Here is a 44,761-nt window from a genome sequence, read left to right as displayed (position 1 = left end):
TTACGAAACTTTGCGTTATTCATCTTGATTGAACCGCCGTATACCGAACGGTACGTACGGTGGTGTGAGAGGTCGGGGGTTAGTCACCCCCTCCTACTCGATTGGTTTGAATCCGGCGGGTTGTTTTCCGTGTTCGCATAAAGATAACGCTTCGGGCGAAAAAGATAACGCTTTGCCGGATAAAGATAACGTTTCGGGCGATAAAGATAACGCTTCGACGGATAAAGATAACGCTCCCCGGAAATCCGTTTTCCGGGACACATTTAGCGCATCAATCAGCCGATGATCTGAAGGTCTTTCGGGAACTTCGTCAGCACTTCGACGCCGTCCGCCGTGACCGCGACATCATCCTCGATCCGGACACCGGTCACTTCCGGATGGTAGATGCCCGGCTCGATGGTGAAGACCATGCCTTCCCGGAGTTCAATCTCGTTGGCCCCGTGGATCGACGGGAATTCATGCACCGAGATGCCGAGTCCGTGGCCGAGACGGTGGGTGAAGTACTCACCGTAGCCTGCATCGGTGATGACGTCGCGGGCGATTTTGTCGAGGTCCATCGCCCGTACGCCCGGTTTCACTGCGTCGACGGCAGCCTGCTCGGCACGGCGCACGGTCTCATAAATTTCCCGCTGCTCATCCGACGGCTCTCCAAAAGAAACGGTCCGGGTGATGTCCGAGCAGTAGCCTTCCCAGACAACGCCAAGGTCGAACAGGATGAAGTCCCCTTTTTGGATTTTTCTCGTGCCCGGTTTGCCGTGCGGGGAGGCCGTCTTTTTCCCGCTCAACACCATCGTGTCGAACGACATGTGGGAGACCCCTTTTTTCTTCATTTCGAATTCGATGGCCATCAGGATTTCCAGTTCGGTTTTCCCTTCGGCAATCTCCCGGCATCCGACTTCGACTGCATAGTCGGCAAGTTCCGCGGCTTTCCGCAGCTTTTCGAGCTCTTCTTCGCCTTTGATGTTGCGCATGGCGTTCAGCTTGTCGTCAAGCCCGGTGAAGGCAGCTTCCGGATACATGGACGAAAGGCGTTCGAAACGCTCGACGTTCATGTGGACTTTTTCCACCGCGATGCTTGCAGGTTTTACATTCCGCCTGGCCACTGCTTCCGCGACGATTTCCCATGCATCGTCGGTGTCTGCGTGGCCGACGACTTCACCTGTCCAGCCGGCAGCTTTGACATCGGGAACTTCCATCTTCGGCGCAATGATGAACGGCTCCGCATCTTTGAACACGGCGACCGCAAGCAGACGCTCATGGGGATCGCTTTTGAAGCCCGACAGATAAAACACGTTGTCCGGTGTCGTGATGAATGCCGCGTCGATTCCGTTTTCTTTCAGGTGATGGGTCACTTCTTTCAGTTTATCCACTTTCAGCACCAGCCTTTCTGATTCCTGTCCATCATAGCAAAAAAAGAGGAATCGGCGCACACTTGTCGAATCAGGGTACCGAGGCAAGAAACACGGAAAGGGGAGTTTTTCATGTACGTATCCTATCACGGACATTCCGTCGTCAAGATCAAGACGGAGAACCATACGATTCTGATCGACCCGTTCATCACGGGCAATGAACTGACGGACCTTAAGGCGGATGAGGAAAACCCGGACGCCATCCTGCTGACGCACGGTCACGGTGACCATGTCGGGGATACGGTGGAACTGGCAAAGCGCACCGGCGCACTCGTCGTTGCCCCGAACGAACTGGCGGTCTGGCTGTCCTGGCAGGGGATCGAGACACATCCGATGCACATCGGCGGCTCCTATGAATTCGAATTTGGCCGGGTGAAGTTCACGCAGGCATTCCACGGCTCCTCGTTCATCAAAGAAGACGAACAGGAAATCATCTACACCGGCATGCCGGCCGGCGTGCTGTTTATGGCGGAGGGCAAAACCATTTACCATCTCGGGGACACGGCCCTGTTTTCGGACATGGAACTGATCGGCAAGCGCCACCCGGCCGACATCGCCTTTGTTCCGATCGGCGACAACTTCACGATGGGCCCGGAAGACGCCGCCTATGCCGTCGGCCTCATCAAGCCGAAGATCGCGGTGCCGGTCCACTACGACACCTTCCCGCCGATCAAGCAAGATCCCGAGCAGTTCAAGAAGATGACAGAAGACACGGACGTCCGGATTCTGAAGGCAGGCGATGGCATCGAATTGTAATCATACCGTCCGCACGACCCGGGAAAGCCGGCAGCATGGCGCTGCCGGCTTTCGTGAACTTTCCGGAGACGGGGAGGCGTCCCGGTGAGGCGCGGGAGGTTCGGGTCATAAGCCATCCGGCTCTGCGAATCAGGATTCGCGCCGCCGGTCGTCTTATGCCTGTTACCTCCTAACAGCCGCCCTCCGCTTTTGTGTCATCCAGCTGCGCGGGCCAGACCTTCGGGTCGTAAGTCGGCCACCTCCGCGAAGCAGGCTTCGCTGCGGCGGCCGTCTTACGCCTGTCAGGTCTGAACAGGCCCGCTCCGCTTTTGTGTGTTAATATAGAGGGAGAATTCGGTTTGGGAAAAAGGTGAAGAAGTGGCGACTAAACATGAGATGATTCTCCGGTTCATCGAGGAACTTCCGGTCGGCGACAAGATTTCCGTCAGGCGGATTGCCAAAGAGATGGAAGTCAGTGAGGGGACGGCGTACCGGGCGATCAAAGAAGCGGAGAATCGGAAGCTCGTCAACACGATTGAGCGGGTCGGCACGATCCGCATCGAGCAGAAGAAAAAAGAGAATATCGAGCGTCTCACGTTCGCAGAAGTCGTCAATATCGTGGACGGCCAGGTTTTGGGTGGGCGCAACGGGCTGCACAAAACGCTGACGAAGTTTGTCATCGGCGCGATGCAGATGGAGGATATGATGCGCTACACCGATCCGGGAAGCCTCCTGATCGTGGGAAACCGGCTGAAGGTTCACGGCAATGCGCTCAAGGCCGGCGCCGCCGTGCTCATCACCGGCGGATTTGACGCCTCAGAGGAAGTGAAGCGGCTTGCGGATGAAGTGGAGCTGCCGGTCATTTCGACAAGCTACGACACGTTCACCGTCGCCACGATGATCAACCGGGCGATCTATGACCAGCTCATCGAAAAAGAGATCCTGCTTGTGGAGGACATCGTGGTTCCGGTTGATATGACGGCGACACTGGATGTGCAGGATCATGTGTCGGATTTTCACGCGAGCAACCGGACCACCTCGCACGGGGCATTTCCGGTCACGACAAAAAACGGCCGGCTTGTCGGGATTGTCACGGCGAAAGACGTTATTGGCACGGACGGCAGCGTGCCGATCGAGCGGGTCATGACGCCGCGGCCGATTTCCGCCAATATGAATATGAGCGTCGCTTCCGCGGCGCACCGGATGATTTGGGAGGGGATCGACCTCATGCCGGTCGTTTCATCCGGCGACATCCTGAGGGGCGTCATCAGCCGTCAGGATGTCCTGAAGGCGCTCCAGGTGGCGCAGCGTCAGCCTCATCAGGGAGAAACGATCGAGGACCTCGTCAGGTCGCAGATGGAAGATGGTCCGGACGGAGAGTCGTCGTTCACGTTCACGGTGACGCCAAGGATGACGAATCCGCTCGGTTCATTGTCCCACGGGGCATTGACGATCATGCTTTCCGAGTCGGCGGACCATTTGCTGAAAAAGAGGAAGCGCGGGGAAAGCGTTGTTGAGAACATGTCGGTCTACTTCATGAAGCATGTGCAGCTCGGCAGTGAAATTCGTGTGGAACCGGAGTTGCTCGACATGAGCCGGCACTTTGTGAAGATGGACTTCACTGTGTTTTCCGGCGAGTCGATCGTCGGCAAGGCGATGATGATGTTCCAGGTGTTTGAACGATAAAAAAAGTGATGCACGCATGGGTGCATCACTTTTCGTTCAATCGGCGCTCTTCTTCAAGGAATCCCGCATAATGGCGGCGCGCCTTTAAGTTGAATACAAGTACATACAGCCCGAACAGGATGAAGATCGCCGAGACTATATAGGTGGCGGTGCCTCTGAACAGGTAGATCTGGTTGATCCCGAATGAGACGAGCAGGGCGCCGAGCGCGATGGACGCGCTGCTTGAGAAGTATTGACGCTCTGCCGTAAGGGTGGTCCTGAACTGCTTCGTCTTGAAATAAAGATAGCCGACCACCGAAAAAACGATCAGTGCGATGAGCACGATATTCAGCATGTAATCCCTCCGCTGCAAGCAAAACTGACTTCATTGTATATCGGATCCGCCCGTAATGCGAATGGAAATCATCGACTCTTGGAGGAAACCCGCATGAAACGACAAATCATCGACATGATTGAACACTATGACACCATCATCATCCACCGGCACGTCCGCCCGGATCCCGATGCTTACGGATCCCAGCTGGGGCTGAAGGAACTCATCCTGGCCAACTACACCGGAAAAGCCGTGTTTGCGGCGGGGACTGCAGATCCTTCTTTGGATTATCTGGGTCGTCCGGATGAACTCCCCGACGATGCGTATGAGGGAGCGCTTGTGATCGTGACGGATACCGCCAACACCGAAAGGATCGACGGCGGCCGGTACGCAGAAGGGGCCGCACTCCTGAAGATCGACCACCATCCTGACGATGACCGGTACGGCGACAGAAGATGGGTCATCCCGGGAATGAGTTCCACAAGTGAAATGATCTACGATTTGTTCAGGGAAGGGGCAGACAGCAGAGGATGGACGATGACCGCAAATGCGGCACGCCTGTTGTTCGCGGGAATCGTCGGTGACACCGGCCGGTTCGTCTATCCGTCCGCTACGCCGCAGACGTTCCGGGCGGCGGCGGATCTCATCACCCGCGACTTTGACCGGACGGCGCTGTATGACGAGATGTTCGAAATGGACGCACCGCTGCTCAAGCTGAACGGGTACATCTATCAGAATCTGGAATTGGACGAGAACGGGGCGGCGGTCATCACGGTGACCAAAGAAATCATGGAAACCTTCGGGCTCACGCCGGAAGATACGGCCAAGCTGGTCGGCGCTCCCGGAATGGTGAAGGGAATCCGGGCGTGGCTGTTCAAAGTGGAGGAGCCCGGCCAGATCCGGCTCCGCTTCCGCTCAAAGGGGCCGGTCGTCAATGAGCTGGCCAAGCAGTTCGGCGGCGGGGGCCATGCCCTTGCGGCAGGAGCGTCGGCGAAAAACTGGACGGAGGCGGAGCGGGCTGCCCGTGCCCTTCGGGAGCTCTGCCGACGATAATGCAGGAGGTGGGGAGATGACTTTCGGATTAGCGCAGATCATGACTTCCGACGATCCGCTCCAGAGTCTGATCCGGACGGAGCGGCTCGGCGCAGAGCTGAAAAAAAGGGGCGTCGCAGCAGCCGGCATCGTCAATACCCGCCTGTACGGCATCCTGCCTTTCTCCAAGGCGATGAAAGCGGCCGGAATCCATCCGGTCATCGGCCTGTCCGCTTTGGTGCTGACGGACGCCGGAGACCTTCCCGTGTTCATCTATGCGAAGGACGATCAGGGGTATCGCAACCTGCTGAAGATTTCGAGCGCCCAGGCGGTAAAGGAAAAGGACGGGCTTCCGCCTGCCTGGCTGAAAGGATACAGAGAGGGCTGCCTGGTCGTGACGGATCCGGCGTCGATGGACGGCGGCACTCCTGTGCGTGCGATGGAGCAGGTGCTGGAAGCTGCGGGGCATGGACGGGTGGTGACGGGCATATCCCGCCGCAAAGGAAAACCGGATCCCGCAGAAGAGGATTTCGTGCGTTTTTCCGATGAAGCCGGACTGACGGTTTGTGCTGTGTCGGTCGCCAGATACACGGAGGCGGATGAAGCCTTTGCATTCCGGGTGGCGCGGCTGATCGCCGAAGGGACCAAACTGTCGGAAGCCGGCGGGGAAGAAGAACCGGATGCCGCCCTTTTGACGATCGAACAGCTTTCGGAGCGGTTCGCGGACAGGCCGGAATGGGTGGAGGCGACCGGGGAGCTTCTGTTTTCCTGTGCGGATACACTTCCGGATTCCGAGCGGCTCATGCCGGCCTTCCCCCTGGACGGAGAGGAAAGTGCGGATGATCGACTTCGTGCGGACTGCCTGGCCGGCCTTCAGAACCGTCTCGGCACTGTGACGGATGCTTATGAAAGCCGGCTCGCCCATGAACTTGAAGTCATCGCCAAGATGGGGTACTCGGATTACTTTCTGATCGTCGCGGATTTCATCGCGTTCGCCAACTCGAAAGGGATTCTGACGGGGCCGGGCCGCGGTTCTTCGGCAGGATCCCTCGTTGCGTTTGCGCTCGCGATCACGGATGTGGACCCGCTGGAATACGGTCTGATCTTTGAACGTTTCCTGAATCCCGAGCGGGTCACGATGCCGGACATCGATGTGGACTTCGCGGATCACCGCAGGCATGAGGTGATCGAATATGTTGCTCAAAAATATGGCCGGGACCATGTGGCGCAGATCATTACGTTCGGGACGCTTTCCGCCAAGGCTGCGGCACGGAGCACCGCCCGCATATTCGGTTTTTCCGAAACCGAACAAAAAGAGATATCCGCCATGATCCCCGGCCGTCCGGGAACGACGCTCCGGTCGGCATCCGCCTCCGGCACACCGCTTGCCGGCTGGGTGAACGGCGACAACATGCGGGAACGGTGGCTCCGGACGGCACTCGCCATCGAAGGAATTCCGCGCAATGTCTCCACCCACGCGGCCGGGGTGGTTCTCTCACCCGTGCCCCTCGTGGAGGCGGTCCCGGTCGAATCCGGTTCGGACGGCGGTGTCTGGCTCACCCAGTGGCCGATGAAGGAAGTCGAAGAACGCGGCTTGCTGAAAATGGACTTCCTCGGCCTCCGGAATCTGACATTGCTCGAGCGCATCCGGGCGATGATCCTGTATGACCGGAACGAATATCTCGACTTCGAACGGATTCCGCTTGACGATCCGGCCGCCATCCGGCTGTTCCAGGACGGAGACATGACGGGGATCTTCCAGTTTGAATCAGACGGGATGCGGGATGCGCTGCGGCGGATCAAACCGGCCGGCTTCCGGGATATTTATGCGATCAACGCACTGTACCGGCCGGGACCGATGGAGAACATCCCGGTCTTTGAACGCCGGATGCACGGCCGCGAACGGGTTCCGTCGATCCATCCGGATATTGACCCCGTGCTCGCCGAAACCTACGGCATCATCGTCTACCAGGAACAGATCATGCAGATCGCCGTCAGAATGGCGGGGTTTTCAATGGGCGAGGCGGACAATCTCCGCCGGGCCGTCAGCAAGAAAAAGAGAGGAATCCTGGAGCAGGAAAGGGCCCGCTTCACCGAAGGGGCTGCAGGACTCGGCCATGACCGGGAAACGGCGCTTCGAATCTATGACTACATCGTCAAGTTTGCGGATTACGGCTTCCCGAAAAGCCATGCGGTGGCCTACTCGCTGATCTCTTTCCGGCTTGCCTGGCTGAAGGCCAATGAACCCGCCTACTTTTACGGCGCCCTGCTTTCCCAGGCCGCCGGCGATCCAGACCGGATGTCGAAAATTGTCATGGAAGCGAGAAGGAAGGGACTGGAGATCCTCCCGCCGTCCGTTTTGAAAAGCGGGTACGCCTGCCGGGTGGAGCAGGGGGCGATCCGGCTGGGGCTCTCCTCCGTGAAGGGAGTGCCCGCCCCCTTCATCCGCAAGCTGCTTGCGGCGAGGAAGAATTCCGGGATATGGAGCGACCTGTTTGAAATGGCGGTCGCCCTTTCGGCAAGGAACTTCACGAGGGCTGCCGTCGAGCCGCTCGTGAAGGCCGGCGCGCTGGACGAGTTCCACCCGGACCGCGCCGTGCTGCTCGCTTCGATCGGCGCCGCCGAAACCTACGCCGAACTGGTCCGTCCCGATGAGGAGGAGGACCTGTTCGGCGGTGACTCGGATACGTTCGGCCGGCAGAAATATTCGGAAGGCGGGGATTTGCCCGAAGCACTCAAGCTCCGGTATGAGCGGGAAGTGCTCGGCTTTTATCTGTCCGAGCATCCGTCTGCGCGCCTCAAGCAGGCGAAGCCCGGCGAATTCGCCGACATCGGGCTGATCGACGGCACAAGCGGCCGGCTTACCGTCGCAGGCATCCTGCTTGAGATCAAGAGAATCAGGACGAAAAAAGGAGAAGCGATGGCCTTCCTGACGCTGCAGGACGATACGGGGGAGCTCTCCTGCACTCTGTTCCCGAAAGAATACACAAAGTTCAACCGGCTCCTTTCAGAAGGCACCGGCCTTGTCGCTTCAGGACAAACCGAGCTTCGGAACGGAAAAATCCAGATGATCGTCAAACACATTGACGGCTGAAACTGTACAGGCTCCCTGTGCAGTTTTTTCTTTACTCATTTTTTTCATTGGGGTATGCTTATTGAATGAGTGGTCAGACCACTTTCAAATTAATGGAATGAAGGAGACCGTCGATGGAGGAAGCAAAACCGTCCCGGAAGATGTTTCTTGAAATTGTGCAGGAATTACGGTCACTCATCCGGAATGAGAATATCCGGACGGGCGAAAAGCTGCCATCGGAACGTGTGCTGGCAGAACGGCTCGGCGCAGGCCGGTCGACCATCCGGGAAGCGCTGAGAAGCCTGGAGCTGCTCGGTCTGATCGAGACGCGGCGGGGCGAGGGGACTTTCCTGTCCGATTACCGCCAGCATCAGCTGGTGGATGTCCTGGCAGCGTTCATCATGCAGGAGCCGAAGTCAATGGAAGACGTCCGGCAGACCATGCAGATCCATGAAAAAGATGCGGTCGCACGGGCGTCTGCAGATTGCGAAGTCCGGCAGCTCCCTCTATGGGACAGCCTGACAGCCGCAGTTTCCTCCGACTTGCCCGTCCGGCGGGAAGATGTCATCCGGGAAATCCTTGTGGCAGCCGGAAACCGCTTGTCTCTGAAAATCTGGTACTTACTGAACGCATATGCGAAAACACCATACGCAGGGAACGCGGACGCAAAAGAGCGGTCCGCCATCCTTGAAATGATCCGGGCCATCCAAAACGGCGACGGCAACGGTGCACGGGAAGCCTATGTGCGCTGGGCCGCGCTTGTCAGTGAACAGAGGGGGAATTGAAATTGGCCATCATCCGAGAGATGTTCAAAAAAAACAAGAAGAAGTATATGACGGTCCCTTCGGAGGCGTCAAAGGACGTTCCCGAAGGAATCATGACGAAATGTCCGGAATGCAAAAAAATCATCCTGACGAAAGACCTGCTGAAAAGCAATAAAGTGTGCCCCCACTGTGATCATCACATGAAAATGACCGCCTGGGAACGGGTCGACGACCTGTTTGACGAGGAGACGTTCATACCGATGGACGAAGAGCTGAAAACGTCCAACCCGCTGAACTTCCCGTCTTATACCGAAAAAGTGAAGGCCGATGCGGAAAAAACAGGATTGAATGAAGCGGTCTTGACCGGAATCGGGGAACTTGAAGGCCGGCGCGTCGCATGCGCCGTCATGGATTCACATTTCCGGATGGGCTCGATGGGGTCCGTGGTCGGCGAGAAAATCACCCGGGCGATCGAAAAGGCGACTGAAGAACGGATTCCATTCATCATCTTCACGGCAAGCGGCGGTGCCCGCATGCAGGAGGGGGTCTTATCCCTCATGCAGATGGCGAAGACGAGTGTCGCGCTTTCGCGGCATTCCGAACAAGGACTGCTTTATATCTCCGTCATGACCCATCCGACAACAGGCGGGGTTTCGGCAAGCTTCGCATCCGTCGGAGATGTCAATCTGGCCGAACCGAAGGCGCTGATCGGCTTTGCCGGCCGCCGGGTCATCGAACAGACGGTACGTGAAAAACTGCCGGACGATTTCCAGACGGCCGAATTTCTGCTGGAACACGGCCAGCTGGATGCGGTCGTCCACCGAAGCGATATGAGGCATGTGCTTTCGACGCTTGTCCGATTCCACGGAAAGGAGGCCCGGTGACATGGTGAAGCCGCTGCCTTTTGAAGAGCCGGTCATCCGGCTGAGAGAGAAGATTGAAGAACTGAAGGGAATTACAGATGACGCGCATGTGGACATGAGCGGGGAGATCGAGCAGCTTGAAGACCGGCTGGCCAGACTGGAGCAGGACGTCTACGGCAACATGGAGCCGTGGGACCGCGTGCAGGTCGCCCGCCATCCGGAACGGCCGACGACGCTCGACTATGTCCAATACTTGTTTGAAGACTTCATTGAACTCCACGGGGATCGCAACTACGGAGATGACGCCGCAATCGTGGGCGGCATTGCCGGATTTGACGGGAAGCCGGTGACCGTGATCGGCCACCAGCGCGGGAAGGATACGAAAGAGAACATCCGCCGCAATTTCGGGATGCCGCATCCGGAAGGCTACCGCAAGGCGCTCAGACTGATGGAACAGGCCGAAAAGTTCGGCCGCCCGATCATCTGCTTCATCGACACAAAAGGGGCATATCCGGGCAAGGCTGCGGAAGAGCGCGGTCAGAGCGAAGCCATCGCCCGCAACCTCGTCGGCATGGCCGGTTTGAAAGTGCCGATCGTCAGCATTGTGATCGGCGAAGGAGGTAGCGGCGGCGCGCTCGGCCTGGGAGTCGCGAACCGCATTTACATGCTTGAGAACTCGACGTACTCCGTCATTTCGCCGGAAGGTGCGGCATCCATCCTCTGGAAAGACGCTGCGCTTGCAAAACAGGCCGCGGAGGCGATGAAGATCACGGCCGGCGACCTGAAAGAAATGGGGATCATCGACGGCGTCATTCCGGAAGTGATGGGCGGCGCGCACCGGCATGCCGAGCAACAGGCCGATGAAATCCGCGAGACCCTGAAAAACGGGCTTGCAGAACTTTCGGCCATGGAGGCCGGCGCGCTCGTCGAGGACCGTTACGGCAAGTTCCGAGGAATCGGCGTCTACAGCGAATAAACGAAAGGGGAGGACCGCCATGAAGAAGATTGCAGTGCTGACAAGCGGCGGCGACGCACCGGGCATGAATGCGGCAATCCGTGCGGTTGTCCGGAAAGGCATTTACGAAGGACTTGAGGTCTTTGGCATCTACAACGGCTACCAGGGGCTCATCGACGGGAAAATCGAGCCGCTCACGGCCGGATCCGTCGGAGACATCATCCAGCGCGGAGGAACCGTGCTGCGATCTTCGAGATGCCCCGAATTCAAGACAGAAGCAGGAAGAAAAAAAGCGGTCGCACAGCTCAGGGAACGCGGAATTGAAGGCCTCGTCGTCATCGGCGGCGACGGATCGTTCAGGGGTGCGCTGGAATTGTCGAAGGCCGGCTTCCCGTGTGTCGGCGTGCCCGCGACGATCGATAATGACATCAACGGAACCGACTATACGCTCGGCTTTGACACGGCGCTCAATACGGTGATCGATGCGATCGACAAGATCCGCGACACCGCCACTTCGCATGAGCGGACGTTCATCGTTGAAGTGATGGGCCGGGACGCAGGGGACCTGGCGCTCTGGGCCGGCGTTGCGGGCGGTGCCGAAACGATTCTGATTCCGGAAAGATCCCATGATCTCGGCGAAATCGTCGGCCGACTGAAACAAGGGAAGGACCGCGGCAAGAAGCACAGCATCCTGATCGTCGCGGAAGGCGTCATGACGGGGCAGGAACTCGCATCCGGCTTGATGGATGAGGCCGGGATCGAGACCCGGGTGTCCGTGCTCGGCCATATCCAGCGCGGAGGCACGCCGTCCGGAAGGGACCGTGTCCTCGCCTCGCGCTTCGGCGCCCGGGCGGTGGAGGCGCTTCTTGCCGGCAGGGCAGGGGTCGCCGTTGGCATGAGGAACCATGCAGTGATAGACTATCCATTAACGGAAGTGTTCGACGGACGGAATGCGAAGGATCTCGGACTGTACGACCTTTCAAAGGAACTATCGATTTAACGGATTGGGGCGAACCTACAGATGAGGAAAACGAAAATCGTATGCACAATCGGGCCGGCGAGCGAGTCACCCGAAACGCTGGAGAAATTGATCGATGCGGGCATGAACGTAGCCCGTCTGAACTTTTCCCACGGCGACCATGAGGAGCATCTGGCGCGCATCCGGAACATCCGGACTGCCGCAGAACGGAAAAACCGGGTGGTCGGCATCCTCCTGGATACGAAAGGACCGGAAATCCGCACCCACAAGATGGAAGGCGGAAGCGTGGAACTGACCAACGGCCAGGAGATCGACATTTCCATGAATGAAGTCCTTGGCAACGAACAGCGTTTTTCGGTCACGTATGACCGGCTCATCGAGGATGTCAGCCCCGGCTCCGTCATTCTTCTTGACGACGGCCTGATCGAGCTGCAAGTGACGGGGACAGACGTTGCCGGCGGCTTGATCCACACCGTCGTCAAAAATGCCGGTACGCTCAAAGATAAAAAAGGAGTCAATGTGCCGGGCGTTTCCGTGCAACTGCCGGGAATCACCGAGAAAGATGCGGATGATATCTTGTTCGGCATCCAAAACGACATTGATTTCGTCGCGGCTTCGTTCGTACGCCGGGCGTCGGATGTCATGGAGATTCGTCATCTGCTTGAAAACAATGACGGCGGGCATATCCAGATCATCCCAAAGATCGAAAACCGGGAAGGCGTCGACAATCTGGACGCCATCATCGCCGTGTCGGACGGCCTGATGGTGGCGCGCGGTGACCTGGGCGTGGAAATTCCGGCTGAAGAAGTGCCGCTCGTCCAGAAACAGATGATCGAGAAGTGCAATCAGGCGGGCAAGCCGGTCATCACCGCCACTCAAATGCTCGACTCGATGCAGCGCAACCCGCGGCCGACGCGGGCCGAGGCGAGTGACGTGGCGAACGCGATCCTTGACGGGTCCGATGCCATCATGCTGTCCGGGGAAACAGCAGCCGGACAGTATCCGATCGAGTCTGTGCTGACGATGGACCGCATTGCGAGAACGGCTGAGTCCGCGGTGGATTACCGGTCGGTCATTTCAACGCGCCGCCGAGAGAAAGAGGGCAACATGACCGAGGCGATCGGACAAGCGGCCGCCTATACGGCGCTCAACTTGAACGTCAAGGCCGTCCTCGCGCCGACGGAAAGCGGACAGACGGCGAAAATGATCGCCAAGTACCGGCCCGGCTGCCCGATCATCGCCGTCACAGCCTCCGATCGCTGTTCCCGCAGGCTGACCCTTGTCTGGGGCGTCTATCCGATCGTCGGGGAACGCGCGGAGTCGATTGACAGCATTCTTGAGATTTCCGTCGAAGAAAGCATCAAGCACCAGTATGTCACACACGGTGATGTCGTCATCATCACGGCGGGCGTGCCGGTCGGCGAAGCGGGAACGACGAATCTCATGAAAATCCATGTGATCGGCGACCTGCTCGCCAAAGGGCAGGGCATCGGCAAGGCGGTCGCCTTCGGCCAGGCGGCAGTCATCCGGAATGCCTCCGACGCGGAAGGCCGCGACATGACGGGGAAAATCCTCGTCACCTACGGAACCGACCGGGACATGATGCCGGCAATTGAGCAGTGTGCGGGCATCATCACCGAAGAAGGCGGCCTGACGAGCCATGCAGCGGTCGTCGGTCTCAATGTCGGCATCCCGGTGATTGTCGGCGTCAAAAATGCCGTCCGTGAAATCCGGGACGGCCAAGACGTGACGATCGATGCGGAAGCGGGCGTCGTCTACAACGGCCACGCCTCCGTGCTTTAACGAAACTGACGCCCTTCCGGAACCGGAAGGGCGTTTTGGAGATGATGCGTAATGAAATGGCTGTTTATCCTGTTTATCGTCGTGCCGACGTCCGAGCTGGCGGTTCTTCTTTATGCGGGAAGCAAAATCGGCGTGCTGCCGACCATCGGCATCATCCTGCTGACGGCCGCGCTCGGTGCCTGGCTTGCGAAAAGCCAGGGCCTGATGGCGTGGAGGGAACTGCAGCGCAGAACGGCCGCCGGTGAACCGCCGGGAGACGCCGTTCTGGACGGCCTGTTCATTTTCCTCGGCGGCATTCTTCTGCTCATCCCCGGCCTGATCACGGATGTTCTCGGCCTGCTGTTTTTGTTGCCGCCGACCCGCCGTGCATTCAAGCCGTTGCTCTACAGGCAGCTACGCAAGCGGATGAGCGGCGGCACGATCATTATCCGCCGCTGAATGCGGGCAGCCGGCGGATCCTTGCTGCGGCGAACAACAGCACCGGACTGAGCAGGATTCCGGGGAGGCCAAAGATGAGAATCGAGGCAGCTGCGATAAAGAAGGCGTGCGCAGGCCTCAGTTGCAGCGTCGACGCCCACAGATGCGTTTCCGCAATCTGGCGTGTCAGCAGGACGAATGCATATAGGATGGTGATGGCCGTGCATAGCAGCATATTGCCGGCCGCCAGCTGATAGGCCGCCATCGGGATCAGGAACACGCCGATTCCAAGGAACGGCAGGCTGTCCGCAAGGGCGATAAGGAAGGCTTTGCCGACGGCTGCGGGGAACCCGAGCACGGTTAGGCCCGCAGCCAGGATCAGGAAAGTGAGAAACGAAAGCCTCAGTTCAACCGACAGGAATGTTCCGAAGAGGGCGCCGCCCTCTTGGAACATTTTTTTTGCCTTCTCCCTCGACCTCTTCGGGAGGAGAGAAGTGAACCAGAGCCGGTCCCTGGATGATTCATAAAGTGCAAAGTAAAAGGCGACAAGGAAAATGAAAAATGAGAACAGCCGGCTGAATATCGTCTGGATGAGGCCTGCGGAAGAAGCGAGGAGCCGCTCTCCGGCTGCGGCGATGGCCGCGTCGGCATACAGGACCAGCTCATCCGCCACCGGGTGGCGGAGGTCCAGTGCGGAGAAGGCGGTGCGGATTTCAGGAATGACGCCGATTGTCTCGCGTACGGCAAACAAGATGACCGAGGCGGCTGCGGCGATGAGAAACAGCTCGGTCAGCAAAGCGCCGGCAAACGGCGGAAGTCCGGCACGTCCGTTCAGCCAGCGGACGGCCGGGGCTGCAAGATAACCCGAAACCACCGCCAGTGACAGGGCGGGGACCAGCAAAGAGAGCACGGCCGCCAGCACGAGCGGCAGCCAGATTTTCAATGATTCCATAAAAGGGCCGGTCGTCCGGTTCATGCGGATTCCTCGCTTTCGGCCGTCTTTTTGAGCCCAAACAGGCCGGCGTTCAACTGTTTGAGCCTGCAAATGAAATAATTCGGGCGTTTTCATTCACAAAAATGTTATAAATGATTATAATGGGCTTGTAAGCGGTTTAAAGATATGTTCATAGACGCAGAATGCCCTTGCTTTGCTTTTAAGAGGCGGGATGGGCAAAACGCACAAGGAAAGGGAGATCGATATGACGTCTACACGTGGACTGGAAGGAATCGTGGCAACACAATCCTCCATCAGCTCGATTATCGACGATACTCTTACATACGTCGGTTACAACATCGATGACCTTGCAGAGAATGCAAGCTTTGAAGAGGTCGTCTACCTGCTCTGGCACCAGCGTCTTCCGAAAGAGGACGAGCTATCCGAGCTGAAACAGCAGCTTGCGACAGCAATGGAAGTGCCTCAGGAGGTGTATGACCACTTCCGGACATACCCGATCAAAGAAGTTCACCCGATGGCCGCACTCCGCACGGCAGTCTCGCTTCTCGGATTGTATGACAAAGAGGCCGAAGACATGTCCGACGAGGCCAACAACCGGAAGGCGATCAACCTTCAGGCGAAAATCGCCACGATCGTGACCGCATTCGCGCGCATCCGCAATGGCCAGGAACCGGTCCGTCCGAAGCAGGGCCTCAGCTACGCGGCGAACTTCCTCTATATGCTCAAAGGCGAAGAGCCGGAAGCGATCGAGGAAGAAGCCTTCAACAAGGCGCTCGTCCTTCACGCCGACCATGAGCTGAATGCATCGACATTCACTGCCCGGGTTTGTGTGGCGACGCTGTCCGACATGTACTCCGGCGTGACGGCTGCAATCGGCGCGCTCAAAGGCCCTCTCCACGGCGGCGCCAACGAGCAGGTCATGAAGATGCTGACTGAAATCGGCACGCCTGACAATGTCGAGCCGTACATCCAGAACAAACTCGACAACAAGGAAAAGATCATGGGCTTCGGCCACCGCGTGTACCGCAAAGGCGACCCGCGTGCCAAGCATCTTCGCGAAATGTCCGAGAAGCTCACGAAGCTGCGCGGCGAGGAAGACCTCTATACGATGTCGACAAAGATCGAAGAACTCGTCACCGGCCAGAAAAATCTGCCGCCGAACGTCGACTTCTACTCGGCATCCGTCTACCACGCACTCGGCATCGAGCATGATCTGTTCACGCCGATCTTCGCGGTATCCCGAATTTCCGGCTGGATCGCCCACATCCTTGAACAGTATGCCAACAACCGTCTGATCCGCCCTCGTGCGGAGTACACGGGCCCGGGCATGCAGACATATGTGCCGATCAGCGAACGCTAATCTGGTATAATCCGAGGGGACGGTCCCGGCCGTCCCCTCATTGTGAGCAGATATCATCTTCAGGAGGAATCGTATACAATGACAAACGGCGAAAAAATTACCGTATCAAACGGCAAACTGAATGTTCCTGATGCACCGGTCATCCCATTCATCATCGGTGACGGCACAGGCCCTGATATTTGGCATGCAGCTTCCCGCGTCCTCGAAGCAGCAGTCGAGAAAGCTTATGACGGCAAGAAGCAGCTCGTCTGGAAAGAAGTGCTTGCAGGCGAAAAGGCCTTCAATGAAACAGGCAACTGGCTTCCCGACGAAACGCTCAAAACGATTGATGAGTACCTGATCGCGATCAAAGGACCGCTCACGACTCCGATCGGCGGCGGCTTCCGCTCCCTGAACGTGGCCCTCCGCCAGGAACTCGATCTGTTCGCATGCGTCCGTCCGGTGCGCTACTTCGATGGGGTTCCTTCCCCTGTGAAACACCCTGAGCATACGAACATGGTCATCTTCCGCGAAAACACGGAAGACATCTACGCGGGCATCGAGTACAAGGAAGGCACGGAAGAAGCGAAGAAAGTCATCTCCTTCCTCCAAAATGAAATGGGCGTCAAAAACATCCGTTTCCCTGAAACGTCCGGCATCGGCATCAAGCCGATCTCCGAAGAAGGCACAAAGCGCCTTGTCCGCTCTGCGATTGAGTATGCAATCGCCGAAGGCCGCAAGTCGGTCACGCTCGTCCATAAAGGCAACATCATGAAGTTCACGGAAGGCGCGTTCAAAAACTGGGGCTATGAAGTGGCCGAGCAGGAATTCGGCGACAAGGTCTTCACATGGAACGAGTACGACCGGATCAAGGATGCGGACGGCATGGACGCAGCCAACAAGGCGCAATCCGATGCAGAAGCTGCCGGCAAGATCATCATCAAAGATGCCATCGCCGACATCTTCCTTCAGCAGATCCTGACGCGTCCGAAAGAATTCGACGTCGTCGCAACGATGAACCTGAACGGTGACTACATCTCCGACGCGCTTGCTGCGCAAGTCGGCGGAATCGGCATTGCACCGGGTGCGAACATCAACTACATCACCGGCCATGCCATCTTCGAGGCGACTCACGGCACGGCACCGAAGTACGCGGGACTTGACAAAGTCAACCCGTCCTCGGTTCTTCTGTCGGGCGTCATGATGCTTGAACACCTCGGATGGAAAGAGGCGGCCGACCGCATCACGGCTTCCCTGGAGAAGACGATTGAATCCAAAGTCGTCACTTACGATTTTGCCCGCCTGATGGACGGCGCAACAGAAGTGAAGACGTCCGAGTTTGCAGACGAGCTCATCAAGAATCTTTAATTGAATTTTGGGTATAGAAAGAAGAGGGGGCCATGCTCCCTCTTGTTTTTGTATGCAGAAAAAAGCAACAGCCGCCGGACGAAAGGCAATCACGGCAATCACAACTGAAGGAGTGTTTTCGATGGCAATGAAACGCAAGAAGATCTCTGTGATCGGATCGGGGTTCACGGGGGCGACGACGGCATTTCTGCTTGCGCAGAAAGAACTGGGCGATGTGGTTCTCGTTGATATTCCGAGCATGGACAACCCGACAAAGGGGAAGGCGCTTGACATGGCGGAAGCCGCGCCCGTGCAAGGATTCGATGCATCCATCACCGGAACTTCCGACTATGCGGAGACGAAGGACTCCGACCTGGTCATCATCACCGCCGGCATGGCCAGAAAACCAGGCATGAGCCGCGACGATCTCGTGCAGACAAACCAGAAGATCATAAAGGCTGTGACCGCCGATATTGTGAAGCACTCGCCAGACACGATTCTTTTGATCCTGACCAATCCGGTCGATGCGATGACTTACACGGCGTTCAAAGAAAGCGGGTTCCCGAAAGAGCGGGTCATCGGACAGTCCGGCGTGCTCGACACCGCCCGGTTCAGGACGTTCGTGGCACAGGAGTTGAATCTGTCGGTGAAGGACGTCACCGGTTTTGTGCTCGGCGGCCATGGGGATGACATGGTGCCGCTCGTCAGGTATTCCTATGCAGGCGGCATTCCGCTTGAAAATCTGATTTCATCCGAGCGGCTGGATCAGATCGTAGAGCGTACGCGCAAAGGCGGTGCCGAAATCGTCAACCTCCTCGGCAGCGGATCGGCTTATTATGCACCGGCCGCTTCGCTCGCCGAAATGGCAGAAGCGATTTTAAAAGACCAGAAGCGGGTACTCCCGTCGATCGCTTTCCTTGAAGGGGAATACGGGATGGACGGCCTCTACCTCGGCGTCCCGACCGTCTTGGGCGCCGGCGGCATCGAAAAGATCATTGAACTGGAACTGACACCAGGTGAAAAGGAGGAACTCGAGAAATCCGCGGATTCCGTCCGGAAAGTGATGGCCGTGCTCAAGTGAAGGGGAGGTCCCCGTTCCGTTTGACGGAGCGGGGGCTTTTTTCATGCCTCTTTCCGTTTCCCGGATATGCCCGTGTTCTTTCCCTGCTTCCTCAAGAAGACGGATTAAAGAGGGAGGCTTTTGGGCGTGCATGATATAATGAGAACATTAAGGGAAAAGGGGAGATCTCAGTGATATTCAACCGACGGCGAGTGAATGTCAGGCCGATCAGTGAGCTTGAAGAAGGCGAGTCGCTTAAAATTGTCGAAAAGATCGAAGACCGGGACCTGCTGCTGTATCTGGGTCTCACCAATGACAGCAATCCGCTTTACATCCAACATGACTTCGCCCGTGCCGCCGGATATGATGAGCCGGTTGTACCGGCGGTCATGTTGACGGGCATCGTCTTTTCCTCCATATCCAAGCATCTGCCCGGCCCGGGGGCTAGGATCACCGAGCAGTCGATCCGGTTTCCGGAAGCTGCCCGCCACGGGTCGACACTGACATTCCGCCTGGAGATCCTGTCGGTCCGGCAGGAAGCCGGCATCCTGCAGATCCGTGTTGAAGGGGAAGATGAAGACGGGCGTTCCGTGATGGCAGGCGAGGTCAAAGTGGCGATTTCGTCCTCGCTCGAGGGAGAGACCGAGATCCCGGCACTGGGGGAGTCCTGAATGACGGCTGCGAAAAAGATTCTGGTCGTCGACGACGAGCAGCCGATCCGGACCCTTCTCGAGTACAATCTGAAACAGGCCGGATTTGAAGTCATCCCCGCGGCGGACGGCCGGGAAGCGCTGGACAAGGCGGTGTCCGGGCAGCCGGATCTGATCATCCTCGACCTCATGCTTCCGAAGATGGACGGCATGGACGTCTGCAGGACGCTGCGGCAGCAACGGGTCGAAACGCCGATCATCATGCTCACCGCCAAATCGGACGAACTCGAAAAAGTGCTGGGACTTGAGCTCGGTGCAGACGACTACATGACCAAGCCGTTCAGCCCGAGGGAAGTGGTGGCGAGGGTCAAAGCGGTTCTCAGGCGGAGCGGCCGTCAGCAGGCACTCCCTGATGCAGAGCAGGAAATCATCCTGACGGCGGGGGGGCTGACTGTTTATCCAGACCGGTTCGAGGCATATAAATCGGGCAGGGAACTTGAATTCACGCCCAAGGAATTCGAACTGCTCGTCCACCTGATCACCAACCGGAACCGTGTGCTGTCACGCGACCAGCTGCTCAGCGCAGTCTGGAACTACGACTTTGCGGGAGACACGCGCATCGTCGACGTACATATCAGCCACCTCCGCGACAAAATCGAGGAAAACACGAAAAAACCCGCCTTCATCAAGACGATCAGGGGAACCGGCTACAAGTTTGAGGGTCCCCCCGACGCATGAAACCGCTCAGAAAAAAGCTGTTTGTCTCTTTCCTGCTCATCATGGGGCTGACGCTAGCCGGCGTGCTGTTCGTCCTGGCCCAGCTCCTGCCGGTTTACCTGGACCATGAGGACGACCGGGCGGCGGAAGATCTGACGGAGCTGCTCGTCGACAAGGGCATCGTCCTGAACAAGGAGGAACAGGCCGAACTGAAAGAGCGGCTCTCCGGTGTTTCTCCCGAAACCGGGAACCGGCAGCCGCCGGTCGGTTTTTTGTCGATGCTGGCGGTGACATTCGCAGCAGCCTTCCTCGTGGCGGCGATGCTTTATTTCCGGATGACCGACCGTTATGTGCATCCCATTGACCTCGTGACCGATACGGCGCTTGAGCTGGCGAAAGGCAATTACCGGGCGCGTGCGGAATGGGGATCACCCGGCATGCAGGTCGGGCTCATTTCCGCCGTCAATGCGCTGGCGAGGAACCTGCAAGACATGGAGTCCATGAGGGAAACAGAATCCGAACGGCTTGAAACACTGATCGGCCACATGGGCAGCGGCCTCATCATGATCGGGCGGAGTTCCGAGATCGCCATGGCCAATTCATTTTTCCTCGACCAATTCGGCCTGAAAGAAGGAGACCTGGTCGGCAGGAGCTATAAAGCGGTACAACTCCCTTCTGCGCTCGTCGGACTCATCGACGCGGTGCAGACCGAAGAAAAACCGAGGACGGAGCAGATGGACGTCGAACAAGGAGGCGGAATCGTCACGATGGCCGTATATGCGGCGCCGGTGATCAGCAGCCATGGCGGCTGGCTCGGCATCGTGGTCGTCATGCATGACATCACTGAGCTCATCCGGTTGGAGCGGGTCAGGAAGGACTTCGTCGCGAATGTGTCGCATGAGCTCAGGACGCCGGTCACATCAATCAAGGGGTTTTCGGAGACGCTGCTGGACGGCGCCGTACACGATCCAAAAACCGCCGTGCAATTCCTCGAGATCATTCACCGGGAAAGCGGCCGGCTTGAAGCGCTGATTGAAGACCTGCTCGATCTGTCGCGGATCGAAAAGGAAGGCTTCAGGCTGGAGCTGACGGATGTGAACGTCCACGGCGTCCTTCAGCAGGCCGTGCGGATCGTCTCCGGCAGGATGAAAGAGCGCGGGATGCAGCTTTTCCTGCATTGCCCGGAGAATCTGGAGGTGAAGGCCGACGAAAACCGGCTCGTCCAGATTTTCGTCAATCTCGTGGTCAACGCGGTCGCCTATTCAAAGCCGGATACGGATATCCGGATCACCGCGGAGGCGTCCGGCGGCATGGCCCGAATCTCGGTCGAAGACCACGGGATCGGGATCCCGGAACAGGAATTGTCCAGGCTTTTCGAACGCTTTTACCGGGTGGACCGTGCCAGGAGCCGGGATTCCGGTGGTACTGGCCTCGGGCTGGCCATCGTCAAACACCTTGTCGATCTGCACGGCGGCACGATCGGCGTGGAAAGCAGGCTCGGGGAAGGATCGGTCTTCACCGTCCGCATCCCGCTTGTCCGGCCGATGGAATAGGTTGGCCGACAGATCGGACGCTGCCGACAACAAGACGAGACCGCACCCGGCAAACGGGTCGGGTCTCGTCTTTTTCTTTGCCTCCCGGTTCCGCTTTCAGGGCCGCTGTTAAAATAAACGAAACCCCGGAGGCATGAGTTCCGTACATAGAGACATACATAGAAACCTAGAAGGAGGGGCATTTATGAGCGCGAAGCGCATTTTGACCATTGCCGGGATGGCGGTGGCCGCCGTCGTGGTGCTCGTCGTCCTGTTCACCACCTGGTACACCGTAGATGAGGGAGAGCAGGCCGTGATCATCACTTTTGGAAAGGCCGATGAGACAGTGACCGATTCCGGCTTGAAGTTTAAACTCCCGTGGCCGGTCCAGTCTGTTGAAAAACTGTCCAAAGAGACGTATAGTACATCGTTCGGCTACAACCAAGACGAATCAGGAGAACTGATCTCCTATGACAAAGAAACCAAAATGATTACAGGAGACGAATATATCGTCATTGCCGACCTTGTCGTACAATGGAAGATCACGGAGCCGGTGAAGTACTTGTTCAATTCGGAGAACCCGCGTGAGCTGCTGCACGACGCGACCGCAGCGTCCATCCGCTCGATCATCGGCTCTTCCCCGATCGACGACGCACTGACCGACGGCAAGGCGGAGATCGAGGCGGACACGAGGGATCTGCTTGCCGATCTTGTCGAACGCTATGACATCGGCATCGCCGTGCAGGGTGTGAAGCTCCAGGACGTCGAGCTTCCGAATGCCGAAGTACGGGACGCCTTCACAGCCGTCACCGACGCACGCGAAACGAAGAGCACGAAAATCAACCAGGCCCGAAAATACGAAAACCAGAAAAAGAACGAAGCGGCGGGTGAGCGGGATGCGGTTCTGTCCCGAGCGCAAGGGGATAAGACGGCGCGCATCGAACAGGCAAGCGGGGACGTGGCAGTGTTCGACAAGCTGTACGCCGAATACAGCAACAACAAGGAAATCACCCGCGAACGGCTCATTCTCGAGACGCTCGAGCAGGTGCTGCCTGGTGCCAACCTTTACATCATGAATGACGACGGCGGCACGATGAAATACTTGCCGTTGATCCCGGGGACCCAGCCGCCCCAGGCACCGGCACAAGAAGACACGGAGAAGAAGGAAGGAGGGGAAGGAAATGGCCAATAACGATAATCCGTTCAAGAGCATCGAAGAGAAGTTCCTGGAACGACAGCGGGAACAGGAGAAAAAAAGAAAAGAAGGGCAAACGCGAAAGCGTTTCGGAGGCAAAAAGCCGGTCACGCCAAAAGAGCCGAAGAAGCCGATGAATCCTGAGGACCTTAAGAAATACATCAAGCCGGCCATCGGTCTGACGGTCATCTTCGCCCTTCTCCTCATCCTTCTGGCCAACGTGTACGTGGTCAAGGAAAACGAATACCGGGTTGTCCGCCAGTTCGGGGAAGTCGTCAAAATCGTCAATGAGCCCGGTGTCCGGTTCAAGGTGCCGTTCATCCAGAGCGTGTCCGCGCTGCCTAAAAACCAGATGGCGTACAACGTTTCGGAAGCCGAGATCACGACCAAGGACAAAAAGAGGATGATTATCGACAATTATGCGATCTGGCGCATCACCGATCCGAAAAAGATGATCAACAACGCACGGAACATCGTGAACGCCGAGTCCCGGATGGAAGAGTATATTTACTCGGTCGTCCGTTCCGAATTCGGCCGCCTCGACTATGCCGACATCGTCAACGACAAGGATTCCTCGCGCGGCAACCTGAACGACACCGTCACCGAGCGTGTCAATGAATTGCTGGAATCCGGCAACTTCGGAATTGCCGTTACCGATGTCCGGATGAAACGGATCGACCTGCCGCCGGAAAACGAGCAGTCGATCTACACCCGGATGATCTCCGAGCGCGAATCCACCGCACAGACCTACCTTTCGGAAGGGGACGCCGAGAAGCGGAGGATTGAAGCCGAAACCGACCGCGAAGTGCAGGAGCTTTTGGCGAAAGTCAAAAAAGACGCCGAAGTGATCCGGGCGGAAGGAGAGGCGGAAGCGGCCAAGATCTACAACGGATCATTTTCAAAGGATCCTGAGTTTTATGAGCTGTATCGTACGCTCGAATCGTACAAAAAGACGATCGGGGATGAGACGATGATCATCCTGCCGTCCGATTCGCCGTACGCCCGCCTCTTGTCGGGATATCTCGACTGAGCAAAGAAGGCCGTCGCGGCTTTCACCGATCTGCCCCTGTGGTAAGATGGTGAGAGACGACGGCTTTATTTTATGGAAGAAAATCAAATCAGGGCAAGAGGATGCACCCGTCCGCAAAACGGGTGGGCAGCGTCCTTTTCCCGGTGACGGGGGTTGACCGATATGACGAAACGGAAAGTGCTGCTTCTCGACGGAAACAGCCTGGCGTACCGCGCCTTTTTCGCGCTTCCGCTGCTGACGAACGACCAGGGAGTCCATACTAACGCCGTATACGGGTTCGCCATGATGCTACAGAAAATTCTTGAGGAGGAAAAACCGACTCATATGCTCGTTGCCTGGGATGCCGGGAAGACGACGTTCCGTCATGAAACTTTCAAGGAATACAAAGGGGGCCGCCAAAAAACGCCGCCCGAACTGTCCGAACAGTTCCCGTATTTGCGGAAAATGCTGGATGCCTACCAGATCAGGCAGTATGAGCTCGAGTCCTACGAAGCGGATGACATCATCGGCACGCTGAGCCGTGAGGCCGGCAAAGACGGAGCCGAGACGGTCGTCATTTCCGGGGACAAAGACCTCACTCAGCTGGCTTCCGGCGACGTGACCGTCTTCATCACCCGAAAAGGGATCACGGACATCGAACGGTACACACCGGAACATGTGATGGAAAAGTACGGCCTGTCGCCAGAGCAGATCATCGATATGAAAGGCCTGATGGGCGACAGCTCAGACAATATTCCGGGCGTTCCGGGCGTCGGAGAAAAGACGGCGATCAAACTGCTGAAACAATTCGGCACCGTCGAAGGCGTCTATGAAGGCCTCGATCAAGTAAGCGGCAAAAAGCTCAAAGAAAAGCTCGAAGAAAATGAAGAGCTTGCAAAGATGAGCAAACAGCTCGCCACGATCAATACCGCATCTCCTGTCGAAGTGAAGATCGATGACCTGTCATACGGCGGTCCGGACAAAGATGAAATCGTGAAGATTTTTCAAGAGCTTAACTTCAAAACCTTGCTTGAAAAAGTGGATGCACCGGTTGCAGCAACCGAACCGCTGGAGGACTTCGAGTGCCCGGTGGTGAGTGCGGCACCGGTATCGCTCTTGACCGACGGGGTGGCGATCCACCTGGAGCTGGCCGGCGAGCAGTACCACACTGCGGAGATTCTTGGCCTGGCCCTGTCTGACGGGGAAGAGACGGTGTTTATTCCCGCGGGGGATGTGAAGGCGGATGAAAGGCTGTGCAGTTGGCTGAGCGATGAGTCGAATGCCAAGTGGTGCACCGATTCAAAGGCGGCGCTTGCCGCGCTGACGAGACTTGGAGTGGAGGCGGAAGGCATCGGATTCGACCTGCTGCTCGCCGCCTATATCGCCAATCCATCCGTTTCCCTGACCGACACGGCCTCCATCGCACGGGAGTTCGGCTGGACCGGAATCCCGACTGATGAATCCGTCTACGGGAAGGGCGCGCGCAAGGCGATTCCGGATGAAACGGCCGTCGCCGCCCACGCCGGCAGAAAGGCATTTGCCGTTTCCAAGCTGCGGGCAGTTGCCGAAGACAAGCTGAAGGCAAATGAGCAGGACGGGCTCTACCGGGAACTGGAGCTTCCGCTTGCCTCGATCCTCGGAAAGATGGAAGCGATCGGCGTCAAGGCAGACCGCGACACGCTTTTGGGAATCGGCGAAGACCTGTCCGGCAAGCTGGAGGCGATCGAGCGGGAGATCCATGAGATCGCCGGCGAAACATTTAATATCAACTCCACCAAGCAGCTCGGTTCCGTGCTGTTTGAGAAGCTGGGCCTTCCGGCGGTCAAAAAGACGAAAACCGGCTATTCCACCGCGGCGGACGTGCTTGAAAAGCTGGAGGGCCGCCATGAGATCATCCGGCATATCCTCGACTACCGTCAGCTCGGCAAGCTGAACTCGACCTATATCGAAGGCCTTCTGAAAGAGATTCATCCAGACGGCAAGATCCATACGTATTATCAGCAGGCACTCACCCAGACGGGCCGGCTCAGTTCCACGAATCCGAATCTGCAGAATATCCCTGTCCGGATCGAGGAAGGGCGCAAGATCCGCAAGGCGTTCGTCCCTTCGGAGCCCGGCTGGATGATGTTCGCTGCCGACTACTCACAGATCGAACTGCGCGTGCTGGCCCATATGTCGGGTGACGAACGGCTTATCGAGGCATTCCGCGAGGGGGCGGACATCCACACAAGAACGGCGAGCGACGTTTTCCATGTTGCGCCGGATGAAGTGACATCGGACATGAGGCGTGCCGCGAAGGCGGTCAACTTCGGCATCGTCTACGGCATCAGCGACTACGGGCTTTCTCAGAGCCTGAATATCTCGAGGAAGGAAGCCGGCGAATTCATCGACCGCTACCTCGCGAGCTTCCCGGGTGTCAAGGCCTATATGGACAACGGTGTGGCCGAAGCGCGCAAGACCGGGTACGTCACGACGATGCTCAACCGACGCCGGTATCTCCCGGACATCACGAGCTCGAACTTCAACCTCCGGAGCTTCGCGGAGCGGACGGCGATGAACACCCCGATCCAGGGCACTGCGGCCGACATCATCAAAAAGGCGATGATCATGATGGACGATCGGCTTGAGAAGGAAAACCTGCAGGCCCGCATGCTGCTCCAGGTGCACGACGAACTGATCTTCGAGTGTCCGGAAGAAGAAATCGCCGTCCTCGAGAAAGTGGTGCCGGAGGTCATGGAATCCGCACTGGAGCTGAACGTGCCGCTCAAAGTGGAATCTGCCTCGGGGCCGACCTGGTACGATACGAAATAATAGAGAAAGAAGATGAAGCAGGATGCCGGAACTGCCGGAAGTGGAGGGCGTCGTGCGGTCACTCGGCCCGGCGGCAGCCGGTCGGACTGTCCGTGACGCCGTCATTTCGGAAACAATCGTGCGGTCAAAAGCCGAGTCGAAGGAAGCCATACTCAAAAACATTTCGCCCGAAGAATTCGTTTTTCGGATGCGGGGGATGCAGGTTCTCCGCGTCACCAGGCGAAGCAAATATATATATTTCCATCTTGAAAAAAACGGAGAATCGTTTTTGCTCGTCAGCCACCTTGGCATGTCGGGTGCCTGGTTCGCAGTCGGGAGCCTTGATGAAGTGACAGAAGGAAAATTCCGCCGTCATATTCATGTCATCTTCGAAATGGAAGACGGGGGACTGCTCGTCTACGCGGATATCCGGCGCTTCGGAGAACTTCGGCTGATCGGGGAGGAATCCGATCACCCGCCGCTGCTCGCCATGGCACCGGAGCCGTTCGATGAAGAGGCGGAAGGGCATTTTCTGGAGCTGAGCGCCTCCCGGAAATACAGGGACAAGCCGATCAAGGAAACGATCATGGACGGCCATGTGATCTCAGGGTGCGGCAACATCTATGCAACCGAAGCCCTGTTCCGCATGGGAATCCACCCGGCCAGGAAAACCGGACGGATTTCCATGGAGCGGCGTGCCAAACTGTTTCGCTCGATCGTGGAGATCCTGCGTGAAGCGGTGGAGGCGGGGGGCAGTTCGATCTCCGACTACCGCAACATCAACGGGCAAGCCGGTTCCATGCAGGACAGACTCCGGATGTACGGAAAAAAGCACTGCCCTGACTGCGGCAGCGAGACAAAACGCCGGACGATCGGCGGGCGGACGTCTGTTTATTGCCCGAAATGCCAGCATTGATTGGAGGACTGAGTATGATCATCGGATTGACGGGAAGCATCGCAAGCGGAAAGAGTACCGTATCGCACATGCTGGCGGAACGGAACTACCCGGTCGTAGACGCAGACCTGGTGGCCCGGGTTGTTGTGGAACCCGGGCAGCCGGCGCTTGAGGAAATACGCAGGGCGTTCGGGGACCGGGTCATCACGCAAGACGGGACGATGGACCGGCGGCTCGTCGGCGAACTGATCTTCAATGACCCTGCAGAACGGAAAAGACTCAATGACATCATTCATCCTGCAATCCGCAAAGAGATGCTCAAGCAGCGAGATGAGTTTCTGGCGGATGGCTGGAACACGGTCATCATGGATATTCCGCTGCTGTTTGAAAGCCGTCTCCAGCATTTGGTCGATAAAATACTCGTTGTCTCCGTCACTGAAGACACTCAACTCCTCAGACTGATGGAGCGCAACGGATTCACCGAGCAGGAGGCGAGGGCAAGGATCGCTTCGCAGCTCCCGGTTTCCGAAAAGGAAAAGGGGGCGGACGCGGTCATTTACAACAACGGAACGCTTGCGGAGACCGCCAGGCAGCTTGACCAAATCCTGGAAGGCTGGCGGGCAATACCCTGAGCGCCGGATTTCTGAATTGCGGAACTTCCGGGCGTTGTCCGTTTGGAGACGCACTTTCTGTAAAATGTGCTATACTAATTGAGGATAAAAGAAAATGAGTATAACACAGTTAATGGGAGGATCATCATGACAACTTCAATTGCGATCAACGGATTCGGCCGCATCGGCCGCATGGTGTTCCGCCAGGCCATCCTGGAGGACGATCTGAATATCGTGGCGGTGAATGCAAGCTATCCGTCTGAGACGCTTGCACACCTATTGAAATATGATACGACGCACGGAAGATTCGAAGGAACCGTGCTGACCGAAGAGGATGCACTCATCGTCAACGGCAAGCGTGTCCAGCTGATCTCAGAGCGCGACCCTGCAAAGCTTCCCTGGGAGGAACTCGGCGTCGATATCGTGATTGAAGCAACCGGAAAGTTCAACGAGCGCGACAAGGCTGCCCTCCATCTGCAGTCGGGCGCCAAAAAAGTCATCTTGACTGCACCGGGCAAGAATGAGGATGTCACCATCGTGATGGGCGTCAATGACGACAAGCTTGATCTCGACAAGCATGATGTCATCTCGAATGCCAGCTGCACGACGAACTGCCTCGCGCCGGTCGCAAAAGTGCTGAATGATGAGTTCGGTATCGAAAGCGGCCTCATGACGACGATCCATGCGTATACGAATGACCAGAACAACATCGACAACCCGCACAAAGATCTGCGCCGTGCGCGTGCATGCGCAGAGTCGATCATCCCGACGACGACCGGCGCCGCGAAGGCCCTTTCCCTCGTATTGCCGGAACTTGAGGGCAAGCTGCACGGAATGGCGCTCCGCGTGCCGACGCCGAACGTCTCCCTCGTCGACCTTGTCGTCGACCTGAAGACGGACGTCACGCCGGAAATCGTCAATGACGCCTTTATCCGGGCATCGGAAGGCCCGATGGATGGGATCCTTGCCTACACGACGGAGCCCCTCGTCTCGACGGACTTCAACACGGATGCACATTCTGCAACGGTCGACGGCCTGACCACCATGGTCATGGGCGACCGCAAGGTGAAGGTCCTCGCCTGGTATGACAACGAATGGGGCTACTCTGCCCGCGTCGTCGACCTGACGAAAAAAGTCGCCACCGAACTCGGAGCGAAAGTGAACGCATAATCATATTTGAATACCGCGGAAGAAGGGGAAAAACAAGCTGTTTTTCCCCTTCTTCTCTTTAATCTTCGGAATGTCGTCCCGGCGGCAGCCGGGAGAGTAAAGAATATTAGATTAGAGGTTGCGCCGGAAGCCGCATCGTCATATAATAATTCCGACCAATGTGTCGCTGGGCCGCTTAAAGGGTTAGGACCTCTAGGACTAACTTTCCCCCGTGGTGTCCCGTTTGCCGGAACTCCGGCATTCATTTTGTATGAAGGGGGGACGAACCATGGAAACGATGGGTCGTCATGTAATTGCAGAACTTTGGGAATGTGATTTTGACAAGCTCAACGACATGCCGTTCATCGAGCAGACATTCGTCGATGCGGCACTCCGTTCGGGAGCCGAGGTGCGGGAAGTGGCATTTCACAAATTTGCACCTCAAGGCGTCAGCGGCGTCGTCATCATCTCGGAATCGCACCTGACCATCCACAGCTTTCCGGAACACGGCTATGCGAGCATCGATGTGTACACATGCGGTGATCTGGATCCGACGATTGCGGCGAAGTATATCGCGGAAGCACTTGGGGCGAAAAGCCGGCAGATGGTTGAGCTGCCGAGGGGCATGGGCCCGGTGGCAACGCCTCAACCGGCCGCCGGACTGGCCTGAACCATTCAAATAAATGATGAAACTGAATTTGGCAGGGGTCTCCGGGCTCCTGCTTTTTTGATTGTCCGCCCGCAGGACCGCCTTTTCGGAACGCGGGCGGGCAGAACCCGTTTCGGCGGCGGCGGATGTCTGTTATAATGGAGTCATCATAATCGGAAAGCAGGGATCACGATGAAGTGTCCGGCTTGTCAGCATAACGGGACCCGAGTCGTCGATTCCCGGCCAGTGGATGAAAGCAAGGCGATCCGGCGCCGCAGAGAGTGCGAAGCATGCGGCTACCGGTTCACCACATTTGAAAAAGTCGAGGAAATGCCGCTCATCGTCGTGAAGAAAGACGGCTCCCGCGAGGAATTCAGCCGGGAAAAAGTACTGCGCGGACTCATCCGTGCCTGCGAGAAACGTCCGGTGCCGCTTGATGTCCTTGAGGGGATCGTCTTTTCGATCGAGAAGGAACTTCGCCGGCAAGGCAATGCAGAGGTGAAGTCGGAAGGCGTCGGAGAAATGGTGATGGAGCGGCTGGCGGAGATCGACGATGTCGCCTATGTCCGGTTCGCCTCCGTCTACCGCCAATTCAAGGACATCAATGTATTTATCGAAGAACTGAAGGATCTCCTGAAAAAGGAGGATGAACTCTGAAGCCTGCCGACGGAATGAAAGGATGTTAACATGAATCCGCTCTATAAAGAATTGCAGCCGTCGGATGCATATTGCGTCCGGCTTCCTTATCCGTTTTCGGATTTTGACCGCCAGATCCTCACCGGGCTTTACCAGCCGCTTGTCGGCCATGAGGCGATGGCGGTTCTCTTTACCCTGTGGGATGAGGCGGATCGGGACGGCGGGGCCGAATCGAATCATTACCATCTTCTGAACATGCTCGGCATGCCGGTCGGCCGGCTTTTTGAGGCGCGACTTTCCCTGGAAGGGATCGGCCTGCTGAAAACTTACCGGAAAGCGGAAGGCGACAGCCGGTCGTTCCTGTATGAGCTCCAGCCGCCGCTGGACCCTGAAACTTTCTTCCATGACCCGATCCTGTCAATGTTTTTGTACGGCAAAATCGGGGCACCGGCCTATAAGCGTCTCATGCAGCGGTTCCTGACCAGTCCGGTCCCAGCCGGATACGAAGAGGTTTCCCGCTCGTTCATGGATGTGTACAAGCCGGTGACCGCGCGGGCGTCTGAACCCGATGATCCGAATACATACGAAAAGAATGCACGTCCCGCCAAGCTGGCGTTCGATGGCCATGATTTTGATTTTTCGCTGCTTTATGAGGGACTCTCGGCTCATCTCGTGCCGAGGAAAGCTTTCACGCCGGCTGCGAAGGACATGATTGCCCGGCTGGCTTTTCTTTATGCGCTCTCTCCGCTGGAAATGCAGCAGGTGGTGCTGCTCGCAATCGACCAGGACGCCCATCTGACGGACGAGCGCCTGAAGCGGGCCGCCGCCGATTATTATAAGCTCTCCGTCTCAAAAAGCGCGCCGAGGGTGGAGAAGATCCCGTCCGGAGGCCAGGCGCCGCAGCAGGCGGCGGGTCCGGCGAAAACAAAAGAGGATGAACTGGCCGATTACCTTGAAGCCATTCCTCCGGTCGAGATGCTCCGGCAGCTCAACAACGGCCGTGAGCCGATGCAGATCGACGTGCGGCTCGCCCAGAAGCTGGTGCTGGAGCATGGACTGCCCACAGGCGTCGTGAACGTGCTGCTCCAATACGTGCTGCTGAGAAACGACGGCAAGCTGACGAACAATTACGTGGAGCGGATCGCTTCCCACTGGATGGCAAAGAAAGTCGGCACGGCCAGGGAAGCGCTGGAGCTTGCGCGGACCGAGCATGATAAATACATGAACTGGAAGCAGGAAGGCGGGAAGCCGTCCGCAGGCAGAAAAGGCGGCGGCAAGACCGAAAGTGTACCGGACTGGTTTTATAAAAAAGACGACAAGCCCGAGGCGCTGCCTGAAAGCCAGGAAGCGAACCCGGAAATTGAGGCGCGTAGACTTCGCCTGATACAGAAATTTGGAATGGCGGAAGGCGGTGCAGAATAATTGGAACCGATCAGAGACACATTGAAGCGGGTCGTCAATGCCCCGAAGTTTGCCGAACGCTATGAATCGATCCGGAGTGAAATCCTCGACCATCCGGGAGTCCAGGCGTTCTTGGAAGAGCATTCCGGGGAAGTGAGCAAGGGAATGGTCGACCGGGGAATGGGGAAGCTGTATGAATACGTGACCCAGTCGCACGATTGCTCCGGGTGCCCGGACCTGGAAGGATGCATCAACGTCGTCAAAGGCTATGAGCCCAAGCTCATCATCGAGAGGGGCTCCATCGGCGTCGACTACGTCATGTGCAGGAAAAAGTCGATCGACACCGAGCACAAAAAAGTCTCGTCGATGATCCGCAGCATGCATATGCCGAAGGAAATGATCGGGCTGGAGATCAAGGATGTGGAATTGTCCTCGGAAGTCACCCGGCTGGCTGCCGTCGAGAAAATCGGTGAATTCCTGGATCAATATGACCGGACGAAAGAGCTGCCGGCGAGAGGCCTGTACATTTACGGGCCGTTCGGCACCGGCAAGTCCTATCTGCTCGGGGCAGTGGCCGGGGAACTGGCGAAGCGGCACATTCCGTCCGTCCTCGTTTTCGTTCCGGAATTTCTCCGCGAACTGAAGCAGGCGATCCAGGACCAGTCGCTCGATGAGAAAATTGGGTTCGTCAAGAAAGCGCCGGTCCTCATGCTCGATGACCTGGGCGCGGAGACGCTCACCGCATGGACACGCGATGAAGTGCTTGCCACGATTCTGCATCACCGGATGTCCGAGCAGCTCCCGACTTTCTTCACGTCGAACTTCGACTACAAAGGGCTGGAGAACCATTTGGCCTATACGCAGCGCGGCGACAAGGAAGTCGTCAAGGCAGGCAGGATCATGGAGCGGATTCGGTCGATGACGGTTCCGGTCCGGCTTGACGGACAGAACCGCCGGGAAAAGCTGTGATCCGAATGCAGACATCCTGTTGCAATTTTTCACGGAATTGATTATACTCGGTTCAATACTTCTTCCAAATGCTTGGACGGGGACACCTTTTCGGTAGTCCGGCCAGACAGAGAACGGGGCCTCCGGCTGAAAGCCCCCATGGCGCGGGACCGCATTGACCACCCCAGAGCAGCGCGGGCGACTCCTGATGTTTTGGGACAGCCCGTGACGGCACCGGACCGTTAACCGATGCAGAGCTTCATCCGCCTGATTTCAAATCAGCCGGAAGGAAGAAGGGTGGAACCGCGAGCATACGCCTCGTCCCTTTTTGGGACGGGGCTTTTTTGCGTTCATCAAGAAAGGAGAACAAAAGCCATGTCAGAACAAATCAAACTGAAATTCCCGGACGGGGCGATCAAGGAATTCCCGAGCGGAACGACAACAGAAGACGTAGCCCAGTCGATCAGTCCGGGACTCCGTAAAAAGGCGCTCGCCGGGAAGATCAACGGCCGCCTGGTGGATTTCCGCACGCCGATCGAGGAAGACGGCGACATTGAAATCATTACGCCGGATGCGCCGGAAGCACTGGAAATCCTGCGCCATACGACCGCCCACGTGCTCGCCCAGGCCGTCAAGCGCCTGTTCAAGGGAGTCAAGCTCGGAATCGGTCCGGTCATCGAAAATGGATTCTATTATGACTTTGATTCACCGGAACCGATTACGGCTGAAGACCTGCCGGAAATCGAGAAGGAAATGAAAAAGATCGTCAACGAGAACCTGGAGATTGTCCGCAAAGAAGTGTCTCGTGAGGAAGCGCGCAAAATCTATGAGGAGATCGGCGACGAATACAAGCTGGAACTGCTTGACGCCATCCCTGAAGGCGAATCCGTGACGATCTACTACCAGGGAGAGTTCTTTGACCTGTGCCGTGGCGTCCACCTGCCGTCTACCGGCAAGATCCGCGAGTTCAAGCTGCTCAGCATCGCCGGTGCCTACTGGCGCGGCAACTCGGACAATAAAATGCTCCAGCGAATCTACGGCACGGCGTTCTTCAAAAAGGAAGAACTCCAGGAACACCTCCGCCTGCTGGAAGAAGCGAAAGAGCGCGACCACCGGAAAATCGGGAAGGAACTCGACCTGTTCACGAACAACCTGCTTGTCGGGCAGGGACTTCCGCTCTGGCTGCCGAAAGGCGCGACCATCCGCCGCATCGTCGAGCGCTACATCGTCGACAAGGAAGAGAAGCTCGGCTATGACCACGTTTATACGCCGGTGATGGCGAACGTCGAACTGTACAAAACTTCCGGCCACTGGGATCACTACCAGGACAGCATGTTCCCGCCGATGCAGATGGACAATGAAGAACTTGTTCTCCGTCCGATGAACTGCCCGCACCATATGATGGTGTACAAAAACGGCATCCATTCGTACCGAGACTTGCCGCTTCGCATTGCGGAACTCGGAACGATGCACCGGTACGAAATGTCCGGCGCGCTGTCAGGCCTCCAGCGGGTCCGCGGCATGACGCTCAACGATGCACACCTCTTTGTCCGTCCGGATCAGATCAAGGACGAATTCAAAAAAGTCGTCGAGCTCATCATCGATGTCTACAAAGACTTCAAGCTGGAAGACTACTCGTTCCGCCTGTCTTACCGCGATCCGGAAGACAAGGAAAAGTACTTTGACGACGATGAAATGTGGAACAAGGCGCAGAGCATGCTGAAAGAAGCGATGGACGACCTCGGCCTCGACTACTATGAGGCGGACGGAGAAGCAGCATTCTACGGTCCGAAGCTGGACGTCCAGGTGAAGACTGCAATCGGCAAGGAAGAAACCCTGTCGACCGTCCAGCTGGACTTCCTGCTGCCGGAGCGGTTCGATCTGACTTATATCGGCAAAGACGGCAAACAACACCGTCCGGTCGTCATTCACCGCGGCGTGGTCTCGACGATGGAACGCTTCGTGGCGTTCCTCATCGAAGAATACAAAGGCGCCTTCCCTGCATGGCTGGCGCCGGTCCAGGTGGAAGTGATCCCCGTATCGCCGGATGTCCACCATGATTATGCCGAAAAAGTACGTGAAGTCCTCCTTGCCGGCGGATTCCGTGTGGACGTCGACAACCGCGATGAAAAACTCGGATACAAAATCCGGGAAGCCCAGACACAGAAAATCCCGTACATGCTCGTCCTCGGCGACAAGGAAGCGGAAGCCGGCGAAGTCAATGTCCGCAAGTACGGCGAGCAGAAATCCGAAAGCATGCCGCTCGAAGACTTTGTCGCCCTGCTCAAGGAAGTCGTAGACTCGAAGGACTGATTTCTTGCAGGGAGAGCAGGGGCATGTTGATTTCCGCTCCGGGCACTCGCCTGCGGAGGGCATGGCTGCGGTCTCCTCGCCGCTGCGCGCCTGCAACGGAAACCAGGTCATTCACAAAGTCCGAAACAGCCATTGACAAGATCTCGATGCATATGATAAAGTAGTTAAGGTTAAGGAATACAGTTTGTGGTAGAAGAAGAAGCCGCCCGCTTCTCACCTGATCGACGCTTCGGCTGTTGGCAGGTTAGCACCATTGTGACGCTCCGTGCAGGCTTCGCACGGTCACATAAGCGGGTGGACATCTTCCATGTCCACCCGTTTTCTTATTCGGATTGGCCACGGAGGGAGAGATCCCCGGCGGGCCTACCCAAACCATGTATTCGCGATATACTACACGGAGGTGGCTTACGATTAGCAGAGATAACCGAGACAAATTTGTCAATGAGGGCATCCGCTCCCGGGAGCTCCGCATCATCGATCACAACGGTGATCAGCTGGGCATTAAAACGCGGAACGAAGCGCTTGAAATTGCTGCACGTGCCAATTTGGACCTGGTCCTCGTCGCACCGAATGCGAAACCGCCTGTAGCCCGGATCATGGACTATGGGAAGTTCAAATTCGAGCAGCAGAAGAAAGAACGCGAAGCACGCAAAAACCAGAAAGTCATCAACATCAAGGAAGTCCGCCTGAGCCCGTCGATCGACGAGCATGACTTCCAGACCAAGCTCCGCAACGCCATCAAGTTCCTTGAACACGGGGACAAGGTGAAAGCGTCCATCCGTTTCCGCGGCCGGGCGATCACCCACAAGGAGATCGGCCAGCGCGTCCTCGAACGCTTTGCAGAGGAATGCAAGGAAGTCGGAACGGTCGAACAGCGTCCGAAGATGGAAGGCCGCAGCATGTTCCTTCAGATGGCGCCGATCAACGAAAAGAAATAAACCTGCAAAGGATTGGGAGGATCACGAAATGCCAAAAATGAAAACACACCGCGGTTCCGCAAAACGCTTCAAGCGCACAGGTTCCGGCAAACTGAAGCGCGGCCGTGCATACACAAGCCACTTGTTCGCCAACAAATCGACGAAGCAGAAGCGCCACCTGCGCAAATCGACGCTCGTTTCCAAAGGCGACTTCAAACGCATCAAATCCATGCTCACATACATGAAGTAATTCAGAATCCACACACACAACGAAACACCAGGAGGGAAAACCAATGCCACGCGTAAAAGGCGGTACAGTGACGCGCAAGCGTCGTAATCGAGTTCTTAAACTTGCAAAAGGCTACTACGGTTCGAAACATACACTCTACAAAACAGCTAACCAACAGGTCATGAAGTCCCTGCAATATGCATACCGTGACCGTCGCCAGAAAAAGCGCGACTTCCGCAAACTGTGGATCGCACGTATCAACGCGGCTGCACGCCTGAACGGCCTTTCCTACAGCCGTCTCATGCACGGCCTCAAAGTTGCGGGCATTGACGTCAACCGGAAAATGCTGGCTGACCTCGCCGTAACGGACGAGAAGGCTTTCGCACAACTTGCGGACGCTGCGAAAAAAGCTGTCAACAACTGATTCTCAAAGAGCCGGCGGTTTATCCCGCCGGCTTTTTTTGCACTTATTTCCTCCGGCTTGTCCGAAGAAAAGGAGACCCCGAATGGAAAATGTTTTGATCACATGGGTCGGCATCATGTCACTTTACGGATTTACCCTGATGGGCCTGGACAAGCGGCGGGCAAAACAAAAGCAGTGGCGGATCCCGGAAAAGACACTCTGGACCGTGGCGCTGCTCGGCGGCGGAATTGGAAGTTATCTCGGCATGCAGGTGTTCCGCCACAAAACGCTGCACACGTCATTCCGACTCGGCTTTCTCTCTCTCTCGCTTTTTTACGCAGGGGTCTGCCTCTGGCTGAAAGTTTCCGCATGAAAAAAGCGGGGAGGTTCCGCCATCAAGCGGTACCGCCTTGCTTCATCAATTGTTCGATCGGATTTTTCCAGCTGATTTTGGCATTCGGATAATTCATTTTGATTTCGCTTTCGAGAAAGAGGAAATCCTCTCTTGTAAATCCTTGTAGTTTCGTTTCATCCCGCACCCAGACAAAGATGGAAACGACTTCAAATGCCTCCGTTGTCGTGCCAAGGTACTTTTCACCTTCGAACATGGCCCCTTTATACGTGATGAAAAAGTTCTTTCTGACGTTCTTCACATCATCGTAAAAATAATAGCGCTCCTGCTCGTAGGCATCATCGAGCTTGCGCTTCGGATCGGTGAGATACCGCACGCCCCGGTAAAAAAGATAAATGATAAGCGCAATAACCGCCACGCGGATGATCAAAGCCACCATGCTGCCCCCTCTGCACATACGTATTCTCTTTGTATACGGACGGAAAGCGGATTGGTTTCAAGATATTCAAAAAAAGTTGGGGGATGTTCAGATGAAGCTGCAAAAAATGTTCCAGATGCAACACGAACTGGACCGGTATATCGAACAGGTGAACGGAGTGGAAGGGGAGCTGTTCCAGAAGAAAGTGCTGGCGCTCACCGTGGAACTCGCCGAGCTGGCCAATGAAACCCGGTGCTTCAAGTTCTGGAGCCGCAAAGGGCCTTCTCCGGATCCGGTCATCCTGGAGGAATACGTGGATTCGGTTCATTTCCTGCTGTCGCTCGGAATCCTGCAGGGGCTTGACGGACTGGAGGAATGGCCGGAGGGGGACGTTGCCGGCGATCTCACGTCGCTGTTCCTTCTCGCGCAAGGGCGGATCCTGAAGTTTGCGGACAACCCGTCACCGGAGAATTACCGGGAAATCTGGATAGCCTACCGCGCAATCGCCCGGGAACTCGGTTTCGGGACAGAAGCCATTGTGGATGCGTATGAAAGCAAAAATGAAGAGAATTACAATCGTCAGCGGCAGGGCTACTGAAAAGAGCGGGACAATATTTGATCCGCCGAAAAGAAGCAAGGAACCCGAATTTTCGGCGGTTCCTTGCTTTCTGTTTGATTAAGAGGCGCTTTTTCAACCTTGTTGGATGGAAATATGGCCGTTGTCTGTTTCAAGCCGGACGGTATGGGAGCCGCTGCCGAAAGATTGTTCCGATTCGCTGCTTCCAAAAATATCCGGCTTGGCGTGGGTCGACCGGACCCGGATCACGGCATCCTGCGGCATTATGCGGGTCAGGACCCGGATGCTGCCGTTGGCGGTCTTCAGGTGGATGTTCCGGTCAAGATGGTCCGCGCTCAGCTCAATCCGGCCGTTATCGGTTTTTGCGGTTACATTTCCGTTGATGTCCGACAGAGTGATCCGTCCGTTGTCCGTTTCCGCAGCCAGATGATCGGCCCGGATGTCACTCAGTTCAATCCGCCCGTTGTCCGTAACGGCGGCAAATGAATCCGCTTCAATTTTGGACATTTCGATGCGCCCGTTGTCTGTCCGGGCAGACAGCGTGCCGAACGCGCAGGCTCTCATGCCGATCCGCCCGTTGCGGCTTTCCGCAGTCAGGGTCTTGGACAATAGATTCTCCGCAGAAATGATTCCGTTCGCCGTCTGGAGCCTCATCGATTCATACAGCTTTTTGGGAAGATGGGCGACAAGCCGGACAGGGCGGGAGACGCTGCGGCGAAACCAGCTGGTAAGGGTGGGGTTGCCTTTAAGGGAGATGAGCAGCTGGTCATCCGTTACATCGGCATCAAATTTTACTTCACTCTGATCCCCGATCAATTCAAACCGGGTCACCGCATCATCGGAAGGCATGAGTTTCAGCTCTCCGACCCGGAGATCCGCAACCACCCGGCTGTATTCCTTTTGTCCAAGGCGGACAAGTTCATAGCGGGCGTCCTGCCGGCCGGTCACAGCTTCCTGTTCCGCAGCTGCGTATTCCGGATAGGCGGACAGGATGTCGCGGGCAATTTCATCAGCCTTGCCGAGCGAAGCGGCAATGTCCTGTTCACTTTTTCCCTCGCGCATACCCTCTTCAAAGTACTCATCCAGGTCCTGGAGAATATCCGTGCGCTCCTCTGCGGGAAGTCTGCCAAGTTCCCGCTGAAGTTCTTCCAGAAACGCTTTTTTGTCCATCAGTTGATCCCCCCGATTAATTCATTCACTTTTTGGCTGAACTCCCGCCACTCTGCCAGCAGTTCCTCCAGGTAGCCTCTGCCTGCGTCCGTCAGCCTGTAATACTTCCTCGGCGGCCCTTCACTCGAATCCATTTGATAAGTATCGAAATAGCCTTCTTTTGTCAGCCGGCGCAACACGGTATAGACGGAGCCTTCCGAAACAGCGATCGCCCCGGAAATGACCTGGACGAGTTCATAGCCGTACCGGTCCTTTCTGCTGAGAAGAGAAAGAACACAGAGGTCGAGCACGCCTTTTTTAAACTGGACGTTCATGGCCGAAGCCTCCTTCAAGGTACTGTTCAACGAACAGTACCGATGAATTAACTGTAGCATCACTACTGTTCATTGGCAAGTACTGTGCGAAAAAAACGGCAGCCGAAGATCAGCTGCCGAGCATAAAGGAACGGACCGTTTCATACTTCGGGTTGAGGGCAGGATGAATGGTGAACAGTTGAAAGGATTGAACGGAAACGGAAATCGGTCCGAGCGGTTCGGGCGAAAATTCAAGCCGTTCGTCGGTCTTTCTTTTTTTCGCGATGGTGACATGGGGAGTAAACTGCTTACCCTCCGGTGGCAGGCCGAGCGATCGGCCCACCGCACGCGTTACATCCTGCTGAAGCAGTTGCAGCGGCCGGCTTTCTTCAAGACCGAGATAGACGACCCTCGGCCCGGTCTTTGGACCGAAGAAGTCAAAGCGGTCGAGCCGGATTTCAAAGGGCCGGTGGCTGAGCGCCGCTTCCTGAAGGGATTCTTCCAGGTCCTCCAGCTTCTGCTCATCCATGCTGCCGATGAAAAAGAGCGTCACGTGCAAATCATCGGGATGGGGAATAGCCTTATATCGTTCCCGGAGATTTTCGGACTGTTGAAATTGGCCGGCAACCGGATGCACCTGCTTGGGCATCCGAATCCCGACAAAGTAATGGGCGGGCATTTGCTTTGCTCCTTTCCGGGGTTTCACGTCTAACCTTTATTGTAGCCGTATTCAGCCGAAACAACCAAATCGGCAAAATATCCGATTCATTTATTCATCAAACACAGTTGAATGTAAAAATAAATGAAGCCTTCTGCGGAGCGTGCTATGATGAAGAAGAGAAAAACCTTGGTGAAGAATGAAGGAGGGGGCCGGGTGAACTGGGATCAAAGGGCATTCGGGCATCGGTTGCGTGCGCTCCGGGAACAGCTCGGTCTGTCGATGCTGGCGTTCGGCCGTGAAATCGGCACATCCGCCAGCAGGATTAAGCACTGGGAGGAAGGGAAAAGTGCGCCGACTGCCGGATGGGTCGTCAAGATCAGTGGCCGCTTCGGCGTTTCGGCAGACAGTCTGCTCATGGGAGAAACGGAAGAGGGCGAAGAACGGGATCCCGGGCTGCCCATGGCTGTCCGTCAAAAAACGGATTCCCTGGAACATCTGCTGGAGATGATGGAAGCCCTTCCGGATCATGAATTTGCGGGAGTGGGCGGGAAAGAGCGGATGATTCTTGAGATTTCATCCAGGCTGCCTGTGTTATCACACGGAGATCTCAATGAAATTTTTGTGCTGACAGCGTTGAAATCCCGCTCGCGTTAGCAAGAACCGGCATCGCTGTTGGACAGGAGCCGGGCCATCCCTTAAGATGGAACGAGACGACCAGGGTAGAGGAGGAGATCGAATGAAATTATACCAGGTGCGCAAGGGACAGTTCGTCTTCTATGAGAACGAACTGTACAAAGTGTACTCCATCAACCCGCTGGCCAGAAAATCGGTTCACATGTACAGAGTGAAGGACATGGAACAGGCCACGGGCAAAGCGGATGAACTCACTTATCACCGTCCGCAGCATATGGACTCATTCATGTTCTACGGCAAACGCTATACGCTTCGGGAGGACCGGGAGCCGGAAGTCGACGGTTTTGTGCTGGTGACCAAGCCGGATCCCGAGCCGATGAGCCACTATGGGCTCAACGAATTTGAGAAAGTGGATCAGCTGGAAGGGAAAACGGTTCTCACCTCGCGTCAGAATATCATTAAGCGCAAAGAATTCATCGTCATGTCCGATGGCATGGACGAGGGCGCACGCGATATTTCCTACCAGAACCCGGAGATCGTGACCGAGGACCAGCTGGAGGCGGACAGGCGACTTGAGCGCAAGCTGTCCCGGGAACAGGAGATCCAGCCGAACATCGGCGACATTTACCTGAACCTCCATGACGGCAGCCGTTCGATGGTCGTGGCAGTCGTGGAAGACGACGTCTATCTAGGCCACGGAGAAAAATTCCCGATCCGGGAGCTGCTCAACTCTGATCATTGGACACTCGTTTATGTGAATACGGATTTCGTCCTGTAAACATGGGATCCCCCGGCCGATTTGAGGCCGGGGGATTTTTTTAGGCTGAACGGCCCGCTCCGCTTTTGTTTCGTCTGGCTGCGGGCGGTAGGGGCTCGGGGTCACAAGCCATGCCGCGCCGCGGATCAGGATCCGCTCTGCGTCCTGTCTTGTGCCCGACGCCCCTGATCAACCGCCCTCCGCTTTTGTTAGTCCCATTTTTCTGTTTGCATGTCTTCGGCGGTGAGTTGGAGGTCGAAGGCGTTGAGGGTGAGGAGTTCGAAGTCGCCGGCATCGGCGCGTTGTTCGGCGAGGCGTTTCATCCACTTGGGAGAGCCTTCGTTCTCCTCATCATATACGAACAGGATGCCGTCTGAGTTGCGGAGGAGGAATTTGTCGCGCTCTGAAAATTGCCACGGAGCTTCATACGGCCGGTTGGTGAGCACGGTCGTGAAATCAGCCTGTGCCATGACGGATTCGAATGCGGCTTTTTTATTGTCGTTCCATTTTTCTTCCTGTCCGAGGAATGGCAGGATGACGGCAACCTGGAGCCCGGGATAGTCCTCCTGAAGTTCGAATGCCTCTTCGGCCGCCCATGTTTCCACGCCGGGCTGTCCGCTGATGATCACCCACTCAAGCCCTTCATCTTCGATCAGCCCACGCATCCGGTCGGACAGCGCCCGCTTGATGACCGCCACGCCGGGGTGTTTGTCATTGAAGATTCCAAGTTCGTGCGGTTTGTAGCCTGTCACCACAAGGCGCTTCAGCATATGGATCATCCTTTCGTCGATGATGTATGTATTGAGCATATAATAAAAACGGCCAGCCCGATGGACGGACTGGCCGGTGGCATTCATTAGGAAAGCCGCATTGCCGTAGGAAATTAAAAAGTTTAAAACCGTCACTCCACTAAGTGGGTGTCGCGGGGATGTTCCTGCCCGTCTCCGGATAAATCCGGAGCCTATCATTCCGATCCCGTTTTAAACTCCCTATTTCAGCTCAAAGGTTAAACTTTATAATCGATACGGGCAACGCAGCCTGTATTAAGAGTATAGATCATCGGGCCGCCGGATGCAATGGGAATGCCTGGATTTATTTTCGGGATTCTGTTGCCGGTCCGGAAATCGCATACATGTTATAATGAAGGCAACAAGAAAGTCGAGGTGGACGGGTTGTTCAAGTCGGTACGATTCTATACAAACCGGTTGGCCGCAATGCGGCGTTTTTACGGAAATATTTTGGAACTTGAGATTTCGGAGCGGCTGGAAGACAGCTTCACGGTCAAAATCGGCGGGACGGATGTCACATTTGTCGCGTCCGAGCGTCCGTCCTTTTATCATTTCGCAATCAATATTCCGGGCAATCAATTCACGATGCTGAAATACTGGGTGAAGGACCGGGTGCCGCTCAACTGGGACGGCGGGGTTGACGAAGTGTATTTCCGGAGTTTTGACGCGGACTCCATGTATTTTGAAGATCCATCGGGAAATATCGTCGAGCTGATCGGCCGGAGAAAGAAAGACCTGTTCGGAGATGTGTCCAGGGCTTCGTTCCTGAACATCAGCGAGGTCGGGGTCGTTCCCCAAGATGTCGTGAAGGCGGGAACGGAGTTGCAGAAGGCAGGCATTCCCCTCAGGGGCGGCACAGACGTCGATCCGGACAGCCTGAACTTCCTCGGCCGCGGCGAGACCTTTTTTGTGCTCGTGCCAGAAGGGCGCCGCTGGTATTTCTCCAAAAGGACATCCGAAATCCATCCGCTTGAAGCCTTGCTGGACGACGGGCTTTTGGTCCGCCTGGACGAAGCAGGGGAATTGGCCGTGTCCGACACGGAAGATTGAAGGTTTGACTGAAAGGTTGAGTGACATACTGTGGCAAGTCTGTTTGGGTTGTTTAAGAAGAAATGTGTGATCTGTCACCGGAAGACGTCGATGCTCCGACCTTATCGGAACGTCGGGGGTAAAACGGTGCTTGTCTGTCCGGCTTGTGCGGAATACGCGGAACGCCGTGCTTACCGGCGAGCCTAAAAGGAAACGGGGAGGGGTTCGGTACGGAACAAAAACGTCAGGCGGAAGCCGGCCTGAAGGGACTGCTTCAAGCAAGCAGCGGCAGACAATTCATCAGGAAAGGTGAGTACCTTTTCCGGGAGGGGGAGCCGGCGGATGCGCTTTACTATGTGGACGGCGGGAAGATCCGCGTCGGAAAAGTGACGCCGGACGGAAGGGAACTGACATTCCGTCTTTGCGGAGCCGGTGACTTTATCGGTGAAGTGATGCCCTACTGCTCTCCGAGTGCCTACACGGTCGAAGCGAAGGCAACCGATGACACGCGGGTGGCGGTCATCCCGAAAGAGCCACTCGAGGAGCTGCTGTATCTGAACCCGGACCTGGCCGTCGCTTATATGCGCTGGACAGGTGTGCTGCATCAGCGGACCCAGTCCAAGTTCCGTGACCTGATCCTGCACGGGAAGAAAGGGGCACTTTATTCGACACTGATCAGGATGTCGAACAGCTACGGGATCCCGCAAAGCGACGGCAGTGTCCTGCTTAACATTGAACTGACGAACCAGGAACTGGCCAATTATTGCGGGATGGCGAGGGAAGTGGCCAACCGGATGCTGGCCGCGCTAAAGAAAGACGAAAAGATCGCAATGGAAGACGGAAAAATCGTCTTGCTCGATGTTTCTTATCTCCGCCGGGAAATCCACTGTGAAAACTGTCCTTCTGAAATCTGTAATATCGAGTGAGGCGGCCCGCCAAAACGGCGGCCACTGAAAGAGAGCCAACACGGACTTGTGTTGGCTTTTTTCACGTCCAGAGACCATCTCTAATGGGAGCGTGTTCTGCGCGCTTCGCAAAAGTCATCCCGTTGCGGTTGCTATCCCGACATTAATAGCGTGTATCCCGACATTCGCAGTGCCTACCCCGACATTCGGCGCCGCAATCCCGACATTCGCCCCGCCACAATTCCTATCCCGACATTCACAGCGTGTATCCCGACATTCGCAGTGCCTATCCCGACATTCGGCGCCGCAATCCCGACATTCGCCCCGCCACGATTTCTATCCCGACATTCACAGCGTGTATCCCGACATTCACGGTTCCTATCCCGACATTCGGCGCCGCAATC

General features: G+C 56.5%; 44 protein-coding genes and 1 other RNA gene. 36 read left to right on the top strand and 9 right to left on the bottom strand.

Annotation, left to right across the window (positions count from 1 at the left end; translation table 11 throughout):
• Nucleotides 1–275: 275 nt before the first annotated feature.
• A complete protein-coding gene (locus ACFFIY_RS03940) occupies nt 276–1,370 on the bottom strand; it encodes a M24 family metallopeptidase (RefSeq protein WP_354197664.1) in 1,095 nt (364 codons plus the stop codon).
• Nucleotides 1,371–1,481: 111 nt separating this feature from the next.
• On the opposite strand from ACFFIY_RS03940, the gene ACFFIY_RS03935 reads away from it, so the two are divergent.
• Complete coding sequence (locus ACFFIY_RS03935) at nt 1,482–2,165, top strand: metal-dependent hydrolase (RefSeq protein ID WP_354197540.1); 684 nt, start codon at nt 1,482–1,484, stop codon at nt 2,163–2,165.
• Between the two features lie 357 nt (nt 2,166–2,522).
• Nucleotides 2,523–3,830, top strand: coding sequence for a DRTGG domain-containing protein (locus ACFFIY_RS03930; RefSeq protein WP_354197542.1), 1,308 nt, complete (start codon nt 2,523–2,525; stop codon nt 3,828–3,830).
• A 25-nt stretch (nt 3,831–3,855) separates the two neighbouring features.
• Here ACFFIY_RS03930 and ACFFIY_RS03925 read toward each other — a convergent pair whose 3' ends face one another.
• Nucleotides 3,856–4,164, bottom strand: a complete 309-nt coding sequence (locus tag ACFFIY_RS03925) for a YtpI family protein (protein ID WP_354197544.1) — start codon at nt 4,162–4,164, stop codon at nt 3,856–3,858.
• A gap of 93 nt (nt 4,165–4,257) precedes the next feature.
• On the opposite strand from ACFFIY_RS03925, the gene ACFFIY_RS03920 reads away from it, so the two are divergent.
• The 8 genes from ACFFIY_RS03920 to ACFFIY_RS03885 all read left to right on the top strand — a co-directional run bounded on the left by ACFFIY_RS03920 (nt 4,258) and on the right by ACFFIY_RS03885 (nt 14,050).
• Complete coding sequence (locus ACFFIY_RS03920; RefSeq protein ID WP_354197546.1) at nt 4,258–5,196, top strand: DHH family phosphoesterase; 939 nt, start codon at nt 4,258–4,260, stop codon at nt 5,194–5,196.
• A gap of 16 nt (nt 5,197–5,212) precedes the next feature.
• Nucleotides 5,213–8,269 (top strand): DNA polymerase III subunit alpha, encoded by a 3,057-nt coding sequence (locus ACFFIY_RS03915; protein ID WP_354197548.1) that lies wholly within the window; start codon nt 5,213–5,215, stop codon nt 8,267–8,269.
• Nucleotides 8,270–8,382: 113 nt separating this feature from the next.
• Complete coding sequence (locus ACFFIY_RS03910) at nt 8,383–9,033, top strand: FadR/GntR family transcriptional regulator (protein WP_354197550.1); 651 nt, start codon at nt 8,383–8,385, stop codon at nt 9,031–9,033.
• A gap of 20 nt (nt 9,034–9,053) precedes the next feature.
• Entirely contained in the window at nt 9,054–9,896 is an 843-nt protein-coding gene (accD, locus tag ACFFIY_RS03905) for an acetyl-CoA carboxylase, carboxyltransferase subunit beta (RefSeq protein ID WP_354197665.1), read from the top strand.
• A 1-nt stretch (nt 9,897) separates the two neighbouring features.
• Entirely contained in the window at nt 9,898–10,851 is a 954-nt protein-coding gene (locus ACFFIY_RS03900; protein WP_354197552.1) for an acetyl-CoA carboxylase carboxyltransferase subunit alpha, read from the top strand.
• A gap of 19 nt (nt 10,852–10,870) precedes the next feature.
• A complete protein-coding gene (gene pfkA / locus ACFFIY_RS03895; RefSeq protein WP_354197554.1) occupies nt 10,871–11,830 on the top strand; it encodes a 6-phosphofructokinase in 960 nt (319 codons plus the stop codon).
• A gap of 21 nt (nt 11,831–11,851) precedes the next feature.
• Nucleotides 11,852–13,612: a pyruvate kinase gene (gene pyk / locus ACFFIY_RS03890; protein ID WP_354197556.1), complete on the top strand. Its 1,761-nt coding sequence runs from the start codon at nt 11,852–11,854 to the stop codon at nt 13,610–13,612.
• A gap of 51 nt (nt 13,613–13,663) precedes the next feature.
• Complete coding sequence (locus ACFFIY_RS03885; protein WP_354197558.1) at nt 13,664–14,050, top strand: FxsA family protein; 387 nt, start codon at nt 13,664–13,666, stop codon at nt 14,048–14,050.
• Here the strand turns inward: ACFFIY_RS03885 and ACFFIY_RS03880 are convergent.
• The gene (locus tag ACFFIY_RS03880) at nt 14,037–14,981 is read right to left on the bottom strand and encodes an AI-2E family transporter (protein ID WP_354197560.1); all 945 of its coding nucleotides are present in this window, start codon (nt 14,979–14,981) and stop codon (nt 14,037–14,039) included. The genes ACFFIY_RS03885 and ACFFIY_RS03880 overlap by 14 nt on opposite strands.
• A gap of 247 nt (nt 14,982–15,228) precedes the next feature.
• Here ACFFIY_RS03880 and citZ point away from each other — a divergent pair, with 247 nt between their 5' ends.
• From citZ to ACFFIY_RS03775, 21 genes are all read left to right on the top strand, one after another.
• Nucleotides 15,229–16,344: a citrate synthase gene (citZ, locus tag ACFFIY_RS03875; RefSeq protein WP_354197562.1), complete on the top strand. Its 1,116-nt coding sequence runs from the start codon at nt 15,229–15,231 to the stop codon at nt 16,342–16,344.
• A 78-nt stretch (nt 16,345–16,422) separates the two neighbouring features.
• The gene (icd, locus tag ACFFIY_RS03870; protein WP_354197564.1) at nt 16,423–17,691 is read left to right on the top strand and encodes an NADP-dependent isocitrate dehydrogenase; all 1,269 of its coding nucleotides are present in this window, start codon (nt 16,423–16,425) and stop codon (nt 17,689–17,691) included.
• A gap of 121 nt (nt 17,692–17,812) precedes the next feature.
• On the top strand, nt 17,813–18,751 hold the full coding sequence (gene mdh, locus ACFFIY_RS03865) for a malate dehydrogenase (protein WP_354197566.1): 939 nt from the start codon (nt 17,813–17,815) through the stop codon (nt 18,749–18,751).
• 191 nt (nt 18,752–18,942) lie between these two features.
• The gene (locus ACFFIY_RS03860; RefSeq protein ID WP_354197568.1) at nt 18,943–19,401 is read left to right on the top strand and encodes a MaoC family dehydratase; all 459 of its coding nucleotides are present in this window, start codon (nt 18,943–18,945) and stop codon (nt 19,399–19,401) included.
• A complete protein-coding gene (locus ACFFIY_RS03855) occupies nt 19,402–20,118 on the top strand; it encodes a response regulator transcription factor (protein WP_354197570.1) in 717 nt (238 codons plus the stop codon).
• Nucleotides 20,115–21,650, top strand: coding sequence for a two-component system histidine kinase PnpS (pnpS, locus tag ACFFIY_RS03850; RefSeq protein ID WP_354197572.1), 1,536 nt, complete (start codon nt 20,115–20,117; stop codon nt 21,648–21,650). Before ACFFIY_RS03855 ends, pnpS begins: the two co-directional genes overlap by 4 nt.
• A 184-nt stretch (nt 21,651–21,834) precedes the next feature.
• Nucleotides 21,835–22,821: an FtsH protease activity modulator HflK gene (gene hflK / locus ACFFIY_RS03845; RefSeq protein ID WP_354197574.1), complete on the top strand. Its 987-nt coding sequence runs from the start codon at nt 21,835–21,837 to the stop codon at nt 22,819–22,821.
• Nucleotides 22,811–23,854 carry a protease modulator HflC gene (hflC, locus tag ACFFIY_RS03840; RefSeq protein WP_354197576.1) on the top strand — a complete coding sequence of 348 codons (1,044 nt, stop codon included), beginning with the start codon at nt 22,811–22,813 and terminating at the stop codon, nt 23,852–23,854. The genes hflK and hflC overlap by 11 nt, the downstream gene beginning before the upstream one ends.
• A 162-nt stretch (nt 23,855–24,016) precedes the next feature.
• On the top strand, nt 24,017–26,644 hold the full coding sequence (polA, locus tag ACFFIY_RS03835; protein ID WP_354197578.1) for a DNA polymerase I: 2,628 nt from the start codon (nt 24,017–24,019) through the stop codon (nt 26,642–26,644).
• Between the two features lie 22 nt (nt 26,645–26,666).
• The gene (gene mutM, locus ACFFIY_RS03830) at nt 26,667–27,539 is read left to right on the top strand and encodes a bifunctional DNA-formamidopyrimidine glycosylase/DNA-(apurinic or apyrimidinic site) lyase (RefSeq protein ID WP_354197580.1); all 873 of its coding nucleotides are present in this window, start codon (nt 26,667–26,669) and stop codon (nt 27,537–27,539) included.
• Between the two features lie 14 nt (nt 27,540–27,553).
• Nucleotides 27,554–28,150, top strand: coding sequence for a dephospho-CoA kinase (coaE, locus tag ACFFIY_RS03825; protein ID WP_354197582.1), 597 nt, complete (start codon nt 27,554–27,556; stop codon nt 28,148–28,150).
• Between the two features lie 126 nt (nt 28,151–28,276).
• A complete protein-coding gene (locus ACFFIY_RS03820) occupies nt 28,277–29,299 on the top strand; it encodes a glyceraldehyde-3-phosphate dehydrogenase (RefSeq protein WP_354197584.1) in 1,023 nt (340 codons plus the stop codon).
• A gap of 268 nt (nt 29,300–29,567) precedes the next feature.
• Nucleotides 29,568–29,948, top strand: a complete 381-nt coding sequence (gene speD, locus ACFFIY_RS03815; protein ID WP_354197586.1) for an adenosylmethionine decarboxylase — start codon at nt 29,568–29,570, stop codon at nt 29,946–29,948.
• 171 nt (nt 29,949–30,119) lie between these two features.
• Nucleotides 30,120–30,584 carry a transcriptional regulator NrdR gene (gene nrdR / locus ACFFIY_RS03810; protein WP_354197588.1) on the top strand — a complete coding sequence of 155 codons (465 nt, stop codon included), beginning with the start codon at nt 30,120–30,122 and terminating at the stop codon, nt 30,582–30,584.
• Between the two features lie 30 nt (nt 30,585–30,614).
• Nucleotides 30,615–31,985: a replication initiation and membrane attachment family protein gene (locus ACFFIY_RS03805; protein ID WP_354197590.1), complete on the top strand. Its 1,371-nt coding sequence runs from the start codon at nt 30,615–30,617 to the stop codon at nt 31,983–31,985.
• A complete protein-coding gene (gene dnaI, locus ACFFIY_RS03800; RefSeq protein WP_354197592.1) occupies nt 31,986–32,933 on the top strand; it encodes a primosomal protein DnaI in 948 nt (315 codons plus the stop codon).
• Between the two features lie 354 nt (nt 32,934–33,287).
• Nucleotides 33,288–35,225 carry a threonine--tRNA ligase gene (gene thrS, locus ACFFIY_RS03795; protein WP_354197594.1) on the top strand — a complete coding sequence of 646 codons (1,938 nt, stop codon included), beginning with the start codon at nt 33,288–33,290 and terminating at the stop codon, nt 35,223–35,225.
• A gap of 374 nt (nt 35,226–35,599) precedes the next feature.
• Complete coding sequence (gene infC / locus ACFFIY_RS03790; RefSeq protein WP_052455904.1) at nt 35,600–36,163, top strand: translation initiation factor IF-3; 564 nt, start codon at nt 35,600–35,602, stop codon at nt 36,161–36,163.
• Between the two features lie 28 nt (nt 36,164–36,191).
• Nucleotides 36,192–36,392, top strand: a complete 201-nt coding sequence (rpmI, locus tag ACFFIY_RS03785; protein WP_040229125.1) for a 50S ribosomal protein L35 — start codon at nt 36,192–36,194, stop codon at nt 36,390–36,392.
• Nucleotides 36,393–36,435: 43 nt separating this feature from the next.
• Nucleotides 36,436–36,795, top strand: coding sequence for a 50S ribosomal protein L20 (rplT, locus tag ACFFIY_RS03780; RefSeq protein WP_076758128.1), 360 nt, complete (start codon nt 36,436–36,438; stop codon nt 36,793–36,795).
• An 82-nt stretch (nt 36,796–36,877) separates the two neighbouring features.
• Nucleotides 36,878–37,147 carry a DUF1294 domain-containing protein gene (locus ACFFIY_RS03775; protein ID WP_354197597.1) on the top strand — a complete coding sequence of 90 codons (270 nt, stop codon included), beginning with the start codon at nt 36,878–36,880 and terminating at the stop codon, nt 37,145–37,147.
• Nucleotides 37,148–37,169: 22 nt separating this feature from the next.
• Here ACFFIY_RS03775 and ACFFIY_RS03770 read toward each other — a convergent pair whose 3' ends face one another.
• The gene (locus ACFFIY_RS03770) at nt 37,170–37,565 is read right to left on the bottom strand and encodes a sigma-w pathway protein ysdB (protein ID WP_354197599.1); all 396 of its coding nucleotides are present in this window, start codon (nt 37,563–37,565) and stop codon (nt 37,170–37,172) included.
• Between the two features lie 91 nt (nt 37,566–37,656).
• Between ACFFIY_RS03770 and ACFFIY_RS03765 the strand changes: the two genes are divergently transcribed.
• Nucleotides 37,657–38,142, top strand: coding sequence for a dUTP diphosphatase (locus ACFFIY_RS03765; RefSeq protein ID WP_354197601.1), 486 nt, complete (start codon nt 37,657–37,659; stop codon nt 38,140–38,142).
• Between the two features lie 93 nt (nt 38,143–38,235).
• Here the strand turns inward: ACFFIY_RS03765 and ACFFIY_RS03760 are convergent, their stop codons facing one another.
• The 3 genes from ACFFIY_RS03760 to thpR form a co-directional block, all read right to left on the bottom strand.
• Complete coding sequence (locus ACFFIY_RS03760) at nt 38,236–39,291, bottom strand: DUF4097 family beta strand repeat-containing protein (protein WP_354197603.1); 1,056 nt, start codon at nt 39,289–39,291, stop codon at nt 38,236–38,238.
• The gene (locus ACFFIY_RS03755) at nt 39,291–39,605 is read right to left on the bottom strand and encodes a PadR family transcriptional regulator (RefSeq protein ID WP_354197605.1); all 315 of its coding nucleotides are present in this window, start codon (nt 39,603–39,605) and stop codon (nt 39,291–39,293) included. Before ACFFIY_RS03755 ends, ACFFIY_RS03760 begins: the two co-directional genes overlap by 1 nt.
• A 109-nt stretch (nt 39,606–39,714) precedes the next feature.
• A complete protein-coding gene (gene thpR, locus ACFFIY_RS03750; RefSeq protein ID WP_376837186.1) occupies nt 39,715–40,233 on the bottom strand; it encodes an RNA 2',3'-cyclic phosphodiesterase in 519 nt (172 codons plus the stop codon).
• 225 nt (nt 40,234–40,458) lie between these two features.
• Between thpR and ACFFIY_RS03745 the strand changes: the two genes are divergently transcribed.
• Complete coding sequence (locus ACFFIY_RS03745; protein WP_354197609.1) at nt 40,459–40,899, top strand: helix-turn-helix domain-containing protein; 441 nt, start codon at nt 40,459–40,461, stop codon at nt 40,897–40,899.
• An 82-nt stretch (nt 40,900–40,981) separates the two neighbouring features.
• Complete coding sequence (locus ACFFIY_RS03740; RefSeq protein WP_354197611.1) at nt 40,982–41,656, top strand: hypothetical protein; 675 nt, start codon at nt 40,982–40,984, stop codon at nt 41,654–41,656.
• 188 nt (nt 41,657–41,844) lie between these two features.
• On the opposite strand, the gene ACFFIY_RS03735 is transcribed toward ACFFIY_RS03740, so the two are convergent.
• Both ACFFIY_RS03735 and ssrS read right to left on the bottom strand, forming a co-directional pair.
• Complete coding sequence (locus ACFFIY_RS03735; protein ID WP_354197666.1) at nt 41,845–42,405, bottom strand: SLOG family protein; 561 nt, start codon at nt 42,403–42,405, stop codon at nt 41,845–41,847.
• 88 nt (nt 42,406–42,493) lie between these two features.
• Nucleotides 42,494–42,678, bottom strand: a non-coding RNA gene (gene ssrS, locus ACFFIY_RS03730) — 6S RNA.
• A gap of 39 nt (nt 42,679–42,717) precedes the next feature.
• Here ssrS and ACFFIY_RS03725 point away from each other — a divergent pair.
• On the top strand, nt 42,718–43,473 hold the full coding sequence (locus ACFFIY_RS03725) for a toxoflavin lyase-like VOC family protein (protein ID WP_354197613.1): 756 nt from the start codon (nt 42,718–42,720) through the stop codon (nt 43,471–43,473).
• Nucleotides 43,474–43,712: 239 nt separating this feature from the next.
• Nucleotides 43,713–44,378, top strand: a complete 666-nt coding sequence (locus tag ACFFIY_RS03720; protein ID WP_376837184.1) for a Crp/Fnr family transcriptional regulator — start codon at nt 43,713–43,715, stop codon at nt 44,376–44,378.
• The last annotated feature ends 383 nt before the right edge of the window (nt 44,379–44,761 follow it).

The organism is Bhargavaea ullalensis, from assembly GCF_042432615.1.
GTDB lineage: Bacteria > Bacillota > Bacilli > Bacillales_A > Planococcaceae > Bhargavaea > Bhargavaea ullalensis.
This window is presented reverse-complemented; position numbering and strand designations above follow the sequence as displayed.

Bases quoted from the DNA above. Each gene is read 5' to 3' on its own strand.
- ACFFIY_RS03935 (WP_354197540.1), top strand. From the start codon at position 1,482: ATGTACGTATCCTATCACGGACATTCCGTCGTCAAGATCAAGACGGAG.
- ACFFIY_RS03925 (WP_354197544.1), bottom strand. From the start codon at position 4,164: ATGCTGAATATCGTGCTCATCGCACTGATCGTTTTTTCGGTGGTCGGC.
- ACFFIY_RS03920 (WP_354197546.1), top strand. From the start codon at position 4,258: ATGAAACGACAAATCATCGACATGATTGAACACTATGACACCATCATC.
- ACFFIY_RS03915 (WP_354197548.1), top strand. From the start codon at position 5,213: ATGACTTTCGGATTAGCGCAGATCATGACTTCCGACGATCCGCTCCAG.
- ACFFIY_RS03910 (WP_354197550.1), top strand. From the start codon at position 8,383: ATGGAGGAAGCAAAACCGTCCCGGAAGATGTTTCTTGAAATTGTGCAG.
- accD (WP_354197665.1), top strand. From the start codon at position 9,054: ATGTTCAAAAAAAACAAGAAGAAGTATATGACGGTCCCTTCGGAGGCG.
- ACFFIY_RS03900 (WP_354197552.1), top strand. From the start codon at position 9,898: ATGGTGAAGCCGCTGCCTTTTGAAGAGCCGGTCATCCGGCTGAGAGAG.
- pfkA (WP_354197554.1), top strand. From the start codon at position 10,871: ATGAAGAAGATTGCAGTGCTGACAAGCGGCGGCGACGCACCGGGCATG.
- pyk (WP_354197556.1), top strand. From the start codon at position 11,852: ATGAGGAAAACGAAAATCGTATGCACAATCGGGCCGGCGAGCGAGTCA.
- ACFFIY_RS03885 (WP_354197558.1), top strand. From the start codon at position 13,664: ATGAAATGGCTGTTTATCCTGTTTATCGTCGTGCCGACGTCCGAGCTG.
- ACFFIY_RS03880 (WP_354197560.1), bottom strand. From the start codon at position 14,981: ATGGAATCATTGAAAATCTGGCTGCCGCTCGTGCTGGCGGCCGTGCTC.
- citZ (WP_354197562.1), top strand. From the start codon at position 15,229: ATGACGTCTACACGTGGACTGGAAGGAATCGTGGCAACACAATCCTCC.
- icd (WP_354197564.1), top strand. From the start codon at position 16,423: ATGACAAACGGCGAAAAAATTACCGTATCAAACGGCAAACTGAATGTT.
- mdh (WP_354197566.1), top strand. From the start codon at position 17,813: ATGGCAATGAAACGCAAGAAGATCTCTGTGATCGGATCGGGGTTCACG.
- ACFFIY_RS03855 (WP_354197570.1), top strand. From the start codon at position 19,402: ATGACGGCTGCGAAAAAGATTCTGGTCGTCGACGACGAGCAGCCGATC.
- pnpS (WP_354197572.1), top strand. From the start codon at position 20,115: ATGAAACCGCTCAGAAAAAAGCTGTTTGTCTCTTTCCTGCTCATCATG.
- hflK (WP_354197574.1), top strand. From the start codon at position 21,835: ATGAGCGCGAAGCGCATTTTGACCATTGCCGGGATGGCGGTGGCCGCC.
- hflC (WP_354197576.1), top strand. From the start codon at position 22,811: ATGGCCAATAACGATAATCCGTTCAAGAGCATCGAAGAGAAGTTCCTG.
- polA (WP_354197578.1), top strand. From the start codon at position 24,017: ATGACGAAACGGAAAGTGCTGCTTCTCGACGGAAACAGCCTGGCGTAC.
- mutM (WP_354197580.1), top strand. From the start codon at position 26,667: ATGCCGGAACTGCCGGAAGTGGAGGGCGTCGTGCGGTCACTCGGCCCG.
- coaE (WP_354197582.1), top strand. From the start codon at position 27,554: ATGATCATCGGATTGACGGGAAGCATCGCAAGCGGAAAGAGTACCGTA.
- ACFFIY_RS03820 (WP_354197584.1), top strand. From the start codon at position 28,277: ATGACAACTTCAATTGCGATCAACGGATTCGGCCGCATCGGCCGCATG.
- speD (WP_354197586.1), top strand. From the start codon at position 29,568: ATGGAAACGATGGGTCGTCATGTAATTGCAGAACTTTGGGAATGTGAT.
- nrdR (WP_354197588.1), top strand. From the start codon at position 30,120: ATGAAGTGTCCGGCTTGTCAGCATAACGGGACCCGAGTCGTCGATTCC.
- ACFFIY_RS03805 (WP_354197590.1), top strand. From the start codon at position 30,615: ATGAATCCGCTCTATAAAGAATTGCAGCCGTCGGATGCATATTGCGTC.
- thrS (WP_354197594.1), top strand. From the start codon at position 33,288: ATGTCAGAACAAATCAAACTGAAATTCCCGGACGGGGCGATCAAGGAA.
- infC (WP_052455904.1), top strand. From the start codon at position 35,600: ATGTATTCGCGATATACTACACGGAGGTGGCTTACGATTAGCAGAGAT.
- rpmI (WP_040229125.1), top strand. From the start codon at position 36,192: ATGCCAAAAATGAAAACACACCGCGGTTCCGCAAAACGCTTCAAGCGC.
- rplT (WP_076758128.1), top strand. From the start codon at position 36,436: ATGCCACGCGTAAAAGGCGGTACAGTGACGCGCAAGCGTCGTAATCGA.
- ACFFIY_RS03775 (WP_354197597.1), top strand. From the start codon at position 36,878: ATGGAAAATGTTTTGATCACATGGGTCGGCATCATGTCACTTTACGGA.
- ACFFIY_RS03770 (WP_354197599.1), bottom strand. From the start codon at position 37,565: ATGGTGGCTTTGATCATCCGCGTGGCGGTTATTGCGCTTATCATTTAT.
- ACFFIY_RS03765 (WP_354197601.1), top strand. From the start codon at position 37,657: ATGAAGCTGCAAAAAATGTTCCAGATGCAACACGAACTGGACCGGTAT.
- ACFFIY_RS03760 (WP_354197603.1), bottom strand. From the start codon at position 39,291: ATGGACAAAAAAGCGTTTCTGGAAGAACTTCAGCGGGAACTTGGCAGA.
- ACFFIY_RS03755 (WP_354197605.1), bottom strand. From the start codon at position 39,605: ATGAACGTCCAGTTTAAAAAAGGCGTGCTCGACCTCTGTGTTCTTTCT.
- thpR (WP_376837186.1), bottom strand. From the start codon at position 40,233: ATGCCCAAGCAGGTGCATCCGGTTGCCGGCCAATTTCAACAGTCCGAA.
- ACFFIY_RS03740 (WP_354197611.1), top strand. From the start codon at position 40,982: ATGAAATTATACCAGGTGCGCAAGGGACAGTTCGTCTTCTATGAGAAC.
- ACFFIY_RS03735 (WP_354197666.1), bottom strand. From the start codon at position 42,405: ATGCTGAAGCGCCTTGTGGTGACAGGCTACAAACCGCACGAACTTGGA.
- ACFFIY_RS03725 (WP_354197613.1), top strand. From the start codon at position 42,718: ATGCCTGGATTTATTTTCGGGATTCTGTTGCCGGTCCGGAAATCGCAT.